This window comes from Cellulosimicrobium sp. NPDC055967 (assembly GCF_042269845.1).
Lineage (GTDB): Bacteria > Actinomycetota > Actinomycetes > Actinomycetales > Cellulomonadaceae > Cellulosimicrobium.
Genome location: NZ_JBHJYJ010000005.1, coordinates 57,672 through 114,583, shown reverse-complemented (window position 1 = coordinate 114,583; position 56,912 = coordinate 57,672). Strand labels below are relative to the sequence as shown.

The following is a 56,912-nucleotide window of genomic DNA, read 5'->3' as shown; positions in this document are numbered from 1 at the left end:
TCCCGGCGCCCGGACGATCGCCCAGGCGCCGGGACAGCTCCACGAGCGCAGCTCCTCCTGAGGGTCGGTCTGGTCAGACAGCGGCGGGCTGCGGGGCCGGCGCGGTCGGGGTGGTGGCCGTCGGGTCAGGGCTCGTGGCCTGGCTCCGGAACGACCGCAGGCGCAGGCTGTTGCCCACGACGAACACGCTGGAGAACGCCATCGCAGCGCCCGCGAGCATGGGGTTGAGCAGGCCCAGCGCGGCCAGCGGGATCGCGGCGACGTTGTAGGCGAAGGCCCAGAACAGGTTCACCTTGATCGTGCCGAGCGTCCGCCGCGCGAGGCGGATCGCGTCGGCAGCCGAGCGCAGGTCGCCCCGCACGAGCGTGATATCGGCGGCCTCGATCGCGACGTCCGTGCCCGTCCCCATGGCGAGGCCCAGGTCCGCCTGGGCGAGGGCCGCGGCGTCGTTCACGCCGTCGCCGACCATCGCGACGACCTTGCCCTCGCCCTGGAACCGGCTGACGACGTCGACCTTGTCGCGCGGCATGACCTCGGCGATGACCTCGTCGATGCCGACCTCGGCCGCGATCCGGCGCGCGACGGTCGCGTTGTCCCCGGTGAGGAGCACCGGGGTGAGGCCGAGCGCGCGGAGCTGGCGGATCGCCTCAGCGCTCGTCGGCTTGACCGCGTCGGCCACCACGAGGACGCCGCGGGCGCGCCCGTCCCAGCCGACGACGACGGCCGTGCCGCCCTGCTCCTCGGCGCGGGCCTTGGCGTCGGCGAGGTCGCGCGGGAGGTGCTGCGCCCACTCGGCGAGGAGCGACTCGCGGCCGACGAGGACGGCGTGCCCGTCCACGACGCCCTGCACGCCCCGGCCCTCGACGTTGGTGAACTCCGCGGGCGCGGGCAGCGTGCCGACCTCCTGGGTGGCGCCCCGCGCGATCGCCCGGGCGACCGGGTGCTCGGACGCGTCCTCCAGCGCTCCGGCGAGGCGCAGGAGCTCGGCGCGGTCGACCCCGGTGCCGGTGACGACGTCGGTCAGCGTCATGACGCCCGTCGTCACGGTCCCCGTCTTGTCGAGCACCACGGTGTCCACGGTCCGGGTGGACTCCAGCACCTCGGGTCCCTTGATGAGGACGCCCATCTGGGCGCCGCGCCCCGTCCCGACGAGCAGCGCCGTCGGGGTGGCGAGGCCGAGCGCGCACGGGCACGCGATGATGAGCACCGCGACGGCGGCGGTGAACGCGGCCGAGGCGGGCGCGCCCGCGCCGAGCCACGCGCCGAGGGTGCCGACGGCGATCGCGATGGCGACGGGGACGAAGACGGCCGAGACGCGGTCGGCCAGCCGCTGGACCTGGGCCTTGCCGGACTGTGCGTCCTCAACGAGCCGGGCCATCTGCGCGAGCTGCGTGTCGCCGCCGACGCGCGTCGCGCGCACGACCAGCCGCCCGCCCGCGTTGACGGTCGCGCCGGTGACGGCGTCGCCCTCGCCCACCTCGACGGGCACGGACTCGCCCGTGAGCATCGAGGCGTCGACGGCGGACGTGCCGGCCACGACCGTGCCGTCGGTCGCGATCTTCTCGCCGGGGCGCACGACGAACTCGTCGCCCACGGCGAGCTCGGAGATCGGGATGCGGGTCTCGGCGCCGTCGCGCAGCACCGCCACGTCCTTGGCCCCGAGCTCGAGCAGGGCTCGCAGCGCGGCGCCCGCCTGCCGCTTGGACCGCTTCTCGAAGTAGCGGCCCGCGAGGATGAAGGTCGTGACCCCGGCCGCGACCTCCAGGTAGATGTTCCCGGCGCCGTCGGTGGGCTCGACGGACAGCGTGAACGGGTGCGTCATGCCCGGCTCCCCGGCAGTGCCGAGGAACAGCGCGTAGAGCGACCACAGGAACGCGGCGCTGGTCCCCACCGAGATGAGGGTGTCCATCGTCGCCGCGCCGTGGCGCAGGTTGGTCCACGCGGCTCGGTGGAACGGCCAGGCCGCCCACACGACCACGGGGGCCGCGAGCGCGAGGCTCGCCCACTGCCAGTACGTGAACTGGAGCGCGGGGACCATCGCCATCGCGATGACCGGGACGGAGAGCACGACGGCCCCGACCAGGCGCTGCCGCAGCGACGTGAGCTCGGGGTCGGCGTCGTCCGCCTCGTCCGGCACCGCGACCTCGGGGTCCTCGACGCGCGGGAGCTGCGCGGTGTACCCCGTCTTCTCGACCTCGGCGATGAGCGTGGCGGTGTCGACGCCGTCCGGGACGGTGACCTTCGCCTTCTCCGTCGCGTAGTTCACGGTCGCGGTGACGCCCTCGAGGCGGTTGAGCTTCTTCTCGATCCGCATGGCGCACGACGCGCACGTCATCCCGCCGATCTCGAGCTCGACGAACGTCCCCGGTGGCGGGGCGGCCGGTGCCGTCATGAGGTCCTCCTTCCGACCCGGCAGGGTGCTGCCGGGCATGGGGTGCAGGTCAGTGGTCGTGCGTCGCCGGGTCGTGACCGGTCGCGGGCGGGTCGTCCGGCGCGAGGGCGGGGGCGCTGTCGGCCGTCGCCTCGACGACGAACGCCGCCGTGCGTACCTGGCCCTCCACCTGGAAGTCGAGGTACAGCAGGTAGCGGCCCGGCGTGGGCGCCTCGACGCCGAACGACACGGTCGGGCCCGAGACCTGGCCCGCCTCCGGCTCGTCGCCCTCGGGGTGCGCGTGCAGGTAGGCGAGGTCGCCGTCGCGCAGCGCGACGAGGTGTCCGTAGGCGCCGAGGTAGGGCTCGAGCGTCGTGACGGGCTCCCCGCCGCGGGTGACCTCGACGGTCAGCCGGGAGACGGTCCCGGCCTGAAGCTGTCCGTCGAGCGCGACGTCGTAGCCGTCGACCGACGCGGTGGTGGAGACCTCGGTGGCGCGGACGGGGGCGAGGTCGCCCGCGACGTCGACCGTGCGGGTCAGGGTGACGGCGGCGCCCGCGCTGGGCGCGGCGTCGGCGTACACGCGGTAGGTCCCGGCGGCGTCCCAGGCCCAGGGGATCGACCAGCGCCCGTCCGTGTCCATCACGGGGTGGACGTGGCGGAAGTGCGCGCCGTCGGAGCGTACGACGATCAGGTGGAGCCGCTGCTCGTGCGCGACGTCGAACGTCGTGACGGGCTCGCCCGCGGGGTCGGTGACGGTGAACGCCAGCTCTCCGGCCTCGCCCACGGTCGCGGGAGCCGTGACCTCGCCCAGCGTGTACCCGTCCTCCTCCAGGGACAGTCCGCGGGTCATGTCGGTTCCTCTCGCGCTCTTCTGCTCGGGGGTCTCGCCCGGGGCGACATGCTGCTCGGGGGCGTGCGAGGCGGCCGGTGCCGGGGCTGCTCCCTCGGGGACCACGGCTCCCGCGATCGCGGCGGAGGCGACGAACACGACGCCGAGCCCCGCGGCATACAGCCCGATCCGGGCGGGGGCTCTCATGGCACCCGCACCGCCTGGTACCCGGCCTCGTCGACGGCGGCCACGACCGCGGCGTCGTCGAGGGGCTGGTCGGCCGTGACGACGAGCCGGCCGGTGGTCGCGCTGACGTCGATCGCGGTGACGCCGGGCACCTGCTCGACCTCCTCGCGCACCGACAGCTCGCAGTGGCCGCAGGTCATCCCGGTCACCTGGTACTCGATCTCGACGATGCTCATCGCGTTCCTCCTCTCCCGGATACCCCGGCGGGGTATCGAACGATGGCGAATATACCCACCAGGGGTATGTGGGTCAAGAGTCGGAGGTCGCGCGACAATGGAGGGCGTGACCACCGAGCGACTTCCCCGCGTCCGCGCGTCCGAGCTCGGCGGGCGCGGCTGGCTCAACACCGGCGGCCGGGACGTGACTCTCGCCGACCTGCGCGGGAAGGTCGTGGTGCTCGACTTTGGGACGGTCTGAACGTAAGCACCAACTGTCGTACGATGGGCGGCATGACGACCCCGAAGTCTGCCGCCGCGATCTACGTCCGACGCTCGAGCGGAAGGGTCGGTACCAACCGAACCCTCGACGAGCAGGAGGGCGAGGCAAGGGCGCTGGCCCAGCGCGAGGGGCTCGAGGTCGTCCAGGTCTACCGGGAGCGAGAGGGCACGGGCGCGAGCGCGCGAAGTGGCAAGGCCCGTCCGCAGTGGGAGGCAGCCCTGGCCGCGCTCGACCGAGGGGACTCCTTCCGCACGGTCATCGTGTGGGCGCTCGACCGTGCGGACCGCCGAGGGTCGGACACCCTCGGAGCCATGCTCTCGAAGCACGCCGCCACCGGGCGGCGGATCCTCGGCGTCGACGGGACCGACACCTCCGACCCTCAGCAGCGCCTCGCGACGATCATCCGCGGCGAGATCGCGCGCGAGTACAGCGAGAAGCTCGGGGACAACGTCGCGCGCACGAAGCGCTATCGCCGAGAGGGCGGCCTCTGGCTCGGGGGCAAGCCGCCGTGGGGGCTGCGGAAGGGCACCGACGGGAAGCTGGAGCACGACCCGGCGACGTACCCCGAAGCACGACGGGCGGCGGAGGCCCTGCTCGACGGCGCGACCCTCTACAGCGTGGTCGCCGACCTGAACGAACGGCAGGTTGCGCTCTCGACGGGGAAGCCCTGGGGCACCGTCGTCACGCGGAAGGCCCGCGGCGAGGATGTCGACGTCGAGAGCCAGCCGCAGAAGTGGCGCGTGCCCACCCTCTCCACCATCGTGCACTCGCCGGGGTGGGCAGGGCTCCAGAGCATCCGCCGTCGCGCGGTCCGGGAGGATGGCAGCCTCGGCGGGTGGCCCTTCCGGGCTGAGGTCTACCGCTCCGCCGAGACGGGCGAGACGGTCAGCGTGGGCGAGGGAGTCATCACGCCGGAGGAGCGTGCGGTCATCCTGGCCCGGCTAGACGACCGGCGACCGCCGATGCAGGAGGGCGTCCGGTCGTCGACGCGGCAGCGCAAGTCCCTCCTCGGCACCCGGTTGCGCTGTGCCCAGTGCGGCGCCCTGCCCGCCCTGACCATGCCCAGGAAGGGATACGTCTACTACCGCTGCGGGAACGCCGCGCAGGGGGCCGGACGCTGCCCCGGCTACACCTGCCCCGTCGAGGGCATGGACGACTACGTCATCGGCCGAGCCCTGGTCTTCCTGTCCCAGCTCGACCCCAACGACGAGACCACGCGCGAGGCGTTCGCTGGCTGGGTGGGGGAGACGGACCCCGCGGTCAGGGCCGGGCGCAAGGCGAAGGAGCTCACCCTCGAGGCGGCCAGGGCTGATCTCGCTCGAGTCCGGCGCCTCGCGGTGACCGGCGTGCTCACCGAGGAGGAGGCGGCAGCCGAGCTGCCGCGCCTGCGCGACGTCGTCGCGACCGCAGAGCGAGAGCTGGCCGAGCAGGTGGGCGACGAGGCCATCCCCGTCGAGGCGCTCCGGGATCTCCAGTACCTCGCCGAGACCTGGGACGAGCTCGACGACGCGGCGCAGCGCAGGGTGATCGAGGCGACCGTGAAGGACGTGAGCGTCGCCCAGGCGCCCTACCGCGGCGCGCGGTTCTCAGGCCCGCAGCGGGCAATCATCACGTTCGTCGACAGCTCCACCTGGCCGCGCGACGGCGAGCGCGTTCCGCACCCGGGGCGGGCGCCCGACACGATGCGCAGGCTCGCGCGGAAGGAACGGGAGGCGGCGGCCCTGACCGCTGAGGAGTAGCCCTACCAGGCCGCCTCGTTGTGCACGGTGACCGTGCCGTCATCATCGACGGAGAGGCGGCGGGGGTCGTGCCCGGCCAGGGCAAGGGCGCGGTTCGCCGCGACAGGGTGTGCCTCGCTGAGCTCGGCCGCGCGGTCGCGGGGTCGCTCACGTCTAGGGCGGTGGCGTCCCGCAGAATGGGGCTGTGAGCACCTCCCGCACCCCTCGCGTCCGAGCCTCCGAACTAGTCGGTCGTGGCTGGCTGAACACTGGCGGGAGGAACCTGACCCTCGCGGATCTGCGAGGTTGTGTAACCATCTTGGACTTCTGGACGTTCTGCTGCGTCAACTGCCTTCACGTCCTCGACGAGCTGCGCGAGCTCGAGGAGGCGCACCGCGACGTGCTGGTCATCGTGGGGGTGCACTCGCCCAAGTTCGAGCACGAGGCGGACCCGGCGGCGCTCGCGGCCGCGGTCGAGCGGTACGAGGTGCACCACCCCGTCCTCGACGACCCCGAGCTCGTTACCTGGTCCGCGTACGCCGCGCGCGCCTGGCCGACGCTCGTCGTCGTCGACCCCGAGGGCTACGTCGTCGCGCAGATGGCGGGGGAGGGTCACGCGTCCGCGATCGCCGCCCTCGTCGACGAGCTCGTCGCCGAGCACGACGCCAAGGGCACGCTGCACCGCGGCGACGGCCCGTACGTGCCGCCCGCGCCGTCGTCGGGCACGCTGCGCTTCCCTGCGAAGGCGATCGAGCTGCCCGGCGGCAACCTCCTCGTCGCGGACGCCGGGCACCACTCGCTCGCCGAGCTCCTGCCCGACGGCGAGACGCTCGTCCGGCGCATCGGGTCCGGCGAGCGCGGTCTCGTCGATGGCGGCCCCGACGACGCACGGTTCGCCGAACCCAACGGGCTGTGCCTCGTCCCCGAGGAGCTGCGGCCGTGGCTCGGGTACGACGTCGTCGTCGCAGACACGGCGAACCACGTCCTGCGCGGCGTGCGCCTCGCCAACGGCCACGTGACGACCGTCGCGGGCACCGGCGAGCAGTTCATGGTCGGCGGGGTCGAGAACGTCGTGCTGCGGGAGGGCCGACGGGGCGCTGATGTCACGGGCCACGGACCTGCCGAGGCGGGCGGGCAGTACGCGCCGCTCGACGTGCGCCTCTCGTCGCCCTGGGACGTGGCCTGGTCGCAGGATCTCGCGGCGTTCGTCGTGGCGATGGCGGGGAACCACACGCTGTGGGCGTTCGACGGAGAGCAGGGCTCGATGACGCACCTCGCCGGGACCATGAACGAGGGTCTGGAGGACGGGCCCGGTGCGTCGGCCTGGTTCGCCCAGCCGTCCGGGCTGGCCGTCGGCGCGGACCGGGCGATCTGGGTCGCGGACTCGGAGACGTCCGCGCTGCGCCGGGTGACCCCGGCGCCCGGCGGGGTCGTCGAGGTGCGGACCGCCGTGGGGCAGGGGCTGTTCGACTTCGGCCATCGGGACGGCCCGGCCGAGCAGGCGCTGATGCAGCACCCGCTCGGGGTCGCGACGCTGCCCGACGGGAGCGTCGTCGTCGCCGACACCTACGACGGCGCGCTGCGCCGGTTCGCGCCCGCGGCCGGTGACGCGGGGAGCGTCGGGGACGACGTGGAAGAGACGCGGCTCGCCGGCGAGGTCACGACCCTGGCGACGGGCCTCGCCGAGCCGAGCGGCGTCGTCGTGCAGGTGGGCGAGGGGCCGGACGGCGAGCCGCAGGTCCACCTCCTCGTGGTCGAGTCCGCGGCGCACCGGCTCACGCGCGTCGCGCTGCCCGCCTCGCTCGCGGGCGAGGTGCTCGACGGCGGCGCCCACCGCACGCAGCGCCCCGTCACCGACATCGGGGCCGGGCCGCTCTGGCTCGACGTCCCGTTCGTCCCGGCCCCGGGGCAGAAGCTCGACGATCGGTTCGGCCCGTCGACCGAGCTGCGGGTGAGCGCGACACCGCCCGAGCTGCTGCTGTCCGGGGACGGGACCGGCGTCGAGCTCGGGCGCGACCTCGTCATCAACCCGGAGGTCCGCGAGGGCGTGCTGCACGTGACCGCGCGGGCGGCGTCGTGCGACGTCGTCCCGCTCGGCCCGGACGGCGAGCCCGACCCGGACGTGTTCCCCGCGTGCCACCTCGCTCAGCAGGACTGGGGCGTCCCGGTGCGGGTCGTGGACCGCGGCGAGCCGGGCGACGTCCCGGAGCTCACGCTCCCGCTGCGCGGCTGACGAGGCGCCGCGCCGTCCGCGCGGCCCGTGACGACCCGGTGAACCCTGCCGCCCAGTCGCGGAACGTGCCGTCGACGACGGCGCGGCCGACGCGCGCTGACTCCTCCTCCAGCCGGTCGAGGAGGGCGGAGAGGCCGCGCGTGCCGCGGTCGAGCTCGGGGAGCAGCCCTACGAGCACGTCGACGACCGCCTCGCGCGCCCCGGGGGCCGCCTCGGCCGCGTCGCCGAGCGCGGCTCCCCAGCGCGTCACGGTCGCGGCCGGGGCGAGCAGGGCCATCGCGTCGGCGATCTCTGTCGTGCCGACGCGTCCTGGCACGACGAGGGCGGCGAACACGTCCGCCGCGCGGATACGGTCGGTCTGCTCGCGCGCCGCGAGACCGGCCGCGACCGTCGATGCGGCAAGGGCGCCGGTGCGTCCCGGATGGGTGAGCAGGGCGTCGAGGACGATCGGGACGTCCGGCTCGCGGGTGGACCAGGTGAGTGACGCGTCGAGCACCGAGCGCACGCCGGCCACCAGGAAGTGCTCGGCGTCGTGCGGGAACGTCGTCGCCGTCCACGCGTGCCAGTCTGCGAGATGGTCGGTCTCGTAGTGCCGGATCGTGCGGCTCGTCACCGCCGGCGGCTCGGTGTACGTCGTCGTGTGCGGCGACTCGCGGGGGACGGCGACGGTGAACCGCCAGTGCGTCTGTCCGTGCGAGTGCTCCGCGCGCGGTCGGACGCTCGCGGTGATCGGCAGGCCGCGACCGGTCGTTCCCAGGCCGGCCTCGACCAGCACGGGATCGACGCCGAGCGGGTCCCTCGCTCGCGCCGCCGCGACCCACCACGCGGCGAGACCGTCCTCGACGTCGCGTCGGACGTCGTCGCTCGACGGCGGCGGCCCGCCGAGCGCGTGCACGACGACCCGGGAGAGTGCCGAGTCGGCGGGGAACTCTGCCGCCCGCCAGGTGCCGAGCGCCGACGGACGCCCGTCGACGTGGAGGCGCAGGAGGGCGCCCACCAGGTCGTGGTGCCTCGGTGATGCCGGTGCGCGCAGCGTGGCGAGCAGCCGGGCGACGAGGACGCCCGGAGCGACCCACGGACCCGAGGTCGGCGTGGCGAGCAACTGGGACCTCGGAGTGCCGCCGGTCATCGTCGAGCCGATCTCGGCGAGTCGAGCGCGGAGGAACCCGGTCTCCACGGGAGGCGCGACGCCGTACGGGTCCGGCGGGAGCGGGGTTCCGCACGCCGTGAGAACCAGCTCCGCGACGGCCGCGGCGACCGGAGATCCCCACTCGCCACCCTGCCGGTCGCGTTCGGCCACCGTGCGCGCCCGCCGCGCGACGGGTGTGAGGACCGACGCATCACCGACGGTGGCAAGAGCCGCGAGGACCTGCTCCACCTCGAGCGGGTCCGACGCGTCCTCGAGCAGGGCTGCAGTGCGCACCAGCAGCTCGTCGGCGGAGACCGGGCCGGGCAGGAGGAGGGACGGCGGCGACCACTCCGGTGGATCGGCGGGCGCGGACGGGTCGAGGGCCGCGGGCGGTGGTGATACGCGGGCGGCGAGGGTCGGATGGACCGATGCGCCGAGCGCGCGGTCGAGCGCCCCGGCTCGTTCCAGGACGTCGAGCGCACGCGCCTGCACGTCCGCGTGCGGCTGGTCCAGCGCGCGGACCGCCGTGTCGACGACGGCCGGGTCCCCGGGGAGGCGCGTGGCGACGGTCTCGAGGAGCCGGACGGCCTTCGTCGCGGCGCCCTTGCCGGCCGTCGCGAACACTGCGCCGAGCCCGGCGGCGACGCTCCGGTCGTCGAGAATCCCCGCCTTCTCGACGTCACGTAGCCGGTCGACAGCGAACGTCACCGATGCCGGAACGGTCGACCGGGCGACCGCGAGCAGCGCAGCCTGCCGGGCCGCGAGCTCGTCCGGCGTGGGGCGGAGGGCGGTGAACGTGCGCGAGAACCACCCGGCCTGGTAGGCGCCGAGGTCGCTCACGAGCGCGTCGAGGCACGAGTCGAGCACCCTTCCTCGGTCGACCGTGCCGTCGTCGACGAGCTCGACGACCGTGGCGCACCACGACCCGCCGCCGTACTTGTCGGCGTTCGTCAGACTGACCTGCCCACCACCCTCGACGGCGAACATCGGCCAGAAGCAGCGGTCGAGCAGCTCGGGATCCTCTCGGAGCGCATAGGCGGGACTCGCGTCGTCGCGGAGCCGGGCGCTCATCCCGCTCACGAAGGCGAGGACGTAGTCGCGGTCCGGCTCGAGCTCGACGGCGCCGAGGCGCTCCAGCGTGCGGATCGTGAGGAACTCGGGACGGAAGACGAGCGTCTGTGCCATCTCGCCGACCCGTCGGCGTGCCGCGCCGGCAAGCCATCGAGGTGCGCTGTCGGACGGGGCACCCGGGCGCTCACCGTCTGCGAGTCGCTCGAGCACGTCGCCCACGGTGCGCCAGGTCGCCTGATCGCGCTCCCAGTCACGGTCCGTCGGGTCGGCGCGCACCGAGTCGCCGCGCTCGCGGAGGAGCCCGAGCACGTCGGCGCGAGCGACGCCGTCGAGGCGCGAGTAGGGCACGGCGGCGTACATGGTGAGGAGGATCGCACGGCGCGCTGACACCCATCGTCGACACCCGTCGTCGGTGGACGACGTCGTGCCGTCCGGATGCCCTGCTGACCGTCGCGACGACCGTGTCGGCCGGTGCGCCTACGCTGCCGCCATGCCCAACGCGACGGAGCAGACGCTGACGTACCCGCGGCCGTCGCTGCTGTGCCCGGGACCGCTCGGCAACGAGCTCCTGCTGTCGACGAGCGGGGGCGTCTCGTCGTCCGGGTGGACCGAGCACCCGGTCTTCTTCGACGGCTTCCTCGGGCACCCCGAGCAGAACGCGGTCGCGCTGCTCGCGGTCGCGCGCGTGGCCCGCACGCGCTACTACACCCCGCCCGGCATGGTGGCCGCCGCGATCCGGGCCGCTGACCCCGTCGTCACGAGCAACGGCGACCGGCTGCGGTTCGAGAGCTTCTCGGCGTGCTGCGGCGTGTCCGCGCGGCTCGACCTGCTCCCGGGCAGCCTGGACGGCCCGGCGCTCGCGACGGGAACCACGAACGTGGACTTCAACCCACCCGTCCGGGAGATGCTCGCGCGTGTCGGTGCCCGCGACCCGCTGCACCTCGCGGTCGGGGAGGACGTCGTCGTCTCGACGCTCGACCGGACCGTGACGGAGAAGAAGGTGCCGCTCCCGGAGCGGTGGCTGCGCGGGTTCGCGGAGGCGCAGGTGGCGGCAGCCGACATGAGGCTCGCGATAGACGTGCCCGCGGCAGAGGCCCGCCGATTCCTGCGCGCGCTCCCGCGCACGCCGACGCGCGGGGCGCTGTGGGTGACGAGGGCCGCGTCGGGGCTCCGCCTCGCGAGCCGACCGTCGGGGCCGAGCGTGGGGATCTCCGGTGTCGAGCGGTTGCGGTCGATCGAGCCGTTGCTGCGGTTCTCCCGCGGGCTGCGCGTGTACGCAGGCGCCCGCGGCGGTCCGGAACCCACCGCGAGCCTGTGGGAGGTGGAGCTGAAGGACGCACGCTTCGTGCTCGCCCTGAGCCCCGACCGGTCTCGGGGGTTCTCCGGAGAAGGCGGTGTGCTCGTGGACCTCGCGGACGACGCGGCCGTCGACGACGCGGACCTCGTCGCCGCGCTGCTCGCGTTCGAGCCGGTCGTCGACGTCGACCGGCTGGCGCGCGAGGCCGACGTGGACGTCGATCGGGTCCGCCGCGCACTGTCGCGGCTGGGTGCGGCCGGCCGGGTCGGGTTCGACGCGGCCGAGGGCGCGTACTTCCACCGCGAGCTCCCCTACGACCGGGACGCGATCGACCGGATGCACCCTCGTCTTCTCGGCGCCCGGGCGCTGGTCGCGGACGGGGCGGTCCGGTGGGTCGAGAGCGGCACCACGCGCTCTGGCGCTGGCGAGCGCACGGCGAACGTGCGCAGCGGCGACGTCGAGTACGTCGTACGGCTCGGTCCTGCGGGCGATCGGTGCACGTGCCCGTGGTTCGCGAAGCACCGCGACTCGCGCGGTCCGTGCAAGCACGTGCTCGCGGCCCGGACGGCGGAGGCCTCATGACCAGTCACACGGTCGCGTCTGTCGAGTACGAGGACCTGCGCGCCCGGATCACCGGGCGGGTGCCCGCGGAGGACGTGGTGGCCTTCCTCGCTCCGCTGACCGAGCAGGACCGTGCGCGGCTGGGTCGGGGTCTGCTGGCCGATCTCGACCGGAACGAGGTGGAGCGCGCGACGCTGGAGCACCGCGCGACGTTCCTCGCCCTCCTGGGTTGTGCGACGAGCGTGCGGCAGGTCATGACGAACGTCTGGCGGCTCCGCGCCGAGCAGGCCGACGTCGCCCTCGCCGTCCGGGTGCTGACGGACCGCTCGCCGTCGTGGCTCGGCTCGTTCGCGCATGCCGCGACGGACTCGGACACTGCGCACGACCTCTGGGCGCTGACCCGCGCCCTCGTCCGCGCTGGATCGTGCGACCGACCCTCCGGCACCGGGTACCTGGAGACCCTGGTGACGGCCGGTGGGGACCTGCGCGGTGGCGTGCTCGGACTGCTCCGCGACGATCCGGCGCTCCTCGACCGTGAGCTGTGGGACGTGCTCCAGGAGGAATCCCTCGGGCGCCGGCTCGCCTGGGCCGACTCCTCCACCACGCATCGCGAGCGCACGTGGCAGCACGCGCTCGTCGTGCTCCAGGAGCCCGACGGGGAGCCCGACGGGTCACCGTCGGTCGACCGCACGCGGCTGCTGGACGCCGTGCTCGACGCGTTTCTCTCTGACCGTGCAGCCGTGGACGTGCGGTGGTTCGTGGGGCTGCACGACGCCCTCTCCGTGACCGACGCCGAGGTCACCGCGCAGCAGGCACGCTACCTTCGGGGACTCGCGAGCGAGGTGGCCGCGGTGGTGAGGCTGGCACAGCGCGAGCTCGGCCGCCTCGTCGACGCCGGTCTCGACGTCGACGCGCTGCTGGAGGTGAGCCACGTCGCGCTGGAGCACCGGACGAAGGGCGTCGTCCAGGCGCAGCGCACGTTCTTGTCGAAGGTCGCGCGAGCGCGCCCGGAGTACGGCGACCGGGTCCGGGGGCTGCTCGAGGGCGGCACCGCGGAGCCGGTACGGGTGCAGGTGCTCGAGCAGCCGCTCGGGGAGATGCCGCTGCCGGTCGCTCGGCGCGTGTCCCCGGTCGAGGACCCCGAAGAGCTGGTGGAGGCGGCAGCGCGTGCGCTCGAGGAGCCGTGCGAGATCGTCACTCTGGAGCGCGTGCTCGACGGCGTCGCGCGCCTGGCCGGTGCCGAGCGACCCGCCGGCGCGGACGCTCTCGCCGCCCGCGCCGAGTCGATCCTGGAAGAGTCCTGGCCCGGGCCGTGGCAGGGATGCGCCCCCGGTGCCGACGTCGCTGCGCTCGTCCTCGCCTGGCTCCGTGGGGCACGACCGCCGGAACAGCCGCGCTACCGGAACTGGCTCGCGGTGCCGTACCCGTGGCGCCCCGGGCCGTCTTTCGTGCTGCCGAGGGTGCGGCCCGGGGACTCGCTCGGCGTGTGGTGGTCGACCCGAGTCCGCGAGGTCGCGGACCATGCCGCGCGTGGTACGCCGGGCCGACCGCTCCTCGCTCTCCCGGCGACGGAGGACGGGGCCGTCGACGTCGCTTCGGTGCTGGACCGCCTCGCGCGGACCTCGGGGGACGCGAAACCGTTGCCGTTCGACACCGCGCTGGCGGCGTTCCGGCTCCCGGATCCGGGTGACCTCGCCGCCCTGCCGCAGCATCCGTCTGGCGCGGCGCTCGCGCACGACGTCGCGCGCCTGCGTGCACACGTCCCCCGGTGGGAGTGCGCGGAGATCGAGGTGCCGGTCGACGACCGCGACGGCCCGCGGGCCACGATCGTCTCGTGGTGGGACGCCTCCGGACCGGACGCCCGGCGACGAGGGACGGACGCCCTCGACGCGCTTCTCGTGGGCCGCGAGCACCCGCAGCAGTACCCGGCCGAGACCCCGGCCCTGTGCACCCACGCGTGGCCGTTCATGTTTCCCCACCACTCCGACCTCCTCGCGGCGCACGGCCACGCACCGCTGCTCCGGGCCGTGCGGTCCGCACGGTTCCCCGCGCCGGTGCTCGCGGGGCTCGGGAGGGCGTCGCGCACGTGCCCGGTCGTCACCTCCGCGCTCGTGCTGGGCATGTCGGCGAAGGACCCGGCGGGACGTCTCGCCGCCGTCGACGCCGTGGCCGACCTCGCGGCGACGGGCGGGCTGGACGGTGTCGAGCTGGGGCGCGAGATCGGACGGCACGTGACCTCAGGCATCGTCGTCGCGGGCCGGGTGGGGCGGGCGCTCCAGGACGTCGGCCGCAGCCACGCGCGAGCGGCCGACGCCGTGGTCGACGCGGCCGAGACCGTCCTGCCAGAGCTCGATCGGCGCCCGGACACCCATCGGTTCGTCGCGGCGCTGGCCGACTCGGCGCTGGCGACCGCTCGCACGGCCTCGTTGCCCGAGGAACTGGCCGCACTTGCCGTCGGGCGTTCGCGGAGCGTCCTTGCCCAGGAATGCCGGAGAGTGCCCCGAGACGAGGCCTCCGTGCAGCGGCAGAACCGCTCAGGCCCCACACCCCGCTCTGTGGCTCGTGACGCCGTCGAACCCGGGACTGCTCCCTAGCGAGGGCCACTCGTGGGGAACGACCCCGGGTTCGGCGCGGCGTCCTCAGCCCCAGGTGAGGAGCTCCTCGCCGTGGGCGGCCCACGCGCCGACCTCCGCGAGCGAGGTCACGTCGTCGGGGGCGGCCTCGAGCGCGACGACCGGGCACACGGCCGACCGGCCCCCGGCGCGGACGGCCTTCGGGTCCCACGAGACGAGGACGGTGCCGCGCTCGACGTGGTCGCCCTGCGCGACGTGCGTCGTGAAGCCCTCGCCGCCCAGCTGGACGGTGTTGATGCCGAGGTGGACGAGGACGGCGCGGCCGTCGTCGTGCTGGACGACGAACGCGTGCGGGTGCAGCTTGACGACGGTGCCCGTGATGGGGGCGACGGCCTCGCCGCCCTGCGCGTCGTCGGGCTCGACGGCGAGCCCCGGCCCGACGAGGCCGGCCGAGAAGACGGGGTCGTCGACGTCGGAGACGTCGATGACCGTGCCCGTGACGGGCACGAGCACCGTGAGCGGCGCGGCCATCAGCGCAGGTCCTCGATGTCGGAGGCGATGTTGTCGGCCTCGGGGCCGACGATGACCTGGATCGCGGCACCCGAGCGCACGACGGCGATCGCCCCGGCGGCGGTCAGCGTGGCGTCGTCGACGAGCGCCGGGTCCTCGACCTCGACGCGCAGGCGCGTGATGCACGCCTCCAGGTCGACGACGTTCGCGTCGCCGCCGAGGCCTCGGAGAATCTGCTCTGCCTTGCTCACGGGTGCTCCTCGTGGTCGTGTTCCGGCCGGGGCCGGGTCAGGTGTCCCGGCCGGCTGCCGTGCTGGTCGGGGTGCGCGGGGCGCGCGGGGTCGGGGCGCCGTCGTCGGGGTGGTGCGACGGCGGTGGTGCTGTGGTGGTGCCGGGTCCTCACATGAGGTCGGCGAGGTCGGACGCGATCGTGTCGACCTGCGGGCCGACGACGACCTGGACGACCCGGCCGTTCACCATGACGCCGAACGCTCCGGCGCGCCGCAGGAGCGCGGCGTCGACGAGCGCGGGGTCCTTGACGAGCGATCTCAGCCGAGTGGTGCACGGGTCGATCTCGTCGATGTTGGCCACCCCGCCGAGGCCGGCGAGGATCGTCGCGGCGCGCTCCGCGTCGGACTGTGTCATCGGTCGTTCCCTTCGGTCGCCCGGGCCGGCACTGGCACGGGGTCGAGGTGGTCGGTGGGCGTCGGGTCGGTGGTGTCCGCCGTGGCGGCCGGGTCCGCGGGGGCGTTGGTCGACGCCGGGGAGCCGCCGGTGCGCGGCACGAGCGTCGGGCGCGCCTCGCGCAGCGGGACGAACACGCTGTACCGGTCGCCGCGGTAGCTGGACCGCGAGTACATGAGCGGCGCGTCGCCCGCGAACGTGCGACGGACGGTGCGCATGACGGCCCGCGACGCGCGCAGCCCGAGGAGCTTCTGCTCCTGGACGGTCGCGTCGGAGGCGGTGATCGTGTCCTCGCCCCACGTGGGGGCCAGGCCGCGCTCGCGCAGGGCGCCGTACAGGCTCTCGGGGACGCCGTCGTCGAGCAGGTCCGGGGCGAGGTCGACGGGGATCCACGCCTCCTCGACGCTCATGGGCGAGCCGTCGGCGGAGCGCAGGCGCACCACGTGGTGCATGGGGTCGCCCGTCGCGCGCCCGAGCGACTCGGCGACCGACGCCGGCGCGGGCGCCGTGCCGACCTCGAGCACGTCGGTGCCCGGCTCCATGCCGCGACGGCGCGCCTCCTCCCCGAACGTCGTGAGGCGCATCTCGAAGTCCGCGCGCGGCGGGGCGACGAACGTCCCGCGGCCCTGCGAGCGCTCGAGCACGCCCTCGGTGACGAGCGCGTCGATCGCCTGGCGCACGGTCATGCGCGAGACACCGAACTTCTCGGTGAGGCTGCGCTCGGACGGCACCGCGTCGCCGACGGAGAGCTCGCTCGCCACGAGGTCGGCGAGGTAGGCGCGCACCGTGAGGTACTTGTGCTCGCTCGCCTGCGATCGTGACCTGCTCATCGTCGTGCCGCGTCCTCGTCCTCGTCCTGGTCCTTCGTCCGCGTCCGTGCCCTGGACGGACGGACGACCCTGCGTCGGTGCCTCGATCTCCACGGGTGCATTGTCCGTCCTGCGACCTGCGGCGACGCGGGTCCTGGACCTGTCCGTGTGTCCCGGGTCACCTCCGGGGGTTGACACATCATGAGGTCTAGACCACTCTTCCTGCAAGTGGTCCAGACAACCTGGACCGGATGTCCGGCACGACGAGCCAGGAACGACCCCAGTCGTCCTCGGCGTGCCCGGAGACCGGCAACGACGCCCGTACGACGTCGCGCCACCGCTGCCGCACGACGCACCTCGGCCTGCGCCCCAGGCCCACCCAGGAGGAGATCGACACATGACCACCGTCGCCGAACCGACGAGGACGAAGAAGGGGGTGCCCGGCTTCGCGCAGCTCCAGCGCGTCGGGCGCTCCCTCATGCTGCCCATCGCGTCCCTGCCCGCCGCCGCGCTGCTGCTGCGGCTCGGGCAGCCCGACATGCTCGGCGCCGACGGGGTCGCCGGCACCTTCGCGTGGATGCAGCCCGTCGCCGACGTGCTCGGCGCGGCCGGCAACGCGCTGTTCGCCAACCTGCCGATCATCTTCGCCCTCGGTGTCGCGGTCGGGTACGCGAAGAAGTCCGACGGGACGACCGGCCTCGCGGCCCTCATCGGATACCTCGTCTTCAAGGGCGTCAGCGACTCGCTCTCGCCGTACGTGCTCGGCAAGCCCGCCGAGGGCGACGCGCAGGAACTCATCAACTACGGCGTGCTCGGTGGCATCGTCATCGGTCTCACGGCGGCGCTGCTCTACCAGAAGTACTACCGGATCAAGCTGCCCCCCTACCTCGCGTTCTTCGGCGGGCGACGCTTCGTCCCGATCGTCACCGCGGGTGTGTCGGTCCTCATCGCCGTCGTCGGTGCCCTGATCTACCCCGCCTTCGACTGGCTGATCAACGACACGATCGGCGGGTTCGTCACGGGGTCGACGATCCTCGGGGCGTTCATCTTCGGCACGCTCAACCGCCTGCTCGTCCCGATCGGTCTGCACCACCTGCTCAACTCGCTGCCGTGGTTCCAGTTCGGCGAGTACACCTCGGCCGACGGCACGGTCGCGCAGGGAGACATCTTCCGCTTCCTCGCGGGCGACCCCACGGCGGGCACGTTCCTCACCGGCTTCTTCCCCATCATGATGTTCGCCCTCCCGGCCGCGGCGCTCGCGATCGTCCACACCGCCAAGCCGGCCCAGCGCAAGGTCGTCGCGGGCATCATGGGTTCGGCCGCGCTCGTCTCGTTCGTCACGGGCGTGACCGAGCCGCTCGAGTTCGCGTTCGTGTTCGTCGCCTACCCCCTGTACGTCATCCACGCGGTCCTCACCGGGACGTCGCTCGCCCTCGTCAACGCGCTCGGCATCCGCGACGGCTTCGGATTCTCGGCAGGCGCGATCGACTACCTGCTGAACTTCCGGATCGCGGAGATGCCGCTCCTGCTCATCCCCGTCGGGCTCGGGTACGCGCTGATCTACTACTTCCTCTTCCGCTTCGTCATCACCCGCTGGAACCTGCGGACCCCGGGGCGCGAGGACGACACCGACGGCGCCGTCGAGGCGACGGGAGCCACGGGGGCGACCGACGCCCCGGTGGCCGACGCCCCGGCGTCCGACGTCCGGGCGACGGGGCGCGACGACCGCGCCGCCGGCGGCACCGAGGCCGACGTCCCGAGCCGCACCGGTTCGGGCGGCGGAGGCGCGGCGTGACCGTCTCCGACGACGCGACGCGCGCACCCGCGCGGGTCTCCGACCCGGGGCTGACCGGCGTACCGGTCAGCCCCGGGCGGGGGGCGGGGACGGTCGTGCGCATGCCCGACCCGGTCCCCGAGCCCGCTGCGGCCCCGCTCGCCGCGGACAGCACGGACGCCGACGTGGACCTCGCGGTGACGCAGGTCCTCGCGGCGGTGACGACCGTCCAGGAGGACCTCACGGCCCGCGCCGCGCGGGCCGAGGGCACCGCGGCGGAGGTGCTGGGCGTGACCGCCGCGATGGCGGCGGACCCCGCCCTGGCGCGCGACGCCGTCGGGCGGGTGCGCGAGCAGCGCACCACGCCGGCGCGCGCCGTGTGGGACGCGGCGGGCGTCGTCGTCGGGCAGCTCGAGGCGCTCGGCGGGCTCATGGCCGAGCGGGCGCGCGACGTGCGCGACGTGCGCGACCGGATCGTCGCGACGCTGCTCGGCCTGCCCGCCCCGGGAGTGCCCGACCCGGGGTTCGCGTTCGTGCTCGTCGCGGACGACCTCGCTCCCGCGGACACCGCGCAGCTCGACCCCGAGCGCGTCCTCGCGGTCGTGACGCGGGGCGGCGGGCCGACGTCGCACACCGCGATCCTGGCCCGGGCGCTCGGCATCCCGGCCGTGGTGGCGGTCGAGGACGCGCTGACGCTGCACGACGGCGCGACGGTGCTCGTGGACGGCGGGCTCGGCACGGTCGAGCGCGACCCGTCCGCCGAGGACGTGGCCGCCGTCGTCGCGGCGCGCGGGGCGCGCGGCGAGCGCCGCCGGTTCGACGGCGAGGGCCGGACGGCGGACGGCCGCCGGGTGGAGCTCCTCGCCAACGTCGCGAACGGGGAGGACGCACGGGCGGCCGCCGAGGCGGGCGCGGAGGGCGTGGGGCTCTTCCGCACCGAGGTGTGCTTCCTGGGTCGCACGGTCGAGCCGACGATCGACGAGCAGGTCGCGGCCTACCGCGAGGTGCTCGCCGCGTTCGGCGGCCGCAAGGTCGTCGTGCGCACGCTCGACGCGGGCGCGGACAAGCCGCTCCCGTTCGTCACGCCCGAGGCCGAGCCCAACCCGGCGCTCGGCGTACGCGGCCTGCGCACCGCGCGGCGCCACCCCGAGGTGCTCGACCGCCAGCTCACGGCGATCGCGCGCGCCGCGGCGGCGGAGTCGGCCGACGTGTGGGTCATGGCGCCCATGATCGCGACGCCCGACGAGGCGGAGTCGTTCGTCGCGCTGTGCGCGGACCACGGCCTCGGCACCGCGGGCGTGATGATCGAGGTGCCCGCCGCGGCCCTCGGGGCGCGCTGGGTGCTCGCCAAGGCGTCGTTCGCGAGCATCGGCACGAACGACCTCACGCAGTACACGATGGCCGCGGACCGCGAGGTCTCCGACCTCGCCCGCCTGTCGACGGCGTGGCAGCCGACGGTCCTCGCGCTCGTCGGGGCGACGGGCTCGGGGGCGGCGCTCAACGGGCGCCCGCTCGGCGTCTGCGGCGAGGCCGCGGCGGACCCGGTGCTCGCGCCGGTGCTGGTGGGGCTCGGCGTGACCTCGCTGTCCATGACGCCGCGCGCGCTCGCCGACGTCGCGGCGGTGCTGGCCGCCACGACGTCCGACCAGTGCGAGGAGCTCGCGTTCCTCGCGCTCCAGCAGCCCACGCCCGACGCCGCCCGCGCGGCCGTCCGGTCCCGCCTCCCGATCCTGGACGACCTGGGTCTGTAGTCGACCTCACGGGCGCCGACAACGACATGGGGGCCGTTATCCGCTGGATAACGACCCCCATGTCGTTCTCGACGGGGCGTGAGGTCGTGGTCGACGATGCTACGCCGGGGGAGTAGAGAGAGTAGAGAGAGTAGAGAGAGGTCAGGCGACCTCGGTCTGCTCCAGGAACGACGCGAGCGCGTCGATGGAGGCGCTCGCGTCGTCGCCGTCGGCGTCGGTCGACAGCACGACCTCGTCCCCGGCGGTCACGCCGAGCGTCATGACGCTGAGGATGCTCGCCGCCTCGACGGGGTCGCCGCCCGCCTTGGCGATGCGCACGGGGGCGGGCTGGGCGGCGGCGGCCTTGACGAACAGGGCGGCGGGGCGGGCGTGAAGGCCTTCGGTGATCGCGACGACGACGGCACGGTCCATGGTGTTTCCTCCGGCAGACAAGTGGTCTGGACCAGTGCATCCTAGGGGATCGCCGCCCACAAGGCGAGGGCCCGAGGACCTCCGGTCCGAGCGCTGCTGCCGACGGCGCCGCGGGCGCACCACCCGGGTCACACGTCGCGTGCCGTGCGCACCCCGTCGCGCCGGTCGAGCGTCGAGCGCGCGGCAGCGAGCCGCGCGACGGGCACCCGGTACGGCGAGCACGACACGTAGTCCAGCCCGATCTCGTCGAACAGCGCGACGGACGCCGGGTCGCCCCCGTGCTCGCCGCACACCCCGGCGTGCAGCCCCGGCCGCGCGCGGCGCCCGCGCTCGAGCCCGACGTGCACGAGCTCCCCGACCCCGTCCCGGTCGATCGTCGCGAACGGGTTCGTGCCCACCACTCCCGCCTCCAGGTACGCGGTGAGGAACGACCCCTCCGCGTCGTCGCGTGAGATGCCGAGCGTCGTCTGCGTGAGGTCGTTCGTGCCGAACGAGAAGAACTCCGCGTGCTCGGCGATGCGGTCCGCGACGAGCGCCGCGCGGGGCAGCTCGATCATCGTCCCGACGGCGTATGGCAGCGGGGCGTCCGCGCCCGCCAGCTCCTCCGCCATCGTCGCGTCGACGACCTCGCGCATCCGCCGCAGCTCCTCGGAGAACCCGACGAGCGGCACCATGATCTCCACGCGCGGGTCGTGCCCGGCCGCGCGCACCGCGAGCGCCGCGCGCGCGACCGCCCGTACCTGCATCGCCGCGATCTGCGGGTGCAGCAGCGCGAGCCGCACACCCCGCGTGCCGAGCATGGGGTTCATCTCGCTCAGCCGGCGCACCTGCGCGAGGAGGCGGCGCGCGCGGGCGAGCCGCGCCGTCGTCTCCCCGCCGCCGGCCGCCGCGGCCCAGCCCTCCGCGACGGCGTCCGTCCCGTGCAGGGGCGCGCCCGGGTCCCCGACCTCGTCCTCGAGCCGCTGCACCAGCAGCGACTGCTCGACGAGGTCCGGCAGGAACTCGTGCAGCGGCGGGTCGAGGAGCCGGATGGTCACGGGCAGCCCGGACATCGCCGTGAGGATCTCCTCGAAGTCGCCCTGCTGCATGGGCAGCAGGCGGTCGAGCGCGGCGGCGCGCGCGGCGTCGGTCTCCGCGAGGATCATCTCGCGCACCACGGGCAGCCGGTCGGGCGCCATGAACATGTGCTCCGTGCGGCACAGGCCGATGCCCTCGGCCCCGAGCTCGCGGGCCTTCGCGGCGTCCTCGCCGGTGTCGGCGTTCGCGCGCACGCCGAGGCGCCGCACGTCGTCGGCCCAGCCGAGCACGGCGCGGAAGTCGTCGGTGACCTGGGGCGGCACGAGCCGCAGCGCGCCCGCGTAGACGTCGCCGGTCGTGCCGTCGAGGGTGATCGTGTCGCCCTCGGTGAGCACGTGGTCCCCGACGTGGACGCGGCGCCCCTCCACGTCGATCCGCAGCGCGCCGGCACCCGCGACGCACGGCTTGCCCATGCCGCGCGCGACGACCGCCGCGTGCGACGTCATGCCGCCGTGCGCGGTGAGCACGCCCTGCGCGGCGATGACGCCCGCGATGTCGTCCGGGTTCGTCTCCCACCGCACGAGCACGACGGCCTCGCCGGCCTTGCCTCGCTCGGCCGCGGTCTCGGCGTCGAGCACGACGCGCCCGACGGCCGCCCCGGGCGACGCGTTGAGCCCGCGCGTGAGCGGGGTCGCGCCGTGGCCGGGGTCGAGCGCCGGGTGCAGGAGTTGGTCGAGCTGTGCCGGATCGAGGCGGCGCAGCGCGGTGTCCCGGTCGATCACGCCCTCGTCGACGAGCTCGCGGGCGACCCGCAGCGCCGCCTGCGCGGTGCGCTTCCCGGTCCGGGTCTGCAGGAGGTAGAGCGCGCCGTCGTCCACGGTGAACTCGATGTCCTGCAGGTCGCCGTAGTGCTGCTCGAGCCGGTCCATGGTCGCGCGCAGCTCGCGGAACGCGTCGGGCAGCACGGTCTCCATCTCCGCGAGGGGCCGGGGCGTGCGGATGCCGGCGACGACGTCCTCGCCCTGCGCGTCCACGAGGAACTCGCCGTAGAGCTCCTTGGCCCCCGTGGCGGGGTTGCGCGTGAAGCACACGCCGGTCGCCGACGTCGCGCCCTTGTTGCCGAACACCATCTGCATGACGTTGACCGCGGTGCCGAGGTCGTCCGGGATGCCGTTCGCCCTCCGGTACACCGCGGCGCGCGGGTTGCCCCACGACGCGAACACCGCGTCGACCGACCGCCGGAGCTGCTCGCGCGGGTCCGTCGGCAGGTCCTCGCCCGTGTGCTGCCGTGCGACCGAGCGGAACGTCGCGACGAGCCCGCGCAGGTCGTCCGCGTCCAGGTCCGTGTCCTGCGCGACGCCGCGGCGCGCCTTGAGCGCGTCGAGCTCGTCGGCGAACGCGTGGGCGGGCACGCCCTCGACGACCTCGCCGTACATCTGCACGAACCGTCGGTAGGAGTCCCACGCGAAGCGCGCGTTGCCGGACTCGGCCGCGAGCCCCTCGACCGAGTCGTCCGAGATCCCGAGGTTGAGGATCGTGTCCATCATCCCGGGCATCGAGAACACGGCTCCCGAGCGCACCGACACGAGCAGCGGGCGCTCGCGCGCGCCGAGGCGTCGCCCCGTGCGCGCCTCGAGCGCGTCGAGGTGCGCGACGACCTCGTCCCACAGGCCGTCCGGCCACGACCCGCCACGCTCCATGGCCGCGACGCACGCCGCCGTCGTCACGGTGAAGCCGTCCGGCACGGGCACGCCGATGCGGCGCATCTCCGCGACCCCCGCGCCCTTGCCGCCCAGCAGGGCGCGCATGTCCGCACGCCCCTCCGCGAGGTCGTAGACGTACCGGTCGCTCATGGCTGCTCCTCGTGGTCGGCGGCGGTGGCCGCGCTGTCTCCTGCCCGACGGCGGTCCGCCGGGCGGGTCTGCGGGGTCGCGCGGGCGAGGTCGTCGCCCGGGGGCTGCGGTGCGTCGTCGGGCGCGAGGGCGCGACGGCGCGCGGTGACGAGCTCGACGACGCGCCCCGCGGCCTCCTCGAGCGCGAGGGTCGTGGTGTCGAGGACGGGGCAGCCGAGGCGCCGCTGGAGCAGGGCGACCTCGGCGAGCTCGTCGTGGATGCGGGCGAGGTCGGCGTACCCGCCGAGTGCCGTGCCCCTGTGGTCCCCGTGGCCCGCGGGTCCGCCGAGCCCGGTGGCACCCATGGCGTGCACGCGGCGCTGCCGGATCTCGAGCAGGCGCTCGGGGTCGATCGTCAGGCCCACGACCTTCCAGCGCTCGGCCTCGAACAGCTCGCGCGGGGGCGCGACGCCCGGGACGAGAGGGATGTTGGCGGTGGGGTAGCCGAGGTAGCCCAGGTACATCGACAGCGGGGTCTTGCCCGTCCGCGACGCCCCGACGAGCACGACCTGCGCCTCGTCGAGCCCGTCGGTGAGGTGGCCGTCGTCGTTCGCGACCGCGAACTCCATCGCGTGGATGCGGTCGAAGTAGTCCGCGGCGAGCCCGACGGGCTGCACGACACGCGCCGGCTGCGCGCCCGTGCGCGCGGTGAACGCGTCGAGGGCGGGGGCCAGCAGGTCGGCGCACGGGACGTCGAGCGCCGCGCACGCCTCCAGCACGCGCGTGCGCAGCGCGTCGTCGACGACGGTGCAGAACACCACGGCCGCGGCCGGGTCGGCGCGGAGCTGGGCCACGACGTCGTCCACGCCTCGCGCGCTGTGCAGCCGCGGGTGGCGCACGACCCGGACCGGCTGCCCGGGGAACTGCGCCTGCGTGGCGCGCGCGACGCGGGTCCCGGTGTCTCCCGTCGAGTCCGCGACCACGTGGATGTCGATGACGCGCGCCGTCGCCGCCATGACCCCAGGCTAGGTCGGGGCGCGGGTTCTCCCCAGCGGAAGGTCTGCTGGGTGTGGGGCACAGCCGACGGGTCTAGGGTGACCGGCATGTCCGACGCGACGACACCGCGCGCGTCCTCCCCGTCCGCGGGAGAGGCGCAGCGCATCCACGTCACGCTCTCGACGGCCAGCGTCTACCCGCGCAAGGCCCCGTACGCCTTCGAGGCCGCGGCCGACCTCGGGTACGACGGCGTCGAGGTCATGGTGTGGTCCGACGAGACGACCCAGGACGCCGCGACGCTCCGGCGGCTGGCCGCCGAGCACGACGTCCCCATCCGCAGCATCCACGCGCCGACGCTGCTGGTGAGCCAGCGCGTGTGGGGGCGCTCGCCCGGTCCCAAGCTCCGGCGCAGCGTCCGGCTCGCGCAGGAGGTCGGGGCGAGCACCGTCGTCGTGCACCCGCCGTTCCGGTGGCAGTACCGGTACGCGCGGGAGTTCGAGGACCTCGTCGGCGAGCTCGACGAGACCGAGGGCGTGACCATCGCGGTCGAGAACATGTACCCCTGGCGCAGCCGCAAGCGCGAGATGCAGGCGTACCTGCCGGGCTGGGACCCGTCCGAGCACGGGTACGAGCACGTGACGCTCGACCTGTCGCACGCCGCCGTCGCGCAGCAGGACGCGCTCGCGCTGCTCGACGTGTTCGACGGCCGCCTCGCGCACGTCCACCTCGCCGACGGGTCGTCGTCGATCACGGACGAGCACCTCGTCCCCGGCCGCGGCGACCAGCCGTGCGACCGGGTCCTCGCCGAGCTCGTGCGGCGCGGGTGGGCCGGCGACGTCGTCGTCGAGATCTCGACGCGCCGCGCCCGGACCGCGGCCGAGCGTCGCGAGGACCTCGCCGCGTCGCTGTTCTTCGCGCGCACGTACCTCACGCCCGGACCGCACCCGGGCTACGAGCCGCCGCCCGGGCAGCCGCACCGCCACGCGGACGCGTGGGGCGAGGCCGATGCGCGCGAGGGCGCGGCGGAGAGCACCCCGGGCGACGTGGGGACGGCCTGACGCCCGTCGGGACCGCGACGAGCAGAGGGACCACGTAGCGTCGCGGCCCCGCCGCCCGCCGTCCACGGGAGTGGCAGCGCTGACGTAGGCTCGGCGATCGTGGCTCGCGTCAACGGTCTCCTCGCCGACACGACGCCGTTGCGCATCTCGCCGCCGTTCCGCCGGCTGTGGTGGGGCCTCGGCATCTCCAACCTCGGCTCGCAGCTCACGGTCGTCGCCGTCGGTCTCCAGGTCTACGCGCTCACGGGCTCGTCGCTCGCGGTCGGGGTGCTCGGCATCTGCGCCCTCGTGCCCCTCGTCGTGCTGGGCCTGTACGGCGGCGCGCTCGTCGACGCGTACGACCGTCGCAAGGTCGCGCTCGCGGCGTCGACCGCGCTGTGGGTCATCACCGCGCTCATCGCGGTCCAGGCGTGGCTGCACCTGAACTCGGTGGGCGTGCTCTACGGCCTCGTCGCCGCGCAGTCCGCGGCGTTCGCCATCAACAACCCGGCGCGGTCGGCGATCATCCCGCGCCTCGTCGAGCCCCGGCTCCTGCCCGCCGCGAACGCGCTCCAGACGATCGCGTGGAACGTCGCGCTCACCGTCGGCCCGCTGGGCGGGGCGTTCCTCGTCGCGCTCTGGGGCTACCAGGTCGCGTACACGATCGACGCCGTGCTCTTCACCGCGGCGCTGTGGGCGGTGTGGCGGCTCCCCGACATCCCGCCCCTGACCGGCGACGACACCCCGCGGCCCGCGGAGGCGGGGCGGCGACGCCGGGTCGCGGGGTGGCGGTCGGTCGTGGACGGCCTGCGGTACCTCGCGACGCAGCCGAACGTCCGCACCACCTTCCTCGCCGACCTCGCGGCGATGGTGCTCGCGTCGCCGCGCGTGCTCCTGCCCGCCGCGGGCGTCGTGTTCCTCGGCGGGGGTGAGGCGACGACGGGGGTGCTCGCCGCGGCGTTCGCCGTGGGGGCGGTGCTCGCGGGGGTGTTCTCGGGCGGGCTGTCGCGCGTGCGCTGGCAGGGTCGCGTGATCGTGTGGGCGATCACGGGCTACGGGCTCTCGATCGTGCTGTTCGGCCTCGTCCTGGTGGGGGTCGGGGCGACGAGCCCGACGACCGTCCTCGGGGGCGGGGTCGTCGCGGCGAGCGTCGCGCTGGCGCTCGCGGGCGCGTCGGACGCCGTGAGCTCCGTCTTCCGGCAGACGATCCTGCAGACCGCGACGCCCGACGACATGCGCGGCAGGCTCCAGGGCGTGTTCATCGTCGTCGTCGCGGGCGGGCCGCGGCTCGGCGAGCTCGTGCTCGGCGCCCAGGCGACGTGGGTGGGCGAGGCCTGGGCCGCCGTCGCCGGGGGCGTGGCGTGCGTCGTCGTGCTGTGGATCGTGGTGCGGTCGCAGCGCAAGTTCTGGCACTACGACGCCCTCCACCCCGAGCCCTGAGCGGCGCGGGCCGGCCGGAGCGCTCACGGGCGGCGCGTCGGTAGGGCGCCCTAGGCTCGGGGCGTGCCACCGAAGAAGCCGACGACCGAGCCGCCCGTGATCGACCCCGTCGTGCTGGACGACCTCCAGCGCGGCGACGCCTACGACCTCGAGGCGGAGGCCGACCTCGAGGGGTTCGAGCTCGTCGACCTCCGCCTCGACCGCCTCGACCTGCACGGTGCGAGCGTGTTCTCCACGCGGCTCGACCAGGTGCGGGCCGACGAGGCGGACCTCGGGGCGGTGACGCTCACGGAGGTGCTGCTCGACCGTCTCGACGTGCCCGTGCTGCGCGGGACGCGCGGCCGGTGGCGCGAGGTCGAGGTGCGCGGCGCGCGCCTCGGGTCGGCCGAGCTCTACGAGTCGTCCTGGGCCGGGGTCCGGTTCGTCGGCTGCAAGCTCGGCTTCGTCAACCTGCGCGGCGCGACGCTGCGCGACGTGATGTTCACCGACTGCACGATCGACGAGCTCGACCTCGTCGCCGCGGACGCGCTGCGCGTGGCGTTCGAGGGCACGCGCGTCCGCCGTCTCGACGTGCAGGCCTCGACGCTGGCGCACGTGGACCTGCGCGGTGCGGAGATCGACGAACTGAGCGGGATCGAGTCCCTGCGCGGCTCGACGATCGACTCCACGCAGCTCGCGCGCCTCGCCGCGACGTTCGCGCACAGCCTCGGCATCACGGTCACGGACTGACGCGGGATAGAGTGCGCGACGTGACCGCCGCCACGCACCCGTCCACCGCGCTGCCCGACCCCGCCCGGACCGAGGTCCTCGTCGCCGGGCCGGCGTCGTGGAACCTCCTCGTCCAGCTCGACGAGCTGCCCGCGCCCACCCCGCACACGGTCTTCGCCCGGTCGCACCGCGCCACCGTGGGCGGGACGTCGGCGGGCAAGGCGCTCAACCTCGCGCGGCTCGGCCGGTCGGTGCTGCTGCGCACCGTCCTCGGGGCGGACGACGACGGCGCGCGCGTCCGGTCCGTTCTCGAGGGCGCGGGCGTCCGGGTGCTCGCGGAGCCCTCGCCCGACGGGCGCACCGAGAGCCACCTCAACCTCATGGACGACGACGGCGGGCGCGTCTCGGTCTACCTGCGCGCACCGGGCGAGGTGCCCGCGCAGGGCGCGTCGTGGGAGGCCGCGGTCGCGGCGCTCGACGCGGCGCGGGCCGTCGTCGTCGATCTCGCGGTCCCCGCGCTGCCCGTGCTCGACCTCGCCGTGTCCCGCGGTCGTGACGTCTGGGTCGACCTGCACGACTACGACGGCGAGTCCGCGTTCCACCGGCCGTGGGTCGAGGCGGGGACGCACGTGTTCCTCAGCGGGGACCGGCTGGGGGACTGGCGCGGCTTCATGGCCGCGCGGGTCGACGCGGGCGCGCGGCTCGTGGTGTGCACGCACGGGTCGCGCGGCGCCGTCGCGCTCACCGCCGACGACGGGTTCGTCGAGGTGCCGGCGGAGCGCGTGCCGCACGTCGTCGACACGAACGGCGCGGGCGACGGCTTCTTCGCGGGCTTCCTCGATGCGCACCTGCGCGGGGCGGGCGTCGAGGAGGCGATGGCGGCGGGTGCCCGGCACGCGGCGCGCGTCGTGCAGAGCCCGGACCTCGTCCCGGCCTGACCCGCGACGCACGGCGCCGACCGCCCCGGCCGCGGACGTGGCCGACGAGCGGCAGCCCGTGCAGCCCGTCGAGGCCGAGGTCGTCGCTGCGGGCCGGGGTCGTACCGCGGGGTCGGCGGTCAGGCGAGGCCGGTGTCGCGGGCGACGATGGCCGCCTGCATACGGGTCGCGACGCCGAGCTTGGCGAGGACGCGCGAGACGTGCGTCTTGGCCGTGGCCTCGGTGATGTAGAGGTCGGTCGCGATGCCCTGGTTGGAGAGGCCGCGGCCGAGCGCCGCGAGCACGTCGACCTCGCGGGGCGTGAGGTCGACGAGCCGTGGGTCCTGTGCCGAGCCGTTCGCGCCGGCGTGCGGCCCGGCGGCGGGTGCCGGAGGGCCACCGGCCGTGCCCGACGTCGGCCCTGCGGCCGAGCGGCCCGGCTCGCCCGGGTGGGCGGGCGGTCCCGGGTGCGGGGCGCCGTCGGGCACCGGGCCGCGGGCGAACGCGGCGAGGAGGCGGCGGGTGACCTCGGGCGCGAGGACGCCGTCGCCGGCGGCGACGCGACGGACCGCGTCGAGCAGCGCCGCAGGCTCGGCCGACTTGAGGAGGAACCCCGCCGCGCCGCCGCGGAGCGCGCCGTCGACGTACTCGTCGAGGTCGAACGTCGTGAGCACGAGCACCTCGGCGAGACCCTCGGCGGTGATGGCGCGGGTGGCCTCGATGCCGTCCACCCCGGGCATGCGCAGGTCCATGAGCACGACGTCGGGTCGCAGCGCCCGGGCGTTCGTGATCGCCGCGGTGCCGTCCGACGCCTCGCCGACGACCTCGACGTCGTCCGCGGCGTCGAGCAGAAGACGCAGGCCCGCGCGGATCGCCGCGTGGTCGTCGGCCAGCAGCACCCGGACCGGTCGGCGTGTCACGCGCTCTCCCTCTCGCTCGGACGGGCCGCGACCGGGACGGACGCGCGCACGGTCCACCCGCCGGCCGCCGTCGGCCCGGCCGCGAACGTCCCGCCGAGGCCGTCGGCGCGCTCCCGCATGGTCAGCAGGCCGGTACCCGCGCTGAGCGGGCCGTCGACCGGCGGTGCGGCTCCGGGAGGGCCGTCGTCGCGAACCTCGAGCGCCACGGTGGCCCCGTCCCGGGAGAGCCGCACCGTGACGCGCGACCCCGGCGCGTGCTTGACCGCGTTCGTCACGGCCTCCTGCACGATCCGGAACAGCGCCTGGTCCGCCGCGGCGGGCAGCGGGCCGGTCGCGACCCCGTCGGGGTCGTCGAGCACGACCGTCGTGGTCGCGCGCGCGGCGGCGAGGAGCGCGTCGAGCCCCGCGAGCCGACCGGGCGCGGCGACGGTGTCGAGGGCGGCGCCCGCGCCGTCGTCGCGGCGCCCCTCGGACCGGAGCAGCAGGATCATGGACCGCATCTCGTCGAGGGACGCCACGGCGCTGGCCCGCACCTGCTCGAGCGCGGCCCGGTCCTTCGCGGCGTCGGGCGGGAGCGCGAGCGCGGCGCCCGAGTGGATCGCGATGGTCGACAGGTGCGACGCGATGACGTCGTGCAGGTCGCGCGCCATCGCGGCACGCTCGGCCCGGACCGCCTCGTGCCGGTCGAGCTCGGCGATGCGTTCGAGGTCGCTCGCGCGCTGCCGTTCCAGGTCCGCCGTGCGGGCCGCGGTCTCGGCCTCGCGCGCCGCGAGGTCGGCGCGCTCGCCGGCCAGCTCGGCGAGCTCGCTCTTGGTGCGCACGTTGGTCGCCCACCACATCGGCACGAGGAGGACGGCGCCGAGCTGCAGCCCCATGTACACGAACTCGCGCACGTCCCGGGCCGCCTCGCCCGCCGCGACCGACCCGGCCACGGCGACCGTCACCGCGACGCCCCAGAGCCACGCCCGCGCCCGCGGCCTCGACCAGAGCGCGGCGGCGTAGAGCAGGTCCCACAGGACGAGCGTGACCGCGAGGCTGCCGCCCCACCGCAGGTCGACGACCATGACGGCCACGCCGCCGAGCAGCGCGAGGATCGGGTGCGCGCGCTTGACCAGGATGAGGAGGCAGCCGACCCCGAGCAGCGCGACGCGCCACCACGGCTCGGCCGGCTCGACGACGAACGGGGCCCGGACGAGCCCGACCAGGCCCACCTCGAGGAGGACCCACCCGAGGACGAACGTCGTGACGGCGGAGAAGAGGTCGTTCCGACGGTCCTCGATGCGCCACACCTGCGTGAGCGACCGGGCAGCGGCCCGCCATCCGGTGTGTCCGGGCGCGACGCGCTGCGCCTCGTCCGCGTCGTCCTCCTCCGTCCTCACGCACCCATCCCAGCACAGCGCGGCGTCCCGCGGATCGGTCGAACGGTGTACGACGTCGGCGTCCCGGTCCGCGCCGGTGGCTCGCCGGGCGCTCCGGGTCGGTCGTTCGCCCGACGACGGGACCGCGCCCCGGAGGCGAGGCTCGACGACATGGACATCCCCTTCGACCTCGACGCCGTCGGCGGGCCGGGCCTGGGCCTCGCGGCCATGGCGGGCGTGCTCGTCGTGCTGGCGCTCATCGACTCCACGAGCTTCGGCACGCTCCTCATCCCGGTCTGGCTGCTGCTCGCGCCGGGTCGGCTCCGTGCGGGGCGCGTGCTCGTCTACCTCGGCACGGTCGCCGCGTTCTACCTGGCCGTCGGGATCGTCGTGCTGCTGGGCGCCGGGGCCTTCCTCGAACGGTTCGGCGACGCCCTGGACACGCGCGCCGCCGCGATCGTGCAGCTCCTCCTCGGCATCGGGCTGTTCGCGCTGAGCTTCCGCTTCGACAGCAAGCGCACGGCCCGGCGGGACGCGCGCGCGGCCGCCGCGGCGCCGGCGACGGTCGGCGCCCGGCCCACCGTCCACGGCGAGATCCCGGGTGACGCGCCCGGCGTGACGTCCGGGACGACGTCGGGCGGGCGCCCGGGGCGGCTGTCCCGCTGGCGCGAGCGCGCGCTGGGGATCGAGGCGGACGCGGTCGGTGCCGGTGCGGTACGGACCCGTCCCTCCGTGCTGCCGCTCATGGGGCTCGCGCTCGGCGCCGTCGCCCTCGAGGTCGGGACGATGCTCCCGTACCTGGCCGCGATCGGGCTCCTCACGACGTCGGACGTCGGCTGGCCTGCGACCGGCGGCATCCTCGCGGCCTACTGCGTCGTGATGGTCGCGCCCGCGCTCCTGCTGCTGCTCGGGCGGCTCGTCGCGGCGCGCGCGGTCGACCCGCTGCTGCGCCGGCTCGACGCGTGGTTGACGCGGAACGCGACCGACATGACCGGCTGGGTGCTGGGGATCCTCGGCGTCCTGCTCGCGCTGAACGCGTTCGGCCGCCTCGGCTGGACCTGAGCGGGCCGCGGCCGTGCCGCACCCCCGCACGACGGCGGCCCGCCCGGAGGTCCGGACGGGCCGTCGTCCTGCACCGGCGGGAGCCGGTCAGGGTCAGTGCGAGGTGCCGTTCGTCGCCTTCTCGCCCGAGCCCGTGAGCTGCGTGCCCGCGAGGTTCGCGATGAGCTGGTTGATGTCGACGCCGGTGAGCTGCTTGATGACGCCCTGGCCCTCGCCCAGGACCGACGCGACGTTCTTGGTGACCGCGGACGCGCCGTCGGTCGAGACGACGGTCATGCCCTGGATGTTGCCGATCGGCTCGGCCGCGGCGCGCACGATCTCCGGCAGGCGCTCGATGAGCTCCTGCACCAGGGCCGCCTCGCCGTACTTCTGGAGCGCGTCGGCCTTCGCGTCGGTCGCCACGGCCTCGGCGCGACCCTCGGCCTCGATCGCCGCGGCGCGGGCCTCACCCTCGGCCTTGATACCGGCCGCGAGGGCGACCTGGCGGTCGCGCTCGGCCTCACCGGCGCGGCGCACGGCCTGCGCGGACGCCTCGGCGTCCTGGATGGCCGCCGTCTTGTTCGCCTCGGCGATGACGGTGCGCTTGTACGCGTCGGCCTCGGTCGCGGCGTTCGCGGCGTCACGGCGCGCGTTCGCCTCCTGGACCTCGGCGTACGCCTTGGCCTCGGCGGGCTTGCGGATCTCGATGTCGAGGCGCTCCTGCGTCACGCGGGCCTGCTCGGCGAGCGCCTCGCGCTCCTGCTGCGCGACGAGGCGGTCCTGCTCGGCGCGCGCGAGCTGGCCCGCGGCCTCGGCCTCGGCGTTCGCGCGGTCGGTGTCCGCCTTGATCGCGGCGCGCTTGAGGTCGAGCGCCTTCTGGCGCTCGGCGATCTGCTCGGCCGCGTCGATGACGGCGAACTCCGAGGCACGCTGCGCCTCGGCCTCGGAGACCTCGGCGACCTGGCGGGCACGGGCCGACTCGGCGCGACCCAGGTTCGAGAGGTAGTCCGAGCCCGGCGTCGAGATGTCGGAGATGTTGAGCAGGTCGACCTGGAGGCCCTGCTCCGAGAGGTCGGCCTTGGTGGACTCGACGACGCGGTCGGACAGGCCCTTGCGGTCGGAGATGATCTGCTCGATCGTCATGTCGCCCACGATGGAGCGCAGCGAGCCCTCGAGGGACTCCTTGATGATCTCCGTCAGCGTGCCCTGCTGGGAGAGGAAGCGCTGGGCCGCGCGGCGCACGCCCTCCTCGTCACCGCGGACCTTGAAGTTGATGGACGCCTTGATGGCGATCTTGATGCGGTTCTTGTCCACACCCTCGACCGTGATGCCGATCTGGCGCTGCTCGAGCGAGATGGAGAAGCCCTGCTGGAGGATCGGCCAGACGAACGTGCGGCCGCCGACGACGACCTTCTGCCCGCTGCCCGCCGCCTCCCTGCGCCCCGCGCCGCGGCCGACGATGACCAGGGCCTCGTTCGGCGGGACGCGGCGGATGCGCTTGCTGATGAAGATGACCACCGCGAAGAACGCGATGACCAGGGCGACGATCGCCAGGGTCGTGATGAGGTTCGTGTCGTCGAACATGGTCCGCGCCGGGGCGCGTCTCCTTCCGTGGGTGCGTGCAGGTCAGGGCGTGCGGCGGTGCGGGACGGGCCGGTCGGGGTCGAGCCCGGCCGGTCCGGCCGGTGGTGCGGTGCGCGGCACCCGCCGACGGCGCGGGGCGGCGTCGCCGGTCGGGTCGGCCGTGCGGTCAGTCGTTGGGGTAGTGGCGCTGGACGCGCACGCGGCTCCCGGACTGCTCGAGCACGACGACGCGCGCGCCCTCCGGGATGGGCTCGTCCGCCCAGGCGAGGCGGCGCTCGAGCTCGTGCACGGCGTCCAGCGAGACCTCGCCGCGGGACGGGTCGATCGCGGTCGTCGCGGTCCCCTGCACGCCGACGAGGGACGTGGGCACGCCGTCCTCCGACTCCCGCAGGTGCTTGACCAGGGCCTGCACGAGCACCATGACGACCAGCGCCACGACGAGCGACCCCACGTACGCGAGCCACGTCGGCAGGTCGTTGGAGGCCACGATCACGCCGACGGCGCCGAAGACCACGCCACCCACGCCGAGCGTCGTCCCGGACACCGCGCCGTCACCCAGGTCGACGATCTCGCCGACGAGCAGCGAGAGGAGCAGGAGGGCGAGTCCGGCGATGCCGATGACGATGAACGCGATCATGCGAGGTCCCCTTGCTGCGGCGGGCGGCCGTGCGTGTGTCGGTGCCGTGCGGACGGCCGTGCGGACGGCCGTGCGGACCGTCGTGTTGACGTGGCGTGTGGAGTTGTCGTGAACGTACGCACACCCTATCGTGACCCGACCGTGCCGAGAGCCCGCCCGAGGCGTCCGGGCATGGGGAGCACTCCCCAGGTACGACGGACGCGGTCAGGAGCCGAGCTCGTCCAGCATCCGCAGCAGGTTCGCGCGCGCCGTGCCGGCGTACCCCTCGACCCAGTCGCCCTCGTAGCCGCGCGGCACGACCTCGACGACGAGCAGGCACGCGAGGTACGCCCGGTACAGGCGCAGCCGCGTCCACGCGTCGGCGTCGCCCGACCCCGGGGTGCCGTCGCCCAGGCCGAGGTCGCCGCCCGCGGCGGCGTAGCCCGCGAGGAGGTCGGGGTCGACGGCCCCGGCGCCGAGCTGGTCCGCCCCCGCGAGCTCGAAGAGCGGGTCGCCCCACAGCGACCGCTCCGCGTCGAGCACCCCGACGATCGCGAGGTCGTCGGTGTCGTCGGCGTTCTGCGGACCGTCGTCGGCGCGCCCGAGCAGCACGTTCCCGGGCCAGAGGTCCGCGTGCACGAGCCGGGGGACCGTCACGCGGGCGAGCAGGTCGCGGTGGCGCGCGACGGCGTCGAGCACCCGGGCCTCGGGGAGGTCCACGCCCCACCGACGCGCGTCGTCGAGCGCGGCCCCGACCATGCGGGCGAAGGCGTCGGGCCAGATGGCCGCGGCGAGGTCCGAGACCCGGGCCGGATAGCCGAACCGGTCGCCCGTGATCCGGTGCAGGCGCGACATGAACGACCCGAGCCCCCGGCGCACGACGGCGGTCGCCGCGGCATCGAGCTCGCGACCGCTCCACAGGGTGCCGTCGAGGAACGTGACGACGAGCGCGTCGCCGTCCACGTGCGCGCGCGTGAGGTCGGCGTGCAGCACGCGCGGGACGGGCAGCCCGGCCGCGTGCGCGGCCCGGTAGGCGGCGTCCTCCGTGGTGAGGATCCCGTGCTCGTAGCGCAGCAGCCGCGACGTGTCCGCCCCGGTGACCTTGACGACGACGCGCGCGGGGACGCCGTCGGGCCCGCCCCCGTCCGGGTGCGGGGCGAGGTCCACCGCGAGCACGCTGGCGAACATCCCGCCGCTCAGCGGCTCGACGCGGACGGCCTCGCCGAGCGGCGCCACGACGGCCGCGACCTGGTCCTGCGTGACCGACGCCTTGGTGAGCACGCGGCGATGCTACCGGTGCGGACGCCCCGTCCCGGGGCGGTCAGGACGGGGTGAGGAGATCCTGCTCGGCCACGGCGTCGAGGCTCAGCGTCCGGTACCCGTGGGTCTCGAACAGGACCGTGACCCGGTCGTCGCCCTCGTACCCCATGACCGTCCCGGCGCCGAACTCCGGGTGCTGCACCGTCGTGCCGGTCGACCAGGGTGCGGCGTGGTCGTCGGCCGACCGCTCGGCGGCGGTGCCGGACCAGCAGGCGTCGCAGCGGCCGCACGGCTCGGGCAGGTCCTCCCCGAGGTAGGCGAGCAGGAACTGGCGGCGGCACTGCGTCGTCTCGGCGTACGCGCGCATCATCTGCAGGCGCGAGTCGTCGACCCGGCGCCGGGCCTCGGCGAGGTTCCGCGCGGTGTCGGCCACCGCGGCCGGGCGCGCGTCGTCACCGGCGAGCGCCCGCGCGTCCTCGACGAGCGCCCGCAGGCGCGCGAGGCGCCGGGGGAGCCGCGCCCGGCCGCCGCCCGCGGGCCCCGACGCGGGGGCCTCCGCACCGGCTCGGCCCAGGGCCCGAGCGACCTCGCGCAGGTCGTCGCGGTCGGGCACGCTCACCGCGAAGTAGCGCTGGAGGCCCAGGTCCTCCGGGCGGTAGAACAGCACCGCGACGGCGGGGTCGCCGTCGCGGCCGGCACGACCCACCTCCTGGTAGTAGGAGTCCGGGGAGCCGGGGACGTCCGCGTGCACGACGAACCGCACGTCGGGCTTGTCGATGCCCATGCCGAACGCGGACGTCGCGACGACGACGTCCACCTCGTCCTCGGTGAAGCGCCGCTGGGCCTCGTCGCGCTCGGCCCGCCGCAGGCCGCCGTGGTACGCGGCGGTGCGCAGGCCCGCCCGCGCGAGCGCGTCGGCGACCTCGGTGGTGCGGCGCCGCGTGGCGACGTAGACGATCCCGACGCCGTGCTCGGCCTCGGCACGCACGCGCTCGACGACAGCGCGGTCCTTGTCGTCCGCCTCGACGGCCCGCACGACCTCGAGCGCGATCCCCGGGCGGGCGAACCCGCGGACGATCACCGCGGCGTCGCGCAGGTGCAGGCGCTCGGCCACGTCCTCGCGCACGGGCGGGGACGCCGTCGCGGTGAGCGCGAGCACGGGCGGCCTGGGGTCCAGGGTGTCGAGGCGCTCGCCCACCCGGAGGTACTCGGGCCGGAAGTCGTGCCCCCAGGTCGAGACGCAGTGCGCCTCGTCGACGGCGACGAGGCTCGGTCGGGCCGCGCGGACCGCGTCGAGGACCTCGTCGTTGGCGAGCTGCTCGGGCGAGAGGAACAGGAACTCGAGCTCGCCCGCGGCGGCGGCCTCGAGCGCGGCGCGGCGCTCGGCGGCGGGCACGGCGGAGCTCACGGCCGCGGCCCGGGCGTCGTCGTCGCCGAGCTCGAGCAGCGACCGCACCTGGTCCTGCTGGAGCGCGATGAGCGGCGAGACGACGAGCGTGGGCCCGGGCAGCTCGAGCCCAGGGACCTGGTAGACCGCCGACTTGCCGGCACCGGTCGGCAGGACGAGCAGGACGTCGCGGCCGTCGAGGAGGGCGGCGATCGCCTCGCGCTGCCCGGGGCGCAGGTCGCGGTAGCCGAAGACCTCCCGGGCGGTGACGCGGACGTCGGCGAGGGTCGGCTCGTCCGTCACGGGCGCGGCACGTTGCGCAGGTTCGCGCGCGCCATCGACACGACCTCGCCCATGCCGCCGCCGAGGATCTCCTTGCTCATCGCGACCGCGAACCCGCGCACCTGGCCCGCGGTGATGTTCGGCGGGATCGAGAGCGCACGCGGGTCCGTGACGACGTCGACGAGCGCCGGTCCCGGCCGGTGCAGCGCCTCCTGGAGCGCGCGGCGCAGGTCCTTCGGCTTCTCGACGCGCACCGCCGGGATGCCGATCGCGTTCGCGACGGCGGCGTAGTCGACCTGGGGCGACTCGGTGCCGAACATCGGCAGCCCGTCGACGAGCATCTCGAGGCGCACCATGCCCAGGCTCGCGTTGTCGAACAGGACGACCTTGACCGGCAGGTCGTAGTGCTTGAGCGTCACGAGCTCGCCGAGCAGCATCGAGAGCCCGCCGTCGCCGGCCATGGCGACGACCTGCCGGCCGGGCTGCGAAGCCGCGACACCGATCGCGTGGGGGAGCGCGTTCGCCATCGACCCGTGGATGAACGACCCGATGACGCGCCGCCTCCCGTTGGGCGTGATGTACCGGGCGGCCCAGACGTTGCACATGCCCGTGTCGACGGTGAACACGGCGTCGTCGGAGGCCACCTGGTCGAGCGTGTCCGCGACGAACTCGGGGTGGATCGGCGTCGTGCGCTCGACCTTCTTCGTGTACGCCCCGACGACGCCGGTCATCGCCTTCTCGTGCTTGGCGACCATCGAGTCCAGGAACTTCCGGGACCGCGCCTTCTTCACGAGCGGCAGGAGCGCGCGCACCGTCTCGCCGACGTCGCCCACGACCGCGAGGTCCAGGCGGGTGCGGCGTCCGAGGTGCGTCGGGTCGACGTCGACCTGGGCCGTGCGGACCGACTCGGGCAGGAACTGGTCGTACGGGAAGTCCGTGCCGAGCAGGATCAGCAGGTCGCAGTCGTGCATCGCGTCGAACGCGGCGCCGTAGCCGAGCAGGCCGGACATGCCGACGTCGAACGGGTTGTCGTACTGGATGAACTCCTTGCCGCGCAGCGAGTGGCCCACGGGCGCGGCGATCTTGTCCGCGAGCGCGATGACGTCGTCGTGCGCGCCGCGCACGCCCGCGCCGGCGAAGATCGTCACCTTCTTCGCGGCACCGATCGCGTCCGCGAGCTGCTGGACGGCGCCCGCGTCCGGGACGACGCGCGGGGGCGCGGGCCGGCACGCGACGTCGGGCACGGCGGCGGGAGCGTCGAGGTCGGCGACGTCGCCGGGGAGCGTGAGGACGGAGACGCCGCGCGCGCCGTAGGCGTGGTGGATCGCGGAGTTGATGACGCGCGGGGCCTGGTCGGCGCTCGAGATCATCTCCGAGTAGACGGAGCACTCGGTGAACAGGCGGTCCGGGTGGGTCTCCTGGAAGAACCCGGTGCCGATCTGCTTGCTCGGGATGTGGCTCGCGATGGCGAGCACGGGCACGCGCGACCGGTTGGCGTCGTACAGGCCGTTGATGAGGTGCAGGTTGCCCGGCCCGCACGACCCCGCGCACACCGCGAGGCTGCCCGTGACCTCGGCCTCGGCGGCCGCCGCGAACGCCGCCGCCTCCTCGTGGCGCACGTGGATCCACTCGATGCCCTTGCCCGCGTTCTCGCCCGTGTTGGACCGGTGCACCGCGTCGACCACGGGGTTGAGGCTGTCGCCGACGATGCCGTAGATCCGCCGCACCCCCGCCTCGATGAGCTGTGCGACGAGCAGGTCCGCGACAGTCCGGCTGCGCTTGTCGACGGGGGAGCGACCGATTCCGAACGGCATGACGTACCTCCACGGCTGGGCTGGGGTCGTCTCCCATCGTGCGCCGGGCCCGCGCGGGCCGCAGCGCGAGCCGACGTCTCGTGCGTCACGGTGCACGCCACGACGTGTCCCGAACCCGGGGTTGCGCGTCACCGGCGGCGCCAGGTGACGCGCGACCCCGGGTTCGGCGTGCTGTGGTGAACGGGAAGCACGGGCTCGGTGTCAGGGGCGGGCCGCCACGGACGGGGTGCGGCGGCGTGCGACCGCCGACGCGGCGTCGGCGACGGCGAGCTCGCCGTGGATTCCCGCGCCCGCCATGACGCCGGCCGCCGCCGACGCGCCGACCTGGGCCATGAGGTCGCTCGAGTTCCCGGCCGCCCAGACGCCGGGGACGGCGGTCATGCCCCGCGGGTCCGCGGGCACGAACCGGCCCGCCGGGTGGTCCTCGAGCGTCCCGCCGAGCTGCTCGAACAGCTCGCCGCGCGCGACGAACCGCGGCCCGACGACGACCGCGTCCACCGCGAACGACGTCCCGTCCGCGAGGACGACCGACCGCACGGCCCGACCCTCGACGTCGAGCCGCTCGACCTCGCCCTCGACCACGCGCACGCCGAGCGCCGAGAGCTGCTCCCACGTGGCGTCGTCGGGCTCGGGGGCGGTGTGCTGGAAGAGCGTGACGTGCGGCGTGAGCTGGCGGAACAGCAGCACCTGGTGGGCCGCCGCCGGGCCCGTCGCGAGGACCGCGATCCGCTGCCCGCGCACCTCCCAGCCGTGGCAGAACGGGCAGTGCAGCACGGTCGCGCCCCAGCCCTCCCGCACGCCCGGCACGTCGGGCAGCTCGTCGACGAGGCCGGTCGCGAGCAGCACGCGGCGCGCGCGGACCGTCCCGCCGTCGTCGAGCGTGAGCGTGAAGCCGGACTCGACGTCGCCGCTCGCGTGGGCGACGCGCGCGGCGCGGACCTCGGCGCCGTAGCCCTCGGCCTCGGCGCGACCCGCGGCGAGCAGCTCGCGCGGGGGGACGCCCTCGCGCCCGAGCAGGTTGTGCGCGCCCTCCGCGGGCGCGTTGCGCGGCTCGCCGGCGTCGAGCACGACGACGGAGCGCAGCGACCGCGCGAGCGTCACCGCGGCGCTCAGTCCGGCAGGCCCGCCGCCGACGATCGCGACGTCGTGGACGGTGTTCTGGGTGGTGGTGGTCATGGCTCTCCTCAGCACAGGGACGGGTATCACTGCTGGGTGCGTGAGATCGTCGCGAGCATCGGCCCGGGCGGCGACGTTCTCGTGCGCTCAGCGGGGACGGCGGGCCGCCCAGACGATGCGGCCGCCGCGGGCGCCGACGGTGTGCGTGGGCGCGGGGTCGGTCTCGTCGGGCGCCGTCGCCGCGAGCACCGCGTCGAGCGCGGCGAGGTCGGCGGGATCGAGGTGCTCCGCGAGGTGCTCGCGCTGGCGCGCCGCGGTCGCGTGCGCCCAGCGGGACGCGTCCGGTCCCGGCGGCACGACGGCGGTCGGCTCGCGCCGGTCGACGACCTCCAGCCCGGCGTCGGTCAGGTAGGGCGTCCAGTCGGGGTAGCGGTTCCAGCCGGCCTGCGCCACGGCGCTCTCGAGGTGCGCGGCGAGGTCGGCGTGCGCCGGGTCGTCGGGCAGGACGGGCGACGTCGCCGTCATCTCGACGACGACGAGCAGACCCCCGGGCGCGAGCGCGTCGTGGGCGTCGCGCAGGACGCGCGCCGGGTCCGCGACGTGGTGCAGCGACGCGGACGCCCACACGACGTCGGCGGTGCCGACGTCCGGCCACCCGGTGTCGAGGTCGGCCTCGACGGTGCGCACGCGTGCCTCGAGCCCGGTGCCGGCGAGGCCGTCGCGCAGCCGTCCGAGCATCGCGGGGTCCGCGTCCACGGAGACGACCTCCGCGTCGGGGAACGCGCGGGCGAGGGCGCGCGTCCCGGTGCCGGTCCCGGCGCCGAGGTCGACGACGGTGCGCGTGGGGTCCGGCGCGTGCGAGACGGCGACCGCGACGGCCTGGTCGAGGAGCCCGCCGAACACGGACGCGTCGAGCTCGAGCAGCTCGGCCAACCCGTCGGCGTCGTGCCCGTGCGGGGCGTGGTCGTGCGCGTGGTCGTGCCCACGATGTGGCCCGTGGCCGTGGCCGTGACGGTGGTCGCGCTCGGGGGAGTCCATGACTCCACGGTAGGACGGGTCTGCGCCGGAGGCATAGGGTCTTGCTCATGACGCAAGAAGTCGACCTCGACGCCGTCGTCCGCCAGCGCATCCGCGGGCTGCGCCTCGCGCGCGGCTGGACCCTGGACGCGCTCGCGGCGCGGTGCTTCCTCAGCCCGTCGACGCTCAGCCGGATCGAGACCGGGCACCGGCGCATCGCGCTCGACCAGCTCGTGCCGATCGCCCGCGCGCTCGGCACGACGCTCGACCAGCTCGTCGAGCCGGTCGACGACGAGGACGTGGTCATCCGGCCCGAGCCGCAGCGCCGCCCGGGGGAGACCACGTGGCTGCTCTCCCGCGACCGGCCGGGGACGATGGTCGCGAAGATGCGCCTGACGCCCGAGCGTGCCGTCGGCCCGGAGCACCAGCGCGTCCACCCGGGTCACGAGTGGTTCACGGTCCTGTCCGGGACGGCCGTCGTCTACCTCGCCGACCGCAGGATCCTCGTGCAGGAGGGCCAGGCGGCCGAGTTCTCGACGATGGTGCCGCACTCGTTCGGCGCGCACGACGGCCCGGTCGAGATCCTCACGATCTTCGACCAGGAGGGCGAGCGCGCCCACCTCTCGGACACGGACCGGGCCTGACGACACCCCGCCGAACCCGGGATCGCGTGTCACCGGAGCGGTCGGGTGCCGCGGAACCCCGGGTTCGGCGGCACTCGACCGCTTGGGGACGGTGCGCCGGGGCGTCAGTGGGCCGGCGCGACGTCCTCGCGGTCCGCGCTGCGGCGCAGCGACCGGAGCGCGGCGAGCACGAGCACGACGGCGAGCGCCGCGGCCGCGACGACGACCTCGAACCCGGCGTGCGCGCCGCCCGCGTCGATGCGCGACCCGGCGACGGACGACCCGATCGACACGCCCACGCCGAGCGACGTGCCGACCCACGCGAGGCCCTCGGTGAGCTGGTTCGGCGCGACGAGGTTCTGGACGAGGTTGTTGCCGTTGATGAGCGTCGGCGCGATGGCGAACCCGGTCACGAACATCACCGCCGCGAGCACCGGGATCGAGGTGACGAAGAAGAACAGGGAGACGCCCGCGGCGAGCGCGACGATCCCGATGACGAACCGGCGCCACAGCGGCGACACCCAGTGGCGCGCGCCGTACACGAGGCCGGAGATGAGCGAGCCCATGGCGAAGACGGCGAGGATCAGCCCGGCGGCGCCCTTCTGCCCCTGCTCCTCGGCGAACGCGATGGTCGACACGTCGGTCGCGCCGAACACGATGCCCATCGCGACGAAGATCACGGCGAGCACGATCATCCCGGCCGACCGCATCGCGGAGCGCTGCTTCACGCCGGGCTCCGGGACCACGACCGGCGGCTCGGTCGCGCGCTGCGACAGGAACCAGAGCCCGCCGGCGACGGCCGCGACGAGCGGCACGAGCAGCCCCGCGGACGGCGACACGCTCGTCGCGAGCACGGTCGCGAGCACCGGGCCGACGACGAACACGAGCTCGTCGAGCGCCGACTCGAGCGAGTAGGCGGTGTGCAGGCGCCGCGCGTCGGGCACCGTGTGGGTCCAGCGCGCGCGGACCATCGACCCGTACGACCCCTGCGTCGCGCCCGCGAGCGCCGCGAACGCGTAGAGCGTCCACTCGGGCGCGCGCAGCACCGCGCACAGGACGAGCCCGCCGAGTCCGACCGTCGCGGTCGCGAGCATCGGCAGCATGACGACGCGCTGGCCGGTCCGGTCGACCAGCCGCGCGATCTGCGGCGACACGATCGCCTGCGCGACGACGAGCGCCGCCGCGACGCGGCCGGCGAGCGCGTACTCGCCGTAGATGCCCTGGATCATGAGGATCGTGCCGATGCCGACCATCGACATCGGCAGGCGCGCGACGAGCGCCGCGGCGGAGAACCGCCACGCGCCGGGCAGCGCGAGCACGGCGCGGTAGGGGTTGCGCGGGGCGCGTGCGGGCGCCTCGGGCGGGGTGCACGACGCCGTCTCGTCGGTCGTCAGGTCGTCCCGCCGGTGCTCGGGGTGCTCGGGATCGTCAGCGCGCGACGGGGAGTCCTGGACCACCGTCTCAGTGTCGCACCCGGAAGCCGTCCGCCCGGTAGTGAATTGGCGCTGTGAGGCGCGTGACGACGGTCTCGCTCGGCGTCCGGCGCGCGGGTCGCCGGTCGTCCGACGGCCGCCCGCCGCCGGTTGTCCGACGACCGTGCGGCGGCGACGATGGTCGCCATGACCGACAGCCCCGCACCCCGCACCACGACCGTCACCGTCACCGACGAGGGCGACCGCTTCGAGGCCCGCACCGACGACGGCGTCGTCGCCGGGTTCGCCGCGTACGTCCGCGAGCCCGGGAAGGTGATCTTCACGCACACCGAGGTCGACCCGGCGTTCGAGGGCCAGGGCGTCGGCTCCGCGCTCGCCGTCGGCGCGCTCGACCAGGTCCGCGCGTCGGGGGAGCGCGTCGTCCCGCTGTGCCCGTTCATCCGCGCCTACATCGAGCGCCATCCGGGCTACGCGGACCTCACGCGGCGGTGAGGCGACGCTCGGCGGCGGTGCGATGCTCGCCGGTGAGACGACGGAGCGCCCCGGTCCCGAGGGACCGGGGCGCTCGCGCGCGGCCGCGGGCCGCGAGGCCCGGCGAAGGTCAGGAGATGGTGCCGGTGCCCTCGCCCTCCATGCGCTCGTCGTGCAGCAGCTCGCCCTCGGCGTCGACCGGGACGATCGTGCCGTCGAACGTGATGGGCGAGCCCGACTGGTAGCGGAAGTTCGTCGCGTACGAGTAGGACTGGCCGGTGCCGAACGTGTACACGGTCGGCTCGCGGTACGCGCCCGGCGCCATGCCGTCGTCGTTCACGCCCTGCGCCTCGTACAGGTCGTCGTCGACGATGGTGTCCATGCCCTGCATGTAGGGCCAGTCGTCGTAGCGCTCGTCGATGCTCACGAGGCTCGAGCCGAGGTCGATCGGCGCGCCCTCGTTCGTGATGACGTAGTTGACGAAGACGATGTCGTCGCCCTCGGCGATGATCGGCAGGTTGTTCTCCGGGTCGACGAACAGGCCGTCCTTCGTCGCCTGCGTGACGCCCACCTGGTAGACGTCGACGCGCACGTCGCCGATGGTGAAGGTCGAGATCTGCTCGCCCGGGTTCGTGACGGGGTTCGCCCAGTCGGGCAGCTCGCCGCTCGTGCCGGTCTCCTCGGCCGCGGCGTCGTCGACCTCCTCCGCGTCCTCGACGGGCGCGGTCTCCTCGGCGGACGTCTCGTCCGGCGTCGGCGTCTCGGGCGTGCCGCCGCCGACGTTGATGGTGCACGCGGTGAGGCCGAGCGCGAGCGCGGCGGCGACGGTCAGTCGTGCGGCGGAACGGACGGGACGCATGGTGAGCTCCGGGTGTTCGGGGAGAGGTGCCGGACGGACCTTACCCACAGACGAACGCCCGCCTCGATGGGGAGCGGTGCCCATGAGACGGCGCGGACGTCCGGGACCTTCGCCTGTTGCGCCAGGGCCGGAGCGCGAGGACCCTTCCCCTATGCCTCGGCGCTTCCTCTCCCCGACCCGTCCCGCGTGCGCGGACCTGCGTGTTCGCCCCGCGACGGCCGCCCCGTGGGGGCGCGCGTGACCGCCCTGCGCGTCGAGCGCGCCGACGTCGTCGTCGTGGGCGGCGGTGGTGCAGGTCTCAGTGCGGCGCTCGCGGTCGCGGAGGCCGCGGCCCGGGAGGACCGTCGCGCGCCCGTCGTCGCGCTCGTCTCCAAGGTGTACCCGATGCGCTCGCACACCGTCGCCGCGGAGGGCGGGGCCGCGGGCGTGGTGGGCGACGACGACTCGCTCGAGCAGCACGTCGCCGACACCCTCGCCGGGGGCGCGGGACTGTGCGAGGACGACGCCGTCCGGTTCGTCGTCGAGCGCGCCGCGGGTGAGCTGTACCGGCTGGAGCGGTGGGGCCTGCCGTGGTCGCGCACGGACGACGGCGACGTGGCCGTGCGCCGGTTCGGCGGCATGAGCCGCGCGCGCACGTGGTTCGCGGCCGACAAGACCGGCTTCCACCTGCTCCACACCCTGTTCCAGACGTCGCTGCGGTACTCGGGCGTGGACGGTCCCGTCCGCCGGTACGACGAGCACCACGTGCTCGACCTGGTGGTCGACGACGCGGGCGGGCCGGACGCGCGGGTGCGCGGCGTCGTCGTGCACGACCAGCACCGCGGGGAGCCGCTGCTGATCGAGGCGCCCGCGGTGGTCCTCGCGACGGGCGGCTCGGCGCGCGCGTGGGGGACCAGCACGAACGCGGGCATCTGCACGGGCGACGGGACCGCGATGGCGCTGCGCGCGGGCGTGCCGCTGCGGGACATGGAGTTCCTCCAGTTCCACCCGACCGGTCTGCCGGGGAGCGGCATCCTGCTCACCGAGGCCGCCCGGGGCGAGGGTGGCGTGCTGCTCGACGCCGACGGCCGGCGCTACCTCGCCGACTACGGCCTCGGCCCGGAGACGCCGGTCGGGGCGCCCGTGCCGCGCACCATGGAGCTCGGGCCGCGCGACCGGCTCTCGCAGGCGTTCTGGCACGCCGACCGCGACGGGCGCACGATCCCGACGCCCGACGGCGGCGTCGTCCTGCTCGACCTGCGCCACCTCGGCAAGGAGCGCCTCGCCGAGCGGCTGCCGCTCGTCACCGGCCTCGCCAAGCAGTTTGCTGGCGTCGACCCCGCGACCGAGCCCGTGCCCGTCCGCCCGACGGCGCACTACACGATGGGCGGCATCCGCACCGACGCTCGCGGCGCGACCGGCGTCGCGGGGCTGTTCGCCGCGGGGGAGTGCGCCTCCACCGGGCTGCACGGCGCCAACCGGCTCGGGTCCAACTCGCTCGTCGAGACCCTCGTCGTCGGGCGTGCGGCGGGCGAGGCGGCGCTCGCGTGGTCGCGCGCGGCCGGGCACCCCGGGGCGGACGGCGGCGCGGCGGGCGCGGGGGCCGGCGTCGGTCCCGCGTCGGCGGACGGCGAGGTCGTCGACCGCGCCGCCGAGATCGCCGACCGGTACCTCGCGATGCGCGGCCGCGGCACCGAGCCGTCCGCCGCGATCCGGGCCGAGCTCGGGCGCGTGCTCGACGCCGACGCCGGGATCTACCGCGACGCCGACGGGCTGCGACGGGCGCTCGCGACGGTCGAGGACCTGCGCGCGCGGTACGCCGACGTGCGCGTCGCCGACACGAGCGCCGTGCTCAACACCGACTGGGCGACGACCGTCGAGCTCGGCGCGACCCTGCTCGTCGCGCACGCGACCGTCGCCGCCGCGCTCGCGCGCGAGGAGTCCCGCGGAGCGCACCAGCGCCTCGACTTCCCGGACGTCGACGACGTGCCGCGCCACTCGGAGGTCCGGCTGGACGCGGGCGGAACGATCGAGGTGGCGCACGTCCCCGTGGGCGCCGAGCACGACATAAGGGTCGGAAAGAGACCGATAACGACCCCCATGTCGTTCTCGGCGGACGAGGGGGCGGGGTTGTGAGCGAGGAAGAGCTGTTGGTGGAGGTACCGACGGTGCGGGTGGAGGTCGCGCGGACCTCGCCCGACGGCGCGGACGCCGGGCGGCGCGACGTGTTCGACGTCCCCTACGACGACCGCACCTCGGTGCTCGACGCGCTCCAGTGGGTCAAGGACCACGCCGACCCCACGCTGACGTTCCGGTGGTCGTGCAAGATGGCCGTCTGCGGGAGCTGCGGCGTCATGGTCAACGGCCGCCCGGTGCTCGGGTGCGAGACGTTCGTGCGCGGCTACCGCACGTCCGGCCTCGTCGTCGAGCCGCTCGCGCACGCCGAGGTGCTGCGCGACCTCGTCGTCGACACCGACACGTTCCTCGGCAAGCTCGCCGCCGTGCAGCCCTGGCTCGTGCCCGACGGCGCGACGCGGCTCCCGCTCGTCGACGCGCCTGCGGAGGACCCGGCCCCGGACCGGGGCGAGGACGCGCTGCGGGCGCACGGGCCGTCGTCGGGCAGCCTGCAGACGCCCGGCGAGCTCGCCGCGTTCAAGGGCTTCGCCGAGTGCATCGACTGCATGCTCTGCTACGCGGCGTGCCCTCAGCTCGATCCGGCACCGGACTTCCTCGGCCCGGCCGTCGTCGCGACCGCGCGCCGGTGGGACGAGGACTCGCGCGACGCGGGCGAGCTGGACCGGGCCGACGTCCTGGACACCGAGTTCGGCGCCTGGCCGTGCATCCAGGTCGGGGCGTGCACCCAGGTCTGCCCCAAGGGGGTCGACCCGGCGCGTGCGCTCCGCGACGCCCAGCGCGTCGCGACCGAGACGTGGGAGGCTCGCAGCCGGCGCGGGTGAGGGCGGGTACGTCGGGTACGTTGAGGCGATGACGGCGAAACCGGTCATATCGGGTGTTCGACCGCGACTGGTGTCTGACCGTGACTGCTGAGAGCGAGGCCCTCGTGTACGTGCTGGACGTCGACGCCGCTGCCGCCCCCACCGTCCTGCTGCTGCACGGGGGCGGGGTCGCGGGCTGGATGTGGGAGCCGCTGCGGGCGGAGCTCGACGGTGAGCTGCGGCTCCTCGTCCCCGACCTGCCCGGTCACGACCACAGCGCCGACGAGCCGTACGGGTCGCACGACCACGTCGTCGACGAGCTGGATTCCCTGGTCGAGGAGCGGGCGGGCGCGGGGCCGATCACGGTCGTCGGGTTCTCGCTCGGCGCCCAGCTCGGGGCGCTGCTCGCGGCGCGACGGCCGGACCTGGTCGACCGGCTCGTCCTGGTCAGCGGCCAGGCCACGCCGACACCGGCGCCGCGGCTCACCCTCGCGCTCCTCGCGTCGACCGCCGGGCTCGCGCGGCGGGAGGGGTTCGCCCGGCTGCAGGCCAAGGAGCTCTCCGTCCCGGACCACCTCCTCGACGACTACCTGCGCACGTCGGCAACCCTCTCGAGGCGGACGCTCCTCGACGCCGTCGGGGAGAACATCCGCTTCACCGTGCCCGCCGGGCTGCGCACGTTCCCGGGCCGGGCCCTGGTGCTCACGGGCAGCCGGGAGAAGGCGGTCGTCACGGCGTCCGCGCGAGCATGGACCGAGGCGATCCCGGGCAGCAGCCACGAGGTCGTCGAGGGCGCCGGGCACGACATCCCGTTGCGCCGACCCGAGTGGCTGGCAGCGAGGCTCCGGGACCTGCTGGGCGCGTAGACGGCGTGTCGGTCGCAGCGACGGCCGCCCATGTCGGCGGAGCGTAGCGGCGGGGACGCCGGAGGGTGCGCTCGCGCCGCTCAGATGCGCCGGGGACCGGGGCCGTCCGACCCGAGGGCGTCCTCGGGGTTGAGCAGCCGGCACGCCTTGAGCGAGAGGCAGCCGCAGCCGATGCAGCCGGTCAGCTCGCGCTGCAGGTGGTCGATCTGGGTGCGGCGCAGCTCGAGCTCGTCGTTCCAGAGCTTGGCCACGCGCCTCCAGTCGCGCTGCGAGGGCGGGTGGTCCAGCGGGAGGCTGGTGAAGACCTCCTGGACGTCGGCGAGGGGGATGCCGAGCCGCTTCGCGACGACGATGAGCGAGATGCGCCGGAGCATGTGCCGGGGGTAGCGGCGCTGGTTGCCGGCCGTGCGCGTCGAGGCGATGAGGCCGAGCTGCTCGTAGTAGTGCAGCGCCGACACGGCGACGCCCGTACGGTGCGCGACCTCGCCGACGGCGAGGAGATCGTCGGGTTCCAGCGACATCGACACCTCCCTTGACCTCAAGTTTACTCGAGGTATTAGCGTCGCGGCGGGTCGTCCACCGGGGCGCCCGCAGGGGGCGTACGCCCCGACCGGACGTGGCGAGAGGACGGCCCGAGATGACCCAGACCGAGCAGGAACGGCAGGACACGGGGACGGCAGGCACGTGGCGCGAGCTGCTGGGCGGGCGCCACGCCCCCGTCGCGGCCGTGCTCGCGGGCGGCGTCCTGCTGGAGGCGAGCAACGTCTACCTCACGACGAGCCTGCTCCCGACCATCGTCGGGGAGATCGGAGGAGCCGAGTTCTACGCCTGGACGATGACGACCTTCCTGCTGGCGTCCGTCGTCACCTCCATGCTCGTCAGCAGGGTCCTCACGCAGCAGGGCGCCGTCCGGGCGTACCTGCTCGCGCTCGGGCTGTTCGCGCTGGGGTCGCTGCTGTGCGCGGCCAGCCCGTCGATGCTCGTCCTGCTGCTCGGCCGTACGGTCCAAGGACTCGGTGGAGGACTGCTCGCCGGCCTCGGGTACGCCCTGATCCAGCGGGCGCTGCCCGAGCGGCTCTGGGCCCGGGCTGCGGCTCTCGTGTCGGCGATGTGGGGCGTCGGGAACATCGTCGGTCCCGTCGTCGGCGGCGGGTTCGGGCAGCTCGGAGCCTGGCGGGCCGCGTTCGTCAGTCTTGCGGTCGTGGCGACGCTCGTCTGCGTGCTCGTCGTCCGCTCGATGCCGCGGACGGCCCGGAGGCGCTCCAGCGAGTCGGTCCCGTGGGCGTCGCTCGTGCTGCTCGCGATCGCCGTCGGAGCGGTGGGCGTCGCGAGCATCGTGCCCTCCGGCGTGGCCACCGCGGTGAGCCTGGTCGTCGGGGTCGCGCTCGGCGTGTGGTTCGTGCGCCACGACCGGACCGGGCGCGGCGGCATCCTGCCCCAGGTCACGTTCGCGCGCGGGTCGTCGCTCCGCTGGGTCTACCTCACCGTCGCGGTCCTCGCGTTCGGGATCGGCACCGAAGCCTTCATCCCGCTCTTCGGCCAGGAGATCGGTGGTCTCGGCCCGCTCGTCGCAGGACTGCTCGGCGCCGCCCTCTCGCTGGGATGGTCGGTGACCCAGATGGTCACGGCGAACGTCTCGGGAGTCCGGGCGCGGCGCGGGCTCATCACGATCGGCCCGCTCGTCGTCGCCGTGGGGCTCACCGCGTACGGGCTGCTCCACCACGACGGGCCGTCCGGGGCGGTCGTCGCGCTGTGGTTCGTGACGCTCTTCCTCGCGGGAGCCGGCATCGGGCTCGGGTTCCCGCACCTGACGGTCGCCGCGCTGGGGAGCACGGTCGGCGAGGAGGAGGGTGCCAAGGCCGCGGCCGCGGTCAACACCGTCTTCCTCATCGCGACGGCGCTGAGCGCCGCCCTCGCCGGCGTCCTCGTGAACCTCGGGACACCCGACCTCGTCCGGTCCGCCCAGCTGCTCATGCTCACGTTCGCCGGCGTCTCCCTCGTCGGGACGATCGTCGCGCGCCGCGCCGCGGCGGGAGTCAGGGCGGTCGCGTGAGGCGGTGGGTCAGCCGGCCCACCGCGCCGAGGGAGAACCCTGGTCCTGCCGAGAGAGAACCGCGGTTCGCCGAGGGAGAACCCTGGTCAGCGCGTGGGTTCTCCCTCGGCAGGGAGGTCAGCCTCCGAGGGCGGCGGAGACGACGTCCTTCGCCTCGGTCTGGACCTGGGTCAGGTGCTCGGCGGAGACGAACGACTCGGCGTAGATCTTGTAGACGTTCTCCGTGCCCGACGGCCGGGCCGCGAACCACGCGTTCTCGGTCGTGACCTTGAGCCCGCCGATCGGGGCGTCGTTTCCGGGAGCATTGGTGAGCTTCGCGGTGATCGGCTCGCCCGCCAGCTCGGTCGCGGTGACCTGCTCGGGCGAGAGCTTGCCGAGCGTCGCCTTCTCCTCGAGCGTCGCGGGCGCGTCGACGCGCGCGTACCAGGACTCGCCGTAGCGCTCCACGAGGTCGCGGTGGTGCTCGGACGGCGTGCGGCCGGTGGTCGCGATGATCTCCGACGCGAGGAGCGCGAGCAGCAGGCCGTCCTTGTCGGTCGACCAGACGCGGCCGTCCTTGCGCAGGAACGACGCCCCGGCGGACTCCTCGCCGCCGAACCCGACGGTCCCGTCGAGCAGGCCGGGCACGAACCACTTGAACCCGACCGGCACCTCGACGAGGCGCCGCCCGAGGCCGCCCGCGACCCGGTCGATGAGCGCGGACGAGACGAGGGTCTTGCCGATCGCCGCGTCGTCGCGCCAGCCCTCGCGCGCGCCGCCGTAGAGGTACTGGATCGCGACGGCGAGGTAGTGGTTGGGGTTCATGAGCCCGGCGTCGGGCGTGACGATCCCGTGGCGGTCGGAGTCGGCGTCGTTCCCGGTGGCCACGTCGAACGGCGCGCCGCCCTCGGCGTCCCCGGACTCCCCGGTCATGCCGGAGACGAGGGACGCCATCGCGTACGGGGACGAGCAGTCCATGCGGATCTTGCCGTCCCAGTCGAGCGTCATGAACGCCCAGCGCGGGTCGACCTGCGGGTTGACGACCGTGAGGTCGAGCCCGTACCGCTCGCCGATCTCGCCCCAGTACTCGACCGACGCGCCGCCCAGCGGGTCGGCGCCGATGCGCACGCCCGACTCGCGGATCGCGTCGATGTCGAGGACGTTCACGAGGTCGTCGACGTACGTGGTGAGGAAGTCGTGCTTGTGCACGTGCTCGGAGGTGAGCGCCTGGGTGAGCGGCACGCGGCGCACGCTCGCGACGCCGTCCCGGAGGATCTCGTTGGCGCGGTCCGCGATCCAGCCGGTCGCCTCGGACCCGGCGGGGCCGCCGTGCGGCGGGTTGTACTTGAAGCCGCCGTCGCGCGGCGGGTTGTGCGACGGCGTCACGACGATGCCGTCGGCGAGGCCCGGGCCGGTGGTGCGGACGCCGTCGACCGTCGTCGCCTCGTTGTGCAGGAGGATCGACTGGGAGACGGCGGGCGTCGGGGTGAACGAGTCGCGCGCGTCGACGTACGTCTGCACGCCCGCGGCGACGAGGACCTCGAGCGCGGTCTGCCAGGCCGGGAGCGACAGCGCGTGGGTGTCGCGGCCGATGAACAGGGGGCCGTCGGTGCCCTGCGAGCGCCGGTACTCGACGATCGCCGCGGTGATCGCGACGATGTGCGCCTCGTTGAACGCGTGGTCGAGGCTCGACCCGCGGTGGCCCGACGTGCCGAAGACGACCTTCTGCGCCGGGTCGTCCACGTCGGGGGCGAGGTCGTAGTAGGCGCCGACCACGGCGTCGACGTCGATGAGGTCGCTGGGCTGGGCGGGCGTGCCGGCGCGGGGGTCCATGGGTCGATCCTGCCAGGGGTGGCGCCCGCGCGTCAGCCGCTACCGCCGTCCGACCAGGGCTCTACCTCGGCCCGGGGGTGTTCGCGCGGTCGATCGCCATCTCGACGGCGTCGAGCAGGCGGTCGAGGCTCGCGTCGAACGGGCCCTGCGGCGCGTCGAACCCGCCCGCGACGTAGACGCGGGTCATGACGGGGTAGCGCTCGACGTCGAACCAGTCCTCCCAGAAGCTGCCGAGCGTCGTCCAGTACTCGTCGTTGCCGACGCCGGTCGCGTCCCGCTCGGTCCGCTCGGCGACGGTGGCGCGCGCGAGGCCCTGGACGTAGTTGTCGACGAGGCCGAGCGTGTCGACGACCTGGAGCTCGGAGAGGCCGGTGTCGACGATCGTGCGCAGCCCCGCCTCCTGGGCGTCGAGCACGTGGGGCGCGAGCGGGGCGCGCCACATGTTGGTCTGCAGGATCCACGGGTGGCGCAGGTAGAGGTTCCACAGCTCGTGCGCGTACTGCGCGAGCGCGGCCCGCCACGGCGCGCCCGCCGCGGGCAGGTCGAGCTCGGCGTACGCGCGGTCGATCATGAGGTCGACGAGCTCGGTGCGACCGGGCACGTAGGTGTAGAGCGACATCGCGCCGACACCGAGCTCGGTCGCGACGCGGCGCATGGACAGCGCGTCGAGCCCGCCCTCCTGCGCGACGGCGGTCCCGGCCTTGACGACGTCGTCGAGCGTGAGGCGCGGCTTGCGCCCGCGCGTCGCGGGCGCGGGCGGGTCCCACAGGAGCGCGAGGCGGCGCGTGATCTCGGGCGTGCGGACGACCTCGGTGAACTGGGCCCGTGCGTGCTCCGCGGCCTGCACGGCGGAGGCGACCCCGGCGTCCGCGGCCGCGACGACGCCGCGCGGTCGCTCCGGCTCCTCCGGCTCCGGGGGTGCGGGCGAGGTCTGCGGGGTGCCCGACGGCGCGAGGTCGCCGTCGCGCTCGTCGGTGCGGTCGGTCGTCACGTGCGTATCCTCCCCGACTTCGGTCGCGTCCCGCCCGGAGGAGCCTGGCGGGGCCAAGGCTTGCCTGTTCCCGTACACCGTATGCTAACGTAGATCGTCAATTTCGGTACGGCGTACGAAAGGGTGGCTCCGGTGATCCGAGCCCGTGGCCTGACCAAGACCTTCCACCGCAAGAAAGAGACCGTCGAGGCCGTCAAGGGAATCGACGTCGACGTCCGGGAGGGCGAGCTCGTCGCCTTCCTCGGTCCCAACGGGGCCGGCAAGTCCACGACCCTGAGGATGCTGACGAGCCTCCTCGAACCGACCGCCGGGACCGCCGAGGTCGCTGGCTACGACGTCTCCCGCGACCCGGCCCGGGTCCGCTCCCGCATCGGCTTCATCGGCCAGGGCAACGGGGGCGGGTACTCCTACCGCGTGCTCGACGAGCTGCACAACCAGGGCCGCTTCTACGGCCTGCCGCCCGCCGAGTACGCGCGGCGCGCCGCCGACCTGCTCGCCGCGCTCGACCTCGGCGGGCTCGAGAAGCGCACGGTCCAGTCGCTCTCGGGCGGGCAGCGGCGTCGGCTCGACGTCGCGCTCGGGCTCATGAACCACCCGCCGCTGCTGTTCCTCGACGAGCCGACGACCGGCCTCGACCCCCACGCCCGCGCCAACCTGTGGGAGCACATCGCCGCGATGCGCGAGCGGTACGGCATGACGATCGTGCTCACCACGCACTACCTCGACGAGGCCGACAGCATGGCCGAGCGCGTCGTCGTCATCGACCACGGCGAGATCATCGCCGACGCCACGCCGGACGCGCTCAAGCACAGCCACGCCGACGACGTCATCACGCTCGCGGTGGTCCCCGCGGCGGGCGGTGGCAGCCTCTCGGGCGGAGCCCCGGGCGAGGGGTCGGGCGCGGTGCCCGACGTCGTCGGCCGCGTCCGCGCGTCGCTCGCCGAGGACGTGGGGCAGGTCGAGACCACGAGCGGCGCCGACGGCGTCGTGTCCGTCCGGATCTCCACGACCCACGGCGCCGACCGGCTGCCCGAGGCCATCGAGGCGCTGCGCGTCGGCGGCCTCGCCGTCCGCTCGGCCGAGCTCCAGCAGGCGAGCCTCGACGACGTGTTCCTCAACCTCACCGGGCGCAGCCTGCGAGAGGAGGCCGCATGAGCACGCGCACCGACCTCTCGTCCCCGGCCAGCCGGACGACGCCCGGCACCGACGCGTTCCTGCGGACCGGGGTCGCGAAGTTCCTCGCCGACACCTGGGCCGTCTTCACGCGCGAGATCCTGCTCGTCCTGCGCGACCCGTTCACGCTGATCTTCTCGCTGCTGCAGCCGCTGATCTTCCTCGGGCTGTTCGGCCCGCTGCTCACGGGCGCGGTCGGCGGGTTCGGGGGCGGTGCGCCCGGCGGCGGCGGGTCGACCGCGGAGACGCTGCAGTGGTTCGTGCCCGGCGTGATCGTCATGATCTCGCTCTTCGGTACCTCGATGAGCGGGTCGAACCTGCTCTACGAGATGATGACCGGCTCCTACGAGCGCGTCCTCGCCACCCCGCTCGACCGGTCCGCGATCCTCGTGGGCCGCTCGCTCAAGGAGTTCGCCCCGCTCGTCGTGCAGGGCCTGCTCATCGCGCTCGTCTGCGTCCCGTTCGGGTTCACGCTCTACCCGCTGCACCTGCTCGTCGGGCTGCTGCTGCTCGGCCTGTTCGGCATCGGCGTGGGCGCGCTGTCGATCGCGCTCGCGCTCGCCGCGAAGAACCGCGAGTGGCTGTTCTGGGGCGTGCAGCAGTCGCTGCTCTTCCCGCTGCTCATCCTGTCCGGCATGATGCTGCCGCTCGAAGCCGGCCCGGCGTGGATGCGCACGGCGGCGCTGTTCAACCCGCTGACCTACATCGTCGACGCGGAGCGTGCGCTGCTCGCCGGGAGGTTCGCGGACCCCGACGTGCTGTGGGGCTTCGTCGCCGCGGCGGTGACGTGCGTCGTCGGCCTCTGGATCGGCATCCGCCGCACCCGCAAGACCGTCTGACCGGACACCCGCCCCCGCTGTGGGCATGAATTGGGCCCGGTTCTCGCCGCAGAACCCGGCCCAATTCATGCCCACAGCGGGGGGTGGGACGTTTGTCCCGGGTCGGGTGGACGTCGGGCCCGTCCGGCAGCGTTCGTCCCGGAGTGGGCCGGGGGTGGTCGTACGCTCGCATCGGCCCGGTGAGCCGGGCGGACGACGGGACGGGAGGGGCGAGGGTGAGCGAGACCGAGACGGTGCAGGGGACGCGGGACCGCGCGGGGCGGGTGGTCGTGCGGCGGCACGCCGAGGTGGTCGCGGCCGCGCAGGACCCCGCCCTCTTCTCCAGCGCGGCGTCGGCCCACCTGCAGGTGCCCAACGGGCTCGACGGCGCGGAGCACGCGCGGGCGCGCCGGCTCCTCGACCCGTTCTTCGCCCCGGACGAGCTCGCGTGGCTCGCCCCGGTGCTCGACGACCTCGCCGCCGGGCTGGTCGACGACGTCGCGGGCGGCCCGTTCGACGCCGTCGAGCTCGGCGCGCGGTACGCCGTGCGCGCCCAGTCGGCGTGGCTCGGCTGGCCCGCCGACCTCGAGCCCGAGCTGCTCGACTGGGTCGCGGAGAACCGTGCCGCGACCCGCTCCGGCGACCGTGCCTGGACGGGCCGCGTCGCCGCACGGTTCGACCGCATCGTCCGCGACCTGCTCGACGCGCGCCGCGGCGGCGCGACGGCCGGCCCGGTACCGGGCGCACCGGAGGCCGGCTCGACGGTCGGCGCCGTGCCCGGACCCGCGGCGGCCGGCTCCGACGGCGGCTCCGGTCCCGACGTCACCGCCCGGCTTCTCGCCCAGCACGACGACGGCCGCCCGGCCTGGACGGACGAGGAGCTCGTCTCGATCCTGCGCAACTGGACCGGGGGAGACCTGTCCTCGCTCGCCCTGTGCGCGGGCGTCGTCGTGCACTGGCTGGCCGAGCACCCCGGCCACCAGCACCACCTGCGCGACGCCCCGGACCCCGCGCTCGACGCGGCGGTCGACGAGATCCTGCGCCTCGACGACCCGTTCGTCTCCAACCGGCGCGTCGCGACGTGCGACACCGTCGTGGCCGGGTGCCCCGTCGCCGCGGGCGAGCAGGTCGTGCTCGACTGGCGGGAGGCCAACCGCGACCCGGAGGCGTTCGACGACCCCGGCGCGTACGACCCGGAGGGCCACGCCGACCGCAACCTCGTCTACGGGACGGGACCGCACGTGTGCCCGGGGCGCCCGCTCGCGACGCTCGAGCTGCGCGTCCTCGTCCGCCGACTCCTGCGCGCGGGCACGGTCGTGCACGACGCCGCGCGGCCGGCCGAGCGCGAGACCGCGCCCGTCGCGGGCTTCCGCACCGTCCCGGTGCGCGTCGTCGCCGCCCCCTGACCCTCGGAGCCCCGACGGCGCCCGAACCCGCCGAGACGGGAGAAGTGGGGGGGCCGCGCCCCCCCCCCCGGGGCCCCCGCCCCCCCCCCCGGCGGGGCGCCCGGCGGCGGGCGCGCCCCCGCGCCCCCCGCGCGGCCCCGACCCCCCCGCTGACGGTTCACCGGCCCCCCCCCCCCCGGCCGGGCGGCCCCACTTCTCCCGTCTCGTCGGTCGCTACGAGGCGAGGTCCGCTCCCGCGACGCGCCCGGCGTCGGGCACGCGCGGCCACGGGACGGCGCCGCCCGCCGCGAGGGACGCGCGCGCGTCGAGGACGCGCTGGTTGGTGCTGCCGCGGAACGCGAGGGTGAGGTCGCGGCGCGCGAGCTCGAACCGGCCGTCGACGAGCACGTCGACCTCGGCGAGCAGCGCGCGCTTGTCGGGGGAGCCGGTGCGCAGCTCCTCGAACGTGTAGCCCGTCCAGCACCACACGTCCTTGCGGTCGCCGTGCTCCGCGCGCAGCCGGCGCACGAGCCGCAGGCACACCTCCGTGTTGAGGAACGGCTCCCCGCCGAGCAGGGACAGGCCCTGCACGGCGGGGTGCGCGAGGTCGGCGAGGACCCGCGCCTCCAGCGCGTCGTCGTAGGGGCGTCCGTAGCGAAAGCTCCACGCCGCCTCGTTGAAGCAGCCCTCGCACGCGAACAGGCAGCCGCTCACGTACAGCGAGCAGCGCACGCCCTCGCCGTCGACCATGACGAACGGCTTG

47 protein-coding genes (1 of these 47 only partly in view) are annotated in these 56,912 nt (G+C 74.8%); 21 read left to right on the top strand and 26 right to left on the bottom strand.

Features of this window, described 5'->3' with window-relative positions:
• Positions 1 to 73 precede the first annotated feature (73 nt).
• Genes ACFC2L_RS08875 through ACFC2L_RS08865 form a run of 3 tightly spaced genes read right to left on the bottom strand, consistent with a single transcriptional unit; the run spans position 74 to position 3,625 of the window.
• Entirely contained in the window at positions 74 to 2,392 is a 2,319-nt protein-coding gene (locus ACFC2L_RS08875; protein WP_375823916.1) for a heavy metal translocating P-type ATPase, read from the bottom strand.
• Positions 2,393 to 2,441: 49 nt separating this feature from the next.
• On the bottom strand, positions 2,442 to 3,410 hold the full coding sequence (locus ACFC2L_RS08870) for a heavy-metal-associated domain-containing protein (RefSeq protein WP_375823915.1): 969 nt from the start codon (positions 3,408 to 3,410) through the stop codon (positions 2,442 to 2,444).
• The gene (locus tag ACFC2L_RS08865) at positions 3,407 to 3,625 is read right to left on the bottom strand and encodes a heavy-metal-associated domain-containing protein (RefSeq protein WP_375823913.1); all 219 of its coding nucleotides are present in this window, start codon (positions 3,623 to 3,625) and stop codon (positions 3,407 to 3,409) included. Before ACFC2L_RS08865 ends, ACFC2L_RS08870 begins: the two co-directional genes overlap by 4 nt.
• 106 nt (positions 3,626 to 3,731) lie before the next feature.
• Between ACFC2L_RS08865 and ACFC2L_RS08860 the strand changes: the two genes are divergently transcribed.
• The 3 genes from ACFC2L_RS08860 (at position 3,732) to ACFC2L_RS08850 (ending at position 7,838) form a co-directional block, all read left to right on the top strand.
• On the top strand, positions 3,732 to 3,866 hold the full coding sequence (locus ACFC2L_RS08860; RefSeq protein WP_375824135.1) for a hypothetical protein: 135 nt from the start codon (positions 3,732 to 3,734) through the stop codon (positions 3,864 to 3,866).
• 32 nt (positions 3,867 to 3,898) lie between these two features.
• On the top strand, positions 3,899 to 5,626 hold the full coding sequence (locus tag ACFC2L_RS08855; protein ID WP_375823912.1) for a recombinase family protein: 1,728 nt from the start codon (positions 3,899 to 3,901) through the stop codon (positions 5,624 to 5,626).
• Positions 5,627 to 5,810: 184 nt separating this feature from the next.
• On the top strand, positions 5,811 to 7,838 hold the full coding sequence (locus ACFC2L_RS08850) for an NHL domain-containing thioredoxin family protein (protein WP_375823910.1): 2,028 nt from the start codon (positions 5,811 to 5,813) through the stop codon (positions 7,836 to 7,838).
• Here the strand turns inward: ACFC2L_RS08850 and ACFC2L_RS08845 are convergent.
• On the bottom strand, positions 7,816 to 10,428 hold the full coding sequence (locus tag ACFC2L_RS08845) for a DUF6493 family protein (protein ID WP_375823909.1): 2,613 nt from the start codon (positions 10,426 to 10,428) through the stop codon (positions 7,816 to 7,818). The genes ACFC2L_RS08850 and ACFC2L_RS08845 overlap by 23 nt on opposite strands.
• Before the next feature lie 100 nt (positions 10,429 to 10,528).
• Here ACFC2L_RS08845 and ACFC2L_RS08840 point away from each other — a divergent pair, with 100 nt between their 5' ends.
• Both ACFC2L_RS08840 and ACFC2L_RS08835 read left to right on the top strand, forming a co-directional pair.
• Entirely contained in the window at positions 10,529 to 11,917 is a 1,389-nt protein-coding gene (locus ACFC2L_RS08840; protein WP_375823907.1) for an SWIM zinc finger family protein, read from the top strand.
• Positions 11,914 to 14,490 carry a DUF6493 family protein gene (locus ACFC2L_RS08835; RefSeq protein ID WP_375823905.1) on the top strand — a complete coding sequence of 859 codons (2,577 nt, stop codon included), beginning with the start codon at positions 11,914 to 11,916 and terminating at the stop codon, positions 14,488 to 14,490. The genes ACFC2L_RS08840 and ACFC2L_RS08835 overlap by 4 nt, the downstream gene beginning before the upstream one ends.
• Before the next feature lie 45 nt (positions 14,491 to 14,535).
• On the opposite strand, the gene ACFC2L_RS08830 is transcribed toward ACFC2L_RS08835, so the two are convergent.
• The 4 genes from ACFC2L_RS08830 to ACFC2L_RS08815 all read right to left on the bottom strand — a co-directional run bounded on the left by ACFC2L_RS08830 (position 14,536) and on the right by ACFC2L_RS08815 (position 16,493).
• Positions 14,536 to 15,000, bottom strand: a complete 465-nt coding sequence (locus ACFC2L_RS08830; RefSeq protein ID WP_375823903.1) for a PTS glucose transporter subunit IIA — start codon at positions 14,998 to 15,000, stop codon at positions 14,536 to 14,538.
• A complete protein-coding gene (locus ACFC2L_RS08825) occupies positions 15,000 to 15,230 on the bottom strand; it encodes a PTS transporter subunit EIIB (protein ID WP_053369276.1) in 231 nt (76 codons plus the stop codon). Before ACFC2L_RS08825 ends, ACFC2L_RS08830 begins: the two co-directional genes overlap by 1 nt.
• A gap of 148 nt (positions 15,231 to 15,378) precedes the next feature.
• Positions 15,379 to 15,624, bottom strand: coding sequence for a PTS transporter subunit EIIB (locus tag ACFC2L_RS08820; RefSeq protein ID WP_024839826.1), 246 nt, complete (start codon positions 15,622 to 15,624; stop codon positions 15,379 to 15,381).
• The gene (locus ACFC2L_RS08815) at positions 15,621 to 16,493 is read right to left on the bottom strand and encodes a GntR family transcriptional regulator (RefSeq protein ID WP_375823902.1); all 873 of its coding nucleotides are present in this window, start codon (positions 16,491 to 16,493) and stop codon (positions 15,621 to 15,623) included. The genes ACFC2L_RS08820 and ACFC2L_RS08815 overlap by 4 nt, the downstream gene beginning before the upstream one ends.
• Positions 16,494 to 16,869: 376 nt before the next feature.
• Between ACFC2L_RS08815 and ACFC2L_RS08810 the strand changes: the two genes are divergently transcribed.
• Positions 16,870 to 18,267, top strand: a complete 1,398-nt coding sequence (locus ACFC2L_RS08810) for a PTS transporter subunit EIIC (protein WP_375823901.1) — start codon at positions 16,870 to 16,872, stop codon at positions 18,265 to 18,267.
• Positions 18,264 to 19,997, top strand: a complete 1,734-nt coding sequence (gene ptsP, locus ACFC2L_RS08805; protein ID WP_375823900.1) for a phosphoenolpyruvate--protein phosphotransferase — start codon at positions 18,264 to 18,266, stop codon at positions 19,995 to 19,997. The genes ACFC2L_RS08810 and ptsP overlap by 4 nt, the downstream gene beginning before the upstream one ends.
• A gap of 141 nt (positions 19,998 to 20,138) precedes the next feature.
• Here the strand turns inward: ptsP and ACFC2L_RS08800 are convergent, their stop codons facing one another.
• From ACFC2L_RS08800 to ACFC2L_RS08790, 3 genes are all read right to left on the bottom strand, one after another.
• On the bottom strand, positions 20,139 to 20,408 hold the full coding sequence (locus tag ACFC2L_RS08800) for an HPr family phosphocarrier protein (protein ID WP_375823898.1): 270 nt from the start codon (positions 20,406 to 20,408) through the stop codon (positions 20,139 to 20,141).
• 128 nt (positions 20,409 to 20,536) lie between these two features.
• Complete coding sequence (gene ppdK / locus ACFC2L_RS08795) at positions 20,537 to 23,278, bottom strand: pyruvate, phosphate dikinase (protein ID WP_375823897.1); 2,742 nt, start codon at positions 23,276 to 23,278, stop codon at positions 20,537 to 20,539.
• Positions 23,275 to 24,273, bottom strand: a complete 999-nt coding sequence (locus ACFC2L_RS08790) for a pyruvate, water dikinase regulatory protein (protein ID WP_375823896.1) — start codon at positions 24,271 to 24,273, stop codon at positions 23,275 to 23,277. Before ACFC2L_RS08790 ends, ppdK begins: the two co-directional genes overlap by 4 nt.
• An 87-nt stretch (positions 24,274 to 24,360) precedes the next feature.
• Here ACFC2L_RS08790 and ACFC2L_RS08785 point away from each other — a divergent pair, with 87 nt between their 5' ends.
• The 4 genes from ACFC2L_RS08785 to ACFC2L_RS08770 all read left to right on the top strand — a co-directional run bounded on the left by ACFC2L_RS08785 (position 24,361) and on the right by ACFC2L_RS08770 (position 28,376).
• Complete coding sequence (locus ACFC2L_RS08785; RefSeq protein WP_375823895.1) at positions 24,361 to 25,311, top strand: sugar phosphate isomerase/epimerase family protein; 951 nt, start codon at positions 24,361 to 24,363, stop codon at positions 25,309 to 25,311.
• A gap of 99 nt (positions 25,312 to 25,410) precedes the next feature.
• Entirely contained in the window at positions 25,411 to 26,730 is a 1,320-nt protein-coding gene (locus ACFC2L_RS08780) for an MFS transporter (protein ID WP_375823893.1), read from the top strand.
• Positions 26,731 to 26,793: 63 nt separating this feature from the next.
• A complete protein-coding gene (locus tag ACFC2L_RS08775) occupies positions 26,794 to 27,459 on the top strand; it encodes a pentapeptide repeat-containing protein (protein ID WP_375823891.1) in 666 nt (221 codons plus the stop codon).
• Between the two features lie 20 nt (positions 27,460 to 27,479).
• On the top strand, positions 27,480 to 28,376 hold the full coding sequence (locus ACFC2L_RS08770; protein ID WP_375823890.1) for a carbohydrate kinase family protein: 897 nt from the start codon (positions 27,480 to 27,482) through the stop codon (positions 28,374 to 28,376).
• A 119-nt stretch (positions 28,377 to 28,495) separates the two neighbouring features.
• Here the strand turns inward: ACFC2L_RS08770 and ACFC2L_RS08765 are convergent, their stop codons facing one another.
• Complete coding sequence (locus ACFC2L_RS08765) at positions 28,496 to 29,275, bottom strand: response regulator (RefSeq protein ID WP_375823888.1); 780 nt, start codon at positions 29,273 to 29,275, stop codon at positions 28,496 to 28,498.
• A complete protein-coding gene (locus tag ACFC2L_RS08760; protein WP_375823887.1) occupies positions 29,272 to 30,654 on the bottom strand; it encodes a sensor histidine kinase in 1,383 nt (460 codons plus the stop codon). The genes ACFC2L_RS08765 and ACFC2L_RS08760 overlap by 4 nt, the downstream gene beginning before the upstream one ends.
• A gap of 150 nt (positions 30,655 to 30,804) precedes the next feature.
• Here ACFC2L_RS08760 and ACFC2L_RS08755 point away from each other — a divergent pair, with 150 nt between their 5' ends.
• A complete protein-coding gene (locus ACFC2L_RS08755; RefSeq protein ID WP_375823886.1) occupies positions 30,805 to 31,695 on the top strand; it encodes a GAP family protein in 891 nt (296 codons plus the stop codon).
• A 93-nt stretch (positions 31,696 to 31,788) separates the two neighbouring features.
• Here ACFC2L_RS08755 and ACFC2L_RS08750 read toward each other — a convergent pair whose 3' ends face one another.
• The 7 genes from ACFC2L_RS08750 to ACFC2L_RS08720 form a co-directional block, all read right to left on the bottom strand.
• Positions 31,789 to 33,258 (bottom strand): flotillin family protein, encoded by a 1,470-nt coding sequence (locus ACFC2L_RS08750; protein WP_375823885.1) that lies wholly within the window; start codon positions 33,256 to 33,258, stop codon positions 31,789 to 31,791.
• Between the two features lie 166 nt (positions 33,259 to 33,424).
• Positions 33,425 to 33,895: an NfeD family protein gene (locus tag ACFC2L_RS08745; RefSeq protein WP_375823884.1), complete on the bottom strand. Its 471-nt coding sequence runs from the start codon at positions 33,893 to 33,895 to the stop codon at positions 33,425 to 33,427.
• Positions 33,896 to 34,099: 204 nt separating this feature from the next.
• Positions 34,100 to 35,155, bottom strand: coding sequence for a phosphotransferase family protein (locus tag ACFC2L_RS08740; protein WP_375823883.1), 1,056 nt, complete (start codon positions 35,153 to 35,155; stop codon positions 34,100 to 34,102).
• A gap of 40 nt (positions 35,156 to 35,195) precedes the next feature.
• Positions 35,196 to 36,824, bottom strand: coding sequence for a RecQ family ATP-dependent DNA helicase (locus ACFC2L_RS08735; protein ID WP_375823881.1), 1,629 nt, complete (start codon positions 36,822 to 36,824; stop codon positions 35,196 to 35,198).
• A complete protein-coding gene (locus ACFC2L_RS08730) occupies positions 36,821 to 38,617 on the bottom strand; it encodes a pyruvate dehydrogenase (RefSeq protein ID WP_375823879.1) in 1,797 nt (598 codons plus the stop codon). Before ACFC2L_RS08730 ends, ACFC2L_RS08735 begins: the two co-directional genes overlap by 4 nt.
• A gap of 201 nt (positions 38,618 to 38,818) precedes the next feature.
• On the bottom strand, positions 38,819 to 39,793 hold the full coding sequence (locus ACFC2L_RS08725; RefSeq protein WP_375823878.1) for an NAD(P)/FAD-dependent oxidoreductase: 975 nt from the start codon (positions 39,791 to 39,793) through the stop codon (positions 38,819 to 38,821).
• Between the two features lie 87 nt (positions 39,794 to 39,880).
• Positions 39,881 to 40,771 (bottom strand): class I SAM-dependent methyltransferase, encoded by an 891-nt coding sequence (locus tag ACFC2L_RS08720; protein WP_375823877.1) that lies wholly within the window; start codon positions 40,769 to 40,771, stop codon positions 39,881 to 39,883.
• Between the two features lie 47 nt (positions 40,772 to 40,818).
• Here ACFC2L_RS08720 and ACFC2L_RS08715 point away from each other — a divergent pair, with 47 nt between their 5' ends.
• Positions 40,819 to 41,394 (top strand): helix-turn-helix domain-containing protein, encoded by a 576-nt coding sequence (locus ACFC2L_RS08715; RefSeq protein ID WP_375823876.1) that lies wholly within the window; start codon positions 40,819 to 40,821, stop codon positions 41,392 to 41,394.
• A 104-nt stretch (positions 41,395 to 41,498) separates the two neighbouring features.
• On the opposite strand, the gene ACFC2L_RS08710 is transcribed toward ACFC2L_RS08715, so the two are convergent.
• Positions 41,499 to 42,692 (bottom strand): MFS transporter, encoded by a 1,194-nt coding sequence (locus ACFC2L_RS08710; protein ID WP_375824129.1) that lies wholly within the window; start codon positions 42,690 to 42,692, stop codon positions 41,499 to 41,501.
• 300 nt (positions 42,693 to 42,992) lie between these two features.
• On the opposite strand from ACFC2L_RS08710, the gene ACFC2L_RS08705 reads away from it, so the two are divergent.
• Positions 42,993 to 43,298: a GNAT family N-acetyltransferase gene (locus ACFC2L_RS08705; RefSeq protein ID WP_375823875.1), complete on the top strand. Its 306-nt coding sequence runs from the start codon at positions 42,993 to 42,995 to the stop codon at positions 43,296 to 43,298.
• 109 nt (positions 43,299 to 43,407) lie between these two features.
• Here ACFC2L_RS08705 and ACFC2L_RS08700 read toward each other — a convergent pair whose 3' ends face one another.
• The gene (locus tag ACFC2L_RS08700) at positions 43,408 to 44,136 is read right to left on the bottom strand and encodes a hypothetical protein (RefSeq protein ID WP_375823874.1); all 729 of its coding nucleotides are present in this window, start codon (positions 44,134 to 44,136) and stop codon (positions 43,408 to 43,410) included.
• A gap of 237 nt (positions 44,137 to 44,373) precedes the next feature.
• On the opposite strand from ACFC2L_RS08700, the gene ACFC2L_RS08695 reads away from it, so the two are divergent.
• The 3 genes from ACFC2L_RS08695 (at position 44,374) to ACFC2L_RS08685 (ending at position 47,917) form a co-directional block, all read left to right on the top strand.
• Entirely contained in the window at positions 44,374 to 46,251 is a 1,878-nt protein-coding gene (locus tag ACFC2L_RS08695; protein WP_375823873.1) for an FAD-binding protein, read from the top strand.
• The gene (locus ACFC2L_RS08690) at positions 46,248 to 47,072 is read left to right on the top strand and encodes a 2Fe-2S iron-sulfur cluster-binding protein (protein WP_375823872.1); all 825 of its coding nucleotides are present in this window, start codon (positions 46,248 to 46,250) and stop codon (positions 47,070 to 47,072) included. Before ACFC2L_RS08695 ends, ACFC2L_RS08690 begins: the two co-directional genes overlap by 4 nt.
• A gap of 80 nt (positions 47,073 to 47,152) precedes the next feature.
• Positions 47,153 to 47,917: an alpha/beta fold hydrolase gene (locus ACFC2L_RS08685; protein ID WP_253691297.1), complete on the top strand. Its 765-nt coding sequence runs from the start codon at positions 47,153 to 47,155 to the stop codon at positions 47,915 to 47,917.
• Positions 47,918 to 47,997: 80 nt separating this feature from the next.
• Here the strand turns inward: ACFC2L_RS08685 and soxR are convergent, their stop codons facing one another.
• Complete coding sequence (gene soxR, locus ACFC2L_RS08680) at positions 47,998 to 48,438, bottom strand: redox-sensitive transcriptional activator SoxR (protein WP_024839797.1); 441 nt, start codon at positions 48,436 to 48,438, stop codon at positions 47,998 to 48,000.
• 116 nt (positions 48,439 to 48,554) lie between these two features.
• Here soxR and ACFC2L_RS08675 point away from each other — a divergent pair, with 116 nt between their 5' ends.
• A complete protein-coding gene (locus ACFC2L_RS08675) occupies positions 48,555 to 49,970 on the top strand; it encodes an MFS transporter (RefSeq protein ID WP_375823871.1) in 1,416 nt (471 codons plus the stop codon).
• Between the two features lie 117 nt (positions 49,971 to 50,087).
• Here the strand turns inward: ACFC2L_RS08675 and pgm are convergent, their stop codons facing one another.
• Both pgm and ACFC2L_RS08665 read right to left on the bottom strand, forming a co-directional pair.
• Positions 50,088 to 51,782 carry a phosphoglucomutase (alpha-D-glucose-1,6-bisphosphate-dependent) gene (pgm, locus tag ACFC2L_RS08670; protein WP_375823870.1) on the bottom strand — a complete coding sequence of 565 codons (1,695 nt, stop codon included), beginning with the start codon at positions 51,780 to 51,782 and terminating at the stop codon, positions 50,088 to 50,090.
• Positions 51,783 to 51,843: 61 nt separating this feature from the next.
• The gene (locus ACFC2L_RS08665; protein ID WP_168732147.1) at positions 51,844 to 52,773 is read right to left on the bottom strand and encodes a TetR/AcrR family transcriptional regulator; all 930 of its coding nucleotides are present in this window, start codon (positions 52,771 to 52,773) and stop codon (positions 51,844 to 51,846) included.
• Between the two features lie 132 nt (positions 52,774 to 52,905).
• Here ACFC2L_RS08665 and ACFC2L_RS08660 point away from each other — a divergent pair, with 132 nt between their 5' ends.
• The 3 genes from ACFC2L_RS08660 to ACFC2L_RS08650 all read left to right on the top strand — a co-directional run bounded on the left by ACFC2L_RS08660 (position 52,906) and on the right by ACFC2L_RS08650 (position 56,170).
• Entirely contained in the window at positions 52,906 to 53,928 is a 1,023-nt protein-coding gene (locus ACFC2L_RS08660) for an ABC transporter ATP-binding protein (RefSeq protein ID WP_375823869.1), read from the top strand.
• Entirely contained in the window at positions 53,925 to 54,785 is an 861-nt protein-coding gene (locus tag ACFC2L_RS08655; RefSeq protein ID WP_375823867.1) for an ABC transporter permease, read from the top strand. The genes ACFC2L_RS08660 and ACFC2L_RS08655 overlap by 4 nt, the downstream gene beginning before the upstream one ends.
• 215 nt (positions 54,786 to 55,000) lie before the next feature.
• The gene (locus ACFC2L_RS08650; RefSeq protein WP_375823866.1) at positions 55,001 to 56,170 is read left to right on the top strand and encodes a cytochrome P450; all 1,170 of its coding nucleotides are present in this window, start codon (positions 55,001 to 55,003) and stop codon (positions 56,168 to 56,170) included.
• A gap of 213 nt (positions 56,171 to 56,383) precedes the next feature.
• On the opposite strand, the gene nrdG is transcribed toward ACFC2L_RS08650, so the two are convergent.
• Positions 56,384 to 56,912: the 3' portion of an anaerobic ribonucleoside-triphosphate reductase activating protein gene (gene nrdG, locus ACFC2L_RS08645; RefSeq protein ID WP_375823865.1), read on the bottom strand. It continues 65 nt past the right edge of the window; the window shows 529 of its 594 coding nt (coding positions 66–594); the start codon falls outside the window, past its right edge; the stop codon is at positions 56,384 to 56,386.

Bases quoted from the DNA above. Each gene is read 5' to 3' on its own strand.
- ACFC2L_RS08875 (WP_375823916.1), bottom strand. From the start codon at position 2,392: ATGACGGCACCGGCCGCCCCGCCACCGGGGACGTTCGTCGAGCTCGAG.
- ACFC2L_RS08870 (WP_375823915.1), bottom strand. From the start codon at position 3,410: ATGAGAGCCCCCGCCCGGATCGGGCTGTATGCCGCGGGGCTCGGCGTC.
- ACFC2L_RS08865 (WP_375823913.1), bottom strand. From the start codon at position 3,625: ATGAGCATCGTCGAGATCGAGTACCAGGTGACCGGGATGACCTGCGGC.
- ACFC2L_RS08855 (WP_375823912.1), top strand. From the start codon at position 3,899: ATGACGACCCCGAAGTCTGCCGCCGCGATCTACGTCCGACGCTCGAGC.
- ACFC2L_RS08840 (WP_375823907.1), top strand. From the start codon at position 10,529: ATGCCCAACGCGACGGAGCAGACGCTGACGTACCCGCGGCCGTCGCTG.
- ACFC2L_RS08835 (WP_375823905.1), top strand. From the start codon at position 11,914: ATGACCAGTCACACGGTCGCGTCTGTCGAGTACGAGGACCTGCGCGCC.
- ACFC2L_RS08830 (WP_375823903.1), bottom strand. From the start codon at position 15,000: ATGGCCGCGCCGCTCACGGTGCTCGTGCCCGTCACGGGCACGGTCATC.
- ACFC2L_RS08820 (WP_024839826.1), bottom strand. From the start codon at position 15,624: ATGACACAGTCCGACGCGGAGCGCGCCGCGACGATCCTCGCCGGCCTC.
- ACFC2L_RS08815 (WP_375823902.1), bottom strand. From the start codon at position 16,493: ATGAGCAGGTCACGATCGCAGGCGAGCGAGCACAAGTACCTCACGGTG.
- ACFC2L_RS08810 (WP_375823901.1), top strand. From the start codon at position 16,870: ATGACCACCGTCGCCGAACCGACGAGGACGAAGAAGGGGGTGCCCGGC.
- ACFC2L_RS08800 (WP_375823898.1), bottom strand. From the start codon at position 20,408: ATGGACCGTGCCGTCGTCGTCGCGATCACCGAAGGCCTTCACGCCCGC.
- ppdK (WP_375823897.1), bottom strand. From the start codon at position 23,278: ATGAGCGACCGGTACGTCTACGACCTCGCGGAGGGGCGTGCGGACATG.
- ACFC2L_RS08790 (WP_375823896.1), bottom strand. From the start codon at position 24,273: ATGGCGGCGACGGCGCGCGTCATCGACATCCACGTGGTCGCGGACTCG.
- ACFC2L_RS08785 (WP_375823895.1), top strand. From the start codon at position 24,361: ATGTCCGACGCGACGACACCGCGCGCGTCCTCCCCGTCCGCGGGAGAG.
- ACFC2L_RS08755 (WP_375823886.1), top strand. From the start codon at position 30,805: ATGGACATCCCCTTCGACCTCGACGCCGTCGGCGGGCCGGGCCTGGGC.
- ACFC2L_RS08750 (WP_375823885.1), bottom strand. From the start codon at position 33,258: ATGTTCGACGACACGAACCTCATCACGACCCTGGCGATCGTCGCCCTG.
- ACFC2L_RS08745 (WP_375823884.1), bottom strand. From the start codon at position 33,895: ATGATCGCGTTCATCGTCATCGGCATCGCCGGACTCGCCCTCCTGCTC.
- ACFC2L_RS08730 (WP_375823879.1), bottom strand. From the start codon at position 38,617: ATGCCGTTCGGAATCGGTCGCTCCCCCGTCGACAAGCGCAGCCGGACT.
- ACFC2L_RS08725 (WP_375823878.1), bottom strand. From the start codon at position 39,793: ATGACCACCACCACCCAGAACACCGTCCACGACGTCGCGATCGTCGGC.
- ACFC2L_RS08720 (WP_375823877.1), bottom strand. From the start codon at position 40,771: ATGGACTCCCCCGAGCGCGACCACCGTCACGGCCACGGCCACGGGCCA.
- ACFC2L_RS08715 (WP_375823876.1), top strand. From the start codon at position 40,819: ATGACGCAAGAAGTCGACCTCGACGCCGTCGTCCGCCAGCGCATCCGC.
- ACFC2L_RS08705 (WP_375823875.1), top strand. From the start codon at position 42,993: ATGACCGACAGCCCCGCACCCCGCACCACGACCGTCACCGTCACCGAC.
- ACFC2L_RS08700 (WP_375823874.1), bottom strand. From the start codon at position 44,136: ATGCGTCCCGTCCGTTCCGCCGCACGACTGACCGTCGCCGCCGCGCTC.
- soxR (WP_024839797.1), bottom strand. From the start codon at position 48,438: ATGTCGCTGGAACCCGACGATCTCCTCGCCGTCGGCGAGGTCGCGCAC.
- ACFC2L_RS08675 (WP_375823871.1), top strand. From the start codon at position 48,555: ATGACCCAGACCGAGCAGGAACGGCAGGACACGGGGACGGCAGGCACG.
- pgm (WP_375823870.1), bottom strand. From the start codon at position 51,782: ATGGACCCCCGCGCCGGCACGCCCGCCCAGCCCAGCGACCTCATCGAC.
- ACFC2L_RS08655 (WP_375823867.1), top strand. From the start codon at position 53,925: ATGAGCACGCGCACCGACCTCTCGTCCCCGGCCAGCCGGACGACGCCC.